At 43.9% G+C, this 57671-nt stretch carries 38 protein-coding genes, 1 tRNA gene and 1 pseudogene (2 of these 40 running past the window's edge); 19 read left to right on the forward strand and 21 right to left on the reverse strand.

Annotated elements, in window-relative coordinates; all coding sequences use genetic code 11:
• Both FTV29_RS00555 and FTV29_RS00560 read left to right on the forward strand, forming a co-directional pair.
• On the forward strand, positions 1 to 858 hold the 3' portion of the coding sequence (locus tag FTV29_RS00555) for a 3-deoxy-D-manno-octulosonic acid transferase (RefSeq protein WP_180074940.1). 423 nt of this gene lie to the left of the window's left edge; the window shows 858 of its 1281 coding nt (coding positions 424–1281); its start codon lies beyond the left edge, outside the window; the stop codon is at positions 856 to 858.
• Between the two features lie 251 nt (positions 859 to 1109).
• Positions 1110 to 1823: a 16S rRNA (uracil(1498)-N(3))-methyltransferase gene (locus FTV29_RS00560; RefSeq protein ID WP_180000213.1), complete on the forward strand. Its 714-nt coding sequence runs from the start codon at positions 1110 to 1112 to the stop codon at positions 1821 to 1823.
• On the opposite strand, the gene FTV29_RS00565 is transcribed toward FTV29_RS00560, so the two are convergent.
• Together FTV29_RS00565 and FTV29_RS00570 are read right to left on the reverse strand one after the other, a co-directional pair.
• A complete protein-coding gene (locus tag FTV29_RS00565) occupies positions 1797 to 2777 on the reverse strand; it encodes a mechanosensitive ion channel family protein (RefSeq protein WP_180074941.1) in 981 nt (326 codons plus the stop codon). The genes FTV29_RS00560 and FTV29_RS00565 overlap by 27 nt on opposite strands.
• Before the next feature lie 116 nt (positions 2778 to 2893).
• On the reverse strand, positions 2894 to 3472 hold the full coding sequence (locus tag FTV29_RS00570) for a DUF805 domain-containing protein (RefSeq protein ID WP_180074942.1): 579 nt from the start codon (positions 3470 to 3472) through the stop codon (positions 2894 to 2896).
• A gap of 273 nt (positions 3473 to 3745) precedes the next feature.
• On the opposite strand from FTV29_RS00570, the gene acs reads away from it, so the two are divergent.
• On the forward strand, positions 3746 to 5692 hold the full coding sequence (acs, locus tag FTV29_RS00575) for an acetate--CoA ligase (protein WP_074383876.1): 1947 nt from the start codon (positions 3746 to 3748) through the stop codon (positions 5690 to 5692).
• Positions 5693 to 5830: 138 nt separating this feature from the next.
• A complete protein-coding gene (locus tag FTV29_RS00580; RefSeq protein WP_005095080.1) occupies positions 5831 to 7012 on the forward strand; it encodes an acyl-CoA dehydrogenase family protein in 1182 nt (393 codons plus the stop codon).
• 65 nt (positions 7013 to 7077) lie between these two features.
• Here FTV29_RS00580 and FTV29_RS00585 read toward each other — a convergent pair whose 3' ends face one another.
• The 4 genes from FTV29_RS00585 to msuE form a co-directional block, all read right to left on the reverse strand.
• Positions 7078 to 8493 (reverse strand): deoxyribodipyrimidine photo-lyase, encoded by a 1416-nt coding sequence (locus FTV29_RS00585; RefSeq protein WP_159516477.1) that lies wholly within the window; start codon positions 8491 to 8493, stop codon positions 7078 to 7080.
• A 120-nt stretch (positions 8494 to 8613) separates the two neighbouring features.
• Entirely contained in the window at positions 8614 to 9234 is a 621-nt protein-coding gene (locus FTV29_RS00590) for a riboflavin synthase subunit alpha (protein WP_100329499.1), read from the reverse strand.
• 181 nt (positions 9235 to 9415) lie between these two features.
• Positions 9416 to 10528: a dimethylsulfone monooxygenase SfnG gene (gene sfnG / locus FTV29_RS00595; RefSeq protein ID WP_180074943.1), complete on the reverse strand. Its 1113-nt coding sequence runs from the start codon at positions 10526 to 10528 to the stop codon at positions 9416 to 9418.
• A gap of 29 nt (positions 10529 to 10557) precedes the next feature.
• Positions 10558 to 11292 carry an FMN reductase gene (gene msuE, locus FTV29_RS00600; protein ID WP_005095088.1) on the reverse strand — a complete coding sequence of 245 codons (735 nt, stop codon included), beginning with the start codon at positions 11290 to 11292 and terminating at the stop codon, positions 10558 to 10560.
• Positions 11293 to 11669: 377 nt separating this feature from the next.
• Between msuE and FTV29_RS00605 the strand changes: the two genes are divergently transcribed.
• Positions 11670 to 12320, forward strand: coding sequence for a response regulator transcription factor (locus FTV29_RS00605; RefSeq protein ID WP_004281370.1), 651 nt, complete (start codon positions 11670 to 11672; stop codon positions 12318 to 12320).
• A 77-nt stretch (positions 12321 to 12397) separates the two neighbouring features.
• Here FTV29_RS00605 and FTV29_RS00610 read toward each other — a convergent pair whose 3' ends face one another.
• Both FTV29_RS00610 and FTV29_RS00615 read right to left on the reverse strand, forming a co-directional pair.
• The gene (locus tag FTV29_RS00610) at positions 12398 to 13159 is read right to left on the reverse strand and encodes a hypothetical protein (protein WP_005095093.1); all 762 of its coding nucleotides are present in this window, start codon (positions 13157 to 13159) and stop codon (positions 12398 to 12400) included.
• 410 nt (positions 13160 to 13569) lie between these two features.
• Positions 13570 to 17061, reverse strand: coding sequence for a PAS domain-containing hybrid sensor histidine kinase/response regulator (locus tag FTV29_RS00615; RefSeq protein ID WP_100356969.1), 3492 nt, complete (start codon positions 17059 to 17061; stop codon positions 13570 to 13572).
• Between the two features lie 181 nt (positions 17062 to 17242).
• Between FTV29_RS00615 and FTV29_RS00620 the strand changes: the two genes are divergently transcribed.
• The 4 genes from FTV29_RS00620 (at position 17243) to FTV29_RS00635 (ending at position 22378) form a co-directional block, all read left to right on the forward strand.
• Positions 17243 to 17575: a DUF485 domain-containing protein gene (locus FTV29_RS00620; RefSeq protein WP_005095096.1), complete on the forward strand. Its 333-nt coding sequence runs from the start codon at positions 17243 to 17245 to the stop codon at positions 17573 to 17575.
• 1 nt (position 17576) lies between these two features.
• Positions 17577 to 19283 (forward strand): cation acetate symporter, encoded by a 1707-nt coding sequence (locus FTV29_RS00625; protein ID WP_005173198.1) that lies wholly within the window; start codon positions 17577 to 17579, stop codon positions 19281 to 19283.
• A gap of 230 nt (positions 19284 to 19513) precedes the next feature.
• Entirely contained in the window at positions 19514 to 20230 is a 717-nt protein-coding gene (locus FTV29_RS00630) for a two pore domain potassium channel family protein (protein WP_180074944.1), read from the forward strand.
• Positions 20231 to 20407: 177 nt separating this feature from the next.
• Positions 20408 to 22378 (forward strand): choline BCCT transporter BetT, encoded by a 1971-nt coding sequence (locus FTV29_RS00635; RefSeq protein ID WP_180074945.1) that lies wholly within the window; start codon positions 20408 to 20410, stop codon positions 22376 to 22378.
• Positions 22379 to 22460: 82 nt separating this feature from the next.
• Here FTV29_RS00635 and omp33-36 read toward each other — a convergent pair whose 3' ends face one another.
• Positions 22461 to 23369 (reverse strand): porin Omp33-36, encoded by a 909-nt coding sequence (gene omp33-36, locus FTV29_RS00640; protein ID WP_257224393.1) that lies wholly within the window; start codon positions 23367 to 23369, stop codon positions 22461 to 22463.
• 1113 nt (positions 23370 to 24482) lie between these two features.
• Between omp33-36 and FTV29_RS00645 the strand changes: the two genes are divergently transcribed.
• Both FTV29_RS00645 and FTV29_RS00650 read left to right on the forward strand, forming a co-directional pair.
• Positions 24483 to 26189 carry a diguanylate cyclase gene (locus FTV29_RS00645; protein ID WP_180074946.1) on the forward strand — a complete coding sequence of 569 codons (1707 nt, stop codon included), beginning with the start codon at positions 24483 to 24485 and terminating at the stop codon, positions 26187 to 26189.
• Positions 26190 to 26226: 37 nt separating this feature from the next.
• Positions 26227 to 27867, forward strand: coding sequence for a P-loop NTPase fold protein (locus tag FTV29_RS00650; protein ID WP_180074947.1), 1641 nt, complete (start codon positions 26227 to 26229; stop codon positions 27865 to 27867).
• A 27-nt stretch (positions 27868 to 27894) separates the two neighbouring features.
• Here FTV29_RS00650 and uvrA read toward each other — a convergent pair whose 3' ends face one another.
• The 3 genes from uvrA to tenA form a co-directional block, all read right to left on the reverse strand.
• Entirely contained in the window at positions 27895 to 30726 is a 2832-nt protein-coding gene (gene uvrA / locus FTV29_RS00655) for an excinuclease ABC subunit UvrA (protein WP_180074948.1), read from the reverse strand.
• A gap of 181 nt (positions 30727 to 30907) precedes the next feature.
• Positions 30908 to 31276 carry a hypothetical protein gene (locus FTV29_RS00660; RefSeq protein WP_005095110.1) on the reverse strand — a complete coding sequence of 123 codons (369 nt, stop codon included), beginning with the start codon at positions 31274 to 31276 and terminating at the stop codon, positions 30908 to 30910.
• Between the two features lie 437 nt (positions 31277 to 31713).
• Entirely contained in the window at positions 31714 to 32385 is a 672-nt protein-coding gene (tenA, locus tag FTV29_RS00665; protein WP_005095112.1) for a thiaminase II, read from the reverse strand.
• A 222-nt stretch (positions 32386 to 32607) separates the two neighbouring features.
• Between tenA and FTV29_RS00670 the strand changes: the two genes are divergently transcribed.
• From FTV29_RS00670 to ahpC, 4 genes are all read left to right on the forward strand, one after another.
• Positions 32608 to 33696 carry a DUF475 domain-containing protein gene (locus FTV29_RS00670; RefSeq protein WP_180074949.1) on the forward strand — a complete coding sequence of 363 codons (1089 nt, stop codon included), beginning with the start codon at positions 32608 to 32610 and terminating at the stop codon, positions 33694 to 33696.
• A gap of 164 nt (positions 33697 to 33860) precedes the next feature.
• A complete protein-coding gene (locus FTV29_RS00675; RefSeq protein ID WP_100354914.1) occupies positions 33861 to 35225 on the forward strand; it encodes an MFS transporter in 1365 nt (454 codons plus the stop codon).
• A gap of 51 nt (positions 35226 to 35276) precedes the next feature.
• Complete coding sequence (gene ssb / locus FTV29_RS00680; RefSeq protein ID WP_005095120.1) at positions 35277 to 35867, forward strand: single-stranded DNA-binding protein; 591 nt, start codon at positions 35277 to 35279, stop codon at positions 35865 to 35867.
• A gap of 330 nt (positions 35868 to 36197) precedes the next feature.
• Positions 36198 to 36761 (forward strand): alkyl hydroperoxide reductase subunit C, encoded by a 564-nt coding sequence (gene ahpC, locus FTV29_RS00685; RefSeq protein ID WP_005173184.1) that lies wholly within the window; start codon positions 36198 to 36200, stop codon positions 36759 to 36761.
• 81 nt (positions 36762 to 36842) lie between these two features.
• Here the strand turns inward: ahpC and FTV29_RS00690 are convergent, their stop codons facing one another.
• Entirely contained in the window at positions 36843 to 37766 is a 924-nt protein-coding gene (locus FTV29_RS00690; RefSeq protein WP_159138369.1) for a LysR substrate-binding domain-containing protein, read from the reverse strand.
• A 143-nt stretch (positions 37767 to 37909) separates the two neighbouring features.
• A complete protein-coding gene (gene ycaC, locus FTV29_RS00695) occupies positions 37910 to 38536 on the reverse strand; it encodes an isochorismate family cysteine hydrolase YcaC (RefSeq protein WP_074383893.1) in 627 nt (208 codons plus the stop codon).
• Positions 38537 to 38844: 308 nt separating this feature from the next.
• On the opposite strand from ycaC, the gene FTV29_RS00700 reads away from it, so the two are divergent.
• The 3 genes from FTV29_RS00700 to FTV29_RS00710 all read left to right on the forward strand — a co-directional run bounded on the left by FTV29_RS00700 (position 38845) and on the right by FTV29_RS00710 (position 42297).
• A complete protein-coding gene (locus tag FTV29_RS00700) occupies positions 38845 to 39723 on the forward strand; it encodes a pirin family protein (protein WP_100329487.1) in 879 nt (292 codons plus the stop codon).
• A gap of 414 nt (positions 39724 to 40137) precedes the next feature.
• Complete coding sequence (locus FTV29_RS00705) at positions 40138 to 41445, forward strand: FAD-dependent oxidoreductase (protein WP_159138368.1); 1308 nt, start codon at positions 40138 to 40140, stop codon at positions 41443 to 41445.
• A 3-nt stretch (positions 41446 to 41448) separates the two neighbouring features.
• Entirely contained in the window at positions 41449 to 42297 is an 849-nt protein-coding gene (locus FTV29_RS00710; RefSeq protein WP_180074950.1) for a cyclopropane-fatty-acyl-phospholipid synthase family protein, read from the forward strand.
• Between the two features lie 89 nt (positions 42298 to 42386).
• Here FTV29_RS00710 and FTV29_RS00715 read toward each other — a convergent pair.
• Together FTV29_RS00715 and FTV29_RS00720 are read right to left on the reverse strand one after the other, a co-directional pair.
• Positions 42387 to 42462, reverse strand: a tRNA-Thr gene (locus FTV29_RS00715).
• A gap of 203 nt (positions 42463 to 42665) precedes the next feature.
• Positions 42666 to 42893: a hypothetical protein gene (locus FTV29_RS00720; protein ID WP_180074951.1), complete on the reverse strand. Its 228-nt coding sequence runs from the start codon at positions 42891 to 42893 to the stop codon at positions 42666 to 42668.
• Between the two features lie 785 nt (positions 42894 to 43678).
• Here FTV29_RS00720 and FTV29_RS00725 point away from each other — a divergent pair.
• Positions 43679 to 43960, forward strand: a complete 282-nt coding sequence (locus FTV29_RS00725) for a hypothetical protein (RefSeq protein WP_180001428.1) — start codon at positions 43679 to 43681, stop codon at positions 43958 to 43960.
• A 137-nt stretch (positions 43961 to 44097) separates the two neighbouring features.
• Here the strand turns inward: FTV29_RS00725 and FTV29_RS00730 are convergent, their stop codons facing one another.
• The 5 genes and pseudogenes from FTV29_RS00730 to FTV29_RS15060 form a co-directional block, all read right to left on the reverse strand.
• Complete coding sequence (locus FTV29_RS00730; protein ID WP_180074952.1) at positions 44098 to 52905, reverse strand: PLxRFG domain-containing protein; 8808 nt, start codon at positions 52903 to 52905, stop codon at positions 44098 to 44100.
• Positions 52906 to 54047: 1142 nt separating this feature from the next.
• A complete protein-coding gene (locus FTV29_RS00735) occupies positions 54048 to 56519 on the reverse strand; it encodes a DUF927 domain-containing protein (protein WP_180074953.1) in 2472 nt (823 codons plus the stop codon).
• On the reverse strand, positions 56516 to 56887 hold the full coding sequence (locus FTV29_RS00740; protein WP_164542868.1) for a hypothetical protein: 372 nt from the start codon (positions 56885 to 56887) through the stop codon (positions 56516 to 56518). Before FTV29_RS00740 ends, FTV29_RS00735 begins: the two co-directional genes overlap by 4 nt.
• A 2-nt stretch (positions 56888 to 56889) precedes the next feature.
• Positions 56890 to 57156 (reverse strand): annotated as a pseudogene (locus tag FTV29_RS15055) (hypothetical protein).
• 44 nt (positions 57157 to 57200) lie between these two features.
• Positions 57201 to 57671, reverse strand: partial view of a KilA-N domain-containing protein gene (locus FTV29_RS15060; RefSeq protein ID WP_228277086.1) — the 3' portion only. 291 nt of this gene lie beyond the right edge of the window; the window shows 471 of its 762 coding nt (coding positions 292–762); the start codon falls outside the window, past its right edge; it ends in the stop codon at positions 57201 to 57203.

Raw genomic sequence — 57671 nt, forward strand, 5'->3', positions numbered from 1 at the left:
CTGGATCAGGCACCAGAGTTTGATGTAGCCACGATTTTGTTAAATGCGCGTCTTTCGGAAAAGTCGGCCAAGGGCTATGCCAGGGTTAAAGGTCTGACCCGGAGCATGCTACAGCAGTTAAGTCAGCTTTTGGCACAAGATACTGCCACCCAGCAGCGTTATATCGAGTTGGGGATCACCGCCGAAAAAACCCAGGTTTTGGGCAATATCAAATTTGATATTACTGCACCACAAAGTTTTGTAGAACATGCTGCAAACTTAAAGCAAGCATGGCAACTGGCAGGTCGCAAAATTATGATACTGGCCAGTACCCATGCGCCTGAAGAAAAAGAAATTCTAAGCGCTTTAAAATCGGCTTTAGATAGCAACCCAAAACTTTTATGTATCGTCGTACCCCGTCATCCGGAACGTTTTGATGAGGTGTTTCAGGCTGCACAGAGTTTAAATTTAATAACTCAGCGCCGTAGTTTGGCCCAGAACATTGAAGCAGATACCCAGGTTTATCTGGCGGACTCGATGGGGGAAATGTGGCTCTGGTATGCTTTGAGTCAGGCCTGTTATGTCGGTGGCTCGCTGAATGAGCCGGGTGGCGGGCATAATATTCTGGAGCCGATTGCCTTGAATGTACCGACTGTTTTAGGCAAAAACTATTTTAATTTTCAGACCATCGTCGATGAATTCGCTCAAGCAGATGCAGTAGAAGTTGTGCAGGATGCGCAGCAGGCGGCAGAGGTATTGCTGGAACTTTTGCAAGATCAAATCAAGGCACAACGTTTAAATACAGCAGCGCAGAGAATTATGCAGTTAAATACGGGATCGCTTGCCAAGCATATTCAGGTGATTGATCGGTATCTTTAATTTATATTGATAAGTAACAGATATTGGATTTACCAAGACGGCAGGGATGCCGTCATTAGGCTGTGTAGATTGAAGTTTTTTCAATATTTCTAAGCTGGCTTATCTAGCCTACTTTTCGAAGATGAAAAGTAGCAAAAATCTTTTGTATCCCTGAAGGAATGTGCTTCTCCCTCAGAGATACGCGCGACATCCATGTCGCCACCCTCTAGCGGATAGAGGTCATTCAACAGTTCTTCGGTATAAAATCTTCTATGAATATTGTCCTGCTTGACCATCGACAAACACAATCGGATCTCTGGACGATTTCAGCGAAACGTCAACTGGAACATTTACAGCAGCATGTGCAGATTCAGGTTGGAGATACCTTAAAAGTGGGAGTGCTGGAAGGTCAGCGCTATCTCACCGAGATTGTCGAGATTTCTGAAAAGGCAGTGCGACTAAAACCGCTTCAAGAGGATACTGTTCCAAAAAAATTACCCGTAACTTTAATTGTGGCCTTGCCACGGCCGAAAGTGCTGCGCCGTCTGATCATGGACAGTGTCACTTTGGGCGTGGAAAAAATCATTTTACTGCATAGCTACCGCGTCGATAAAAGCTACTGGCAAACCCCATTTTTACAGCAGTTAAATCATTATATCGAGCTGGGACTGGAACAGGCCGGGGATACAATAGCTCCGAAAATCGAGCTGTATAAACGTTTTAAGCCTTTTGTTGAAGATATTTTGCCGGGTTTGATTACGGCTGACCGACCCGCTTATGTGGCACATCCTTATGCCGAACAATCCATGCCTTTTGCGATTCCGCATCCTTGTACGATGATCATCGGCCCGGAAGGCGGATTCATTCCTTATGAAGTAGATTTACTGGTTAAAAACGGCTGTCAGGCTGTGAGTCTGGGCAACCGTATTCTCCGCACTGAAACCGTGATTCCCTATGTTCTAGGTCGACTGTTTAGCACGAGCTGAGGCATCTTCATTGCCTTCGCCGCGATAGACTTTGACTTCCTGTACCGGATAAGGAATTGAAATATGATGTTCGGCAAATGCCTGAATCACGCGTTCCTGCACCGCACTGATTGAGGTTCCTGTGCCTGTCTCAGTGGTATCGACCCACCAGAGCGCTTTTAAGGTAATGGAAAAATCAGCCAGCGCCGTGACATTGACACTAAAGCCCGGCTGACTGAGGATGGTCGGGTCTTTATCTAAAATGGCGGTAATCAGGTCTTTGGCTTTCTGGATATCATCTTCATAGCCAATGCCCACTACAAACTCACAGCGACGGCGGGTATAGGCCGTGTTTACCGTCACGGCACTGGTATAGACCGTGGCATTGGGAATCACGATACGGCGGCCATCCGGTGAACGCAAAAAAGTCGCACGAATCTGGATATCTTCGACTGTGCCTTCCATGCCATTGACGATAATATCATCGCCAATCTTGAATGGTTCACCGAGTAAAATCAGCACACCAGAAAGCAGGTTCTGGAAAATATCCTTGAAGGCAAAACCGATCGCGACCGAACCAATTCCGAGGGCACTCATCAGCTGACCCGGGGTAAAGCCAGGAACCGCAATGACCAGTCCAATCAGAATGCCAAAGAAAATAATAAAGGTACTACCGACACGGTTCAGGACCAATACCAGATTCTGGCGGGTATAAGAGCGGTTTTCCAAAGTTTTACGTACGAAAAACTTGAAGACTTTGGAGAGTAACCAGAAAATCGTAATCACGATTAGCGCGATACAGAAATAAGGCACACGCTCCCAGAAGCCTTCCATGATCTTGTCAATGGTGCTGTAGGCATCATTATACTTGGCGGTATGTTCAATCACGGTCTGGGTCGTTTTCTCAGTTGCCTGATGTAACAACTCCGTGGTGCCCTCTGTTACCTGGCTTAAGGTATTGTTTTGCTCTGCCACAAAAATTCCACAATTCAAATTTTGCCTATTCTGCCTATTTTGCCTGATGTTCAGCAAAAAATTAATAAGGGCTCGAAGTCACCAGTGGATATTTTCTAAAAATAACGGCGCTGTTGTTAAAAGTATTTGGTGGTTTTTTGCATCATTTCCGTGGGGGTAGGTGACTGTTCTTCACCGCTCATATAACTGAATAAAGCGATAGATCCCAACAGGCTAAGCAGGGTCAGGATAATCATCAACCAGGCCAGCATCTTTTCCCAGAGCAGGGTCATCCGTGCCGGACCGTAGTCATTTATGCCGCGATCTCCCGAACCAAAAACGATATAAAGCCATACAAAAATGTTCACCAAGGGCAGCAACAGCAGCAGCGCCCACCAGCCACTGCGGTTCATGTCATGCAAACGGCGAACGGTCACCACTAAAGCGAAATAGGCATAGACCAGAATCATGATCAGCACGCCGATACCGGCCAAGCCTTGTAGTGAAAGCAGCCAGTTAGAATCCATTGAATGGACTGCAATATTCACAATATCAATACTTAAGCCCAGCGCAATACTGCTAAACAGGAAGATGAAATGTAGAAATGCTGACCACGCAATAAAACTCAGACGCCCGAAACGGCCTTTTATCGACAAGGGATGATCCGTTGCCACTAAAGCGGGAGGGGTGAAATAGGGAGATTCTGGCGATTTCATAAATATGATCCTGAACTGAACAAAATGAAATAAGAGCGAGAGCTAAATTCTATTTTTTAAAGGGCATTGCTACAGATCATACACAGTTATGCAGAATATTCTGTACTGTAAGTTGTGCTTTATTTTGTTTGAATTTGAATAAATAATCTACGACGAAAGCAGGATTGCCGGATTCGAAATAAGCAGGCCATACTGCCATTATGCATAAAAAACAATCAACAACACAGCATTAACCTCTCGTGATGAGATAGAACAAAATCAAGGAAGTGACATATGCAAGAGATCTATCCAGTACCCGAAGATTTTAAAAAAACAGCACGCACGCTTGAAGACCAGTATTTCGAACGTTATCAACATTCCATCGAGCAGCCAGAAGCATTCTGGACAGAACAGGCACAACGTCTGGACTGGATCAAGCCTTTTACCCAAGTCAAAAATACCAGTTTCGATCCCGACAATTTTAAAATTGAATGGTTTGCTGATGGTCAGCTCAATGTCAGCGCCAACTGTCTGGACCGTCATCTGAAAGAACATCCCTATAAGCCGGCCATTATCTGGGAAGGGGATCATCCTTCACGGCACAAGATTATTTCTTTTGCCGAGTTGCATGACGAAACCTGCCGTTTCGCCAATGTGCTGAAAAAAAATGGCATTGCTAAAGGCGACCGGGTGATGCTGTACATGCCCATGGTCTCTGAAGCCGCGATTGCCATGCTGGCCTGCGCGCGCATCGGGGCGGTGCATTGCGTGGTATTTGGTGGGTTTTCACCGGATTCTCTGGCCAGCCGGATTGAAGACTGTCAGGCCAAAATGGTGATTACGGCCGATTCCGGTATGCGCGGCGGGAAACCGATTCCGCTGAAAGCCAATGTTGATGAAGCCCTGAAACTGGCTGGTACAGACTCCATTCAAAATGTAATAGTGGTACATCGCACCGGCAACCCGATTGAAATGCAGGAAGGTCGCGACCTGTGGTATCACATGGAAATCATGTCGGTGAATGACATTTGCCCACCGGAACCGATGAATGCCGAAGATCCGCTATTTATCCTGTATACCTCAGGTTCGACCGGCAAGCCCAAGGGCGTGATGCATACCACGGGCGGTTATTTGACTTATGTGAATTGCAGTTTCCGCGAAGTGTTTGACATCAAACAGGATGATATCTTTTGGTGTACCGCAGATGTCGGCTGGATTACCGGACATTCCTATGTGCTGTATGGCCCCCTGTCGAATGGCACCACGACTCTTATGTTCGAGGGTGTTCCGCAGTATCCGAGCTGGGCGCGTACCGGACACATTGTCGATAAGCATAACGTCACCATTCTCTATACCGCACCGACAGCCATCCGCGCCATGATGCGTGAAGGCGATGCCTTTGTGCGGGAAAGTGACCGCAGCAGCCTGAGAATTTTAGGTTCGGTGGGTGAGCCGATCAATCCTGAAGCCTGGAACTGGTATTACACCGTGGTCGGTGAAAGTCGCTGTCCCGTCATTGATACCTGGTGGCAGACGGAAACCGGCGGTTTTATGATTACGCCATTGCCAGGCGCGACTGATTTGAAACCGGGTTCTGCAACACGGCCTTTCTTTGGGGTACAACCTGCGATTGTCGATGCAGATGGCAAGGAGCTGGAAGGCGAAGCTGAAGGCAATCTGGTGATTAAAGATTCCTGGCCGGGCCAGATGCGAACCATCTGGGGTGATCCGGAACGTTTTATCGAAGCCTATTTCTCGACTTATCCGGGTACTTATTTTACCGGAGATGGCGCGCGTCGCGATAAAGACGGTTATTACTGGATTACTGGCCGGGTCGATGATGTGCTGAATGTGTCCGGACACCGTTTAGGCACAGCTGAAGTTGAAAGTGCGTTGGTGGCCCATGAAGCAGTGGCTGAGGCTGCTGTGGTGGGTATGCCGCATGACATTAAAGGGCAGGGAATTTGTGCCTTTGTCACCTTACAGGCCGACGTGACCAGTTCAGATGAATTGCGTGCTGAACTGGTGAGCTGGGTGCGCAAGATTTTGGGGCCAGTGGCGACACCTGACGCACTGTACTGGGCACCAGCTTTGCCCAAAACCCGTTCAGGGAAAATCATGCGCCGGATCTTGAGAAAGATTGCAGCCAATGAGCTGGATAGCCTGGGCGATACCTCGACATTGGCTGAACCACAAGTGGTGGATCATCTGATTGCAGAAGTACAAGCCAATCCTCGTTAAATAGCTAAAGTCCACAAGCAAAATACCGGCTGCACGCAGCCGGTATTTTTAGATCAGGAATAAGCTCTGCATGCTTTCGAATATAGCGCAACGTCTTGATCTGCTAAGCTGCCCACATGCTGAACATGAGTTAAAATAATGAATGTACGATCACCATATTTAGATCAATCTCCTGTCGATATTGCCCAGAAACTGGCAGAACAATTTGCCCAAACTGCCGCAGTGCGAGACAAGCAGGGCGGTAATCCCAAGCATGAACGAGACCTGATCCGTAACAGTGGTCTGCTCGGCTTGTCTATTCCTGTTGCCTATGGTGGACAGGGTGCAGACTGGCGGACAATTTTTAAAACCATTCAGACCCTGGCGCAGGTCGATAGCTCTCTGGCGCATATTTATGGATTTCATCATTTATTGATTGCCACCGTACAGCTATTTTCCCAACCCGAGCAATATGGCAAATGGTTTGCACAGACTGTCCAAAATAATCTGTTCTGGGGCAATACTCTCAATCCGCTGGATCGTCGTACCACGGCAACTCAAGTCTCAGAACATGAATATATTTTCCATGGTGATAAAAGCTTTTGTTCTGGTTCGATCGATTCGGATATGTTGCTGTGTTCAGGTTATAACGAAGCAGGAAAATTGCTGATTGGCGTGATTCCTACCCAGCGACAGGGTGTGAGCTTTCTAGGCGACTGGAACAATATGGGCCAGCGCCAGACTGACAGCGGCACCAGTCATTTTGAACAGGTCAACATTCACCGGGATGAATTGCTGCTCAATCCGGGGCCACTGAGTACGCCGTATTCCAGTTTACGTCCATTGATTGCGCAGCTGATATTTGTGCATATGTTTCTCGGTGTCGCCGAAGGGGCTTTTGAAGTTGCCAAACAGACCGTACAAACCCAAAAAGCCTGGTCAAAATCCTTGGCTGAACATGCAGTGAATGATCCTTTTACCCAAAAGCATTTTGCCGAGTTTTATGTGCAGCTGGAAAGCGTGCGTTTATTGGCAGATCAAGCCATTCAGACCTTGCAGAAAGCTTGGAATATCGGCCCTGATCTGACTGCCGAGCAGCGTGGTGAAGTCTCGATTGCGATTGCCACCGCCAAAATTGCCGCGACCAATAGCTCTTTATATATCACCCAGAATATTTTTCAGGTCATGGGTGCACGGGCAACGACTGCGCAACTGAATCTGGACCGGTTCTGGCGTAATGTTCGGACTCAAACCTTGCATGATCCGGTGGATTATAAATATCAGGAAGTGGGGGAATGGGTGCTGACCGGAAAAGTGCCTGATCCAAGTTTTTATTCCTGATCCTAATAATAAAACAGCCTCTATATGAGAAGCTGTTTTATTATTTTTAAGATGACGGGTCTTTTTTAAAGCTGCTTAAAAGCCTCGATTGCCCGGACACGGGAAGATTTTAAATCCACAAGCGGTTTTGGATAGTCCAGTTCACGGTCAGGGTTTTTGGCGTAGGGTTCATGAATGCTTTTGGCATCCAGATGCGCCAGTTCAGGCACCCACTGACGGATATAATCCCCATTCGGGTCGAACTTCTGTGACTGGCTGACCGGATTGAAAATCCGGAAATAAGGCACCGCATCCATACCCGTCGAAGCACACCATTGCCATCCGCCATTATTGGCTGCCAGATCACCATCAATCAGCTGCTGCATGAACCAGCTTTCTCCCAAACGCCAATCGATCAGCAGGTTTTTGCACAGGAACATCGCGGTAATCATGCGCACCCGATTATGCATCCAGCCGGTGGCGAGTAGCTGCCGCATCCCGGCATCGACAATCGGAATTCCAGTTTGTCCTTGTTGCCAGGCTGCCAAATCTTCAGGTGCATGCCGCCACTGGATTTTATCGGTATTTTCTTTAAACGGGCGATGTCTGGAAACGCGGGGAAAATCGAACAGGGTATGCTGATAAAACTCACGCCACAGCAGTTCATCCAGCCAGGTTTGTTGACCGAGATCATCGATCTGGAAATAGCCATGATGTTGTTTAAACAGCGCCTGAATGCACTGGCGGATCGAGAGAATGCCGATATTTAAATAAGGCGAGAGTTGACTGGTGCCATTAAGCGCTGGAATATCACGATCTGTTTGATAGCTGCTTAAGCGGTCTTTGATAAAATCATCCAGCATCTGTAGGGCATGAGTTTCATCTACGGGCCAAAGTTTTTCAGAATTTTCTATTGAATAGCGACCCGCAAACTTTTCCAGATCAAAATGTGTCAGCTCTGCAGGCAATTCGAGCAAGTCCTGAGACGCAATCACAGGATAAGCAGAAGGCACATCTAGAATCAGCCGCTCATAGCATTTTTTCTTAAAGGCACTATAGACTTGATAGGGTTGATTGGACTGATTGCGGATACTCGCCAATGGAAAGAGGGTGCGATCATGATACAGCTCGACCCGAATCTGCTGCTGTTCTAGTCGTTGCTGAACCTTGAAATCACGCTGTAGTTCATTGACCCCAACTTCAATATGTGCATGCACGCTATCAATCTGCAAGTTTTGGCAGAGTGCTAACATCTCATCAGCAAGATTACGCCACAAGCCGACTTCTCGCACAATTAAAGGAATATTCAGTTGTTCTAGTTGCTGTTTGAAAACCTGTAGCCGTCGCAGATAAAAATCGATTTTGATCGGCGCATCTTGATGTAACTGCCATTGCTCAGGAGAAAGCACCACCAAAGCCACACAGGGGCCTTGTTGAGTGGCATGCCACAAAGCGGCATGGTCTTGAATTCGAAGGTCTTGGCGAAACCAGATCAGATGCATGGTACTTTCTTAAATCAGGGAGTTAGCCTGCATTTTAGGCAATCTGCTACCGATGGAATAGTATTAAAATATTAATATGATAGGAGACTGATTTTTGCACGTACCAGTCTCTTTATACCATTAAGCTTTGGCTTGATAAATATTTTCCAGAGTATCCACCAAAGTACGGGTCATCTGGTCAATTTCATAATTCACTGTATCGCCCACCTGGATGTGCTTCCAGGTGGTCAGACGCAAGGTTTCTGGAATCAGGTCAATCGAAATTTCACTGTGGGCACGATCGACACGGTTCACGGTCAGGCTGCAGCCATTTAGCCCGATAAAGCCTTTTAGGAAGAAGTACTTGATATTGCCCTCTGGAATCTGTAAATCGATATGCAGGGTTTCACCGCGAGCTTCAATCTGGATGACCTTAGCCCTGCCTTCAATATGGCCATACAGATTATGTCCACCGTTTTCTGCACCGACTTTGGCAGAGCGTTCAATATTCACTTCATCACCAATTTTTAAGGCTTTCAAGGTGGTAAGCGCCAAGGTGACATTGGAAATATCAAAATGAATCTGTTTCTGCGCCCGGTCAATCGTGGTCACCGTGAGACAGACACCATTTACTGCCACACTGGCGCCAATAAACACATCTGCAAAAAAGCCGTGCTGATCACTGACCAACAGGGTAATAAAACCATCGCCTTTGCGAATCTCGATGACCTGTTCCAGGCCTTGGACAATACCGGTATACATAGTTAAAACGTCTATTCTTGCAATTGCATCCCATTGTAGGCAGGAAAGCTAAATCCGGCTAGCGTTTTACTGGACTGCTTGGTTTCTGTCCGGATAAAAAACCCCTCAAGCCGAGCCTTGAGGGGAAAATTTGCAATGTGCCGTCATTATTATAATATTTGGGCATAAGCACCACTTAGATTTAAGCGGATTTAGCCTGCACAACCTGCTGTTGTTGTACTTCTAGCTCACGCACCAATGGCAACACCTTTTCTCCAAAATATTCAACTTCTTCAACACAGTGCAAGAAACCGGAAAGCACCAGATCGACTCCAATATTTTTTAACAGCACAATACGCTCAGCAATTTGTTGCGGTGTGCCAATTAAATTGGTCTTGAAACCGTCGTTATACTGGACTAAATCTTCAAAACTTGATTTTGCCCAGTTGCCTTCGCCTTCAGTTGTCGAGGCACCGGCTTCACGTGTCGCTTCAGCAAAATTTTTCACTGCTTTGATATTGGCCTTATCAATAATTTCCTGTAAAACCGCTTTGGCTTGTTCTTCAGTATCACGTGCGATGATAAAGGCATTGACCCCAATTTTCACAGTGTGATTATTGGCTTGGGCTTTTTCGCGAATATCATCAATCTGTTTTTTCAGCTCTTCAGGGGTGTTGCCATTGGTGAAATACCAGTCTGAAACACGTGAAGCCATATCACGCGCCGCACGTGAACTGCCACCCTGAAAAATCTCGACCGGTTTATCCGGGAGCGGTTGTGGGCGTAAGGTATAGTCTTTAAATTGATAGAACTTGCCATCAAAATTAAAGTGATCCGTATTCCAGATTCCGCGCAAACTGCGAATAAACTCTTCTGAACGGGCATAACGCTGGTCATGCTCTGGCCATGCTTCGCCAATCGCATCAAATTCGCCACGGAACCAGCCACTGACCACGTTAATCGCAATCCGGCCATTGCTGAGCTGGTTAATGCTGGCCAATTGTTTTGCCGCAAGCGCAGGTTTCCACGGCCCGGGTAAAATTGCTGCAATTAACTTGATCTTGCTGGTTTGTGCGAGCAAGGCATGACTGAAGCTGACAGATTCATGCTGGTTTTCTGCACCATAGCTTGACGCAAAACGAATCTGGGTCAGGCCATATTCAAAACCGCTTTTTTCTGCTGCTTGTGCCAGACGCACGTTATATTCATAGCTCCAGTCGGTACGCTGTTCGATGGTACTGACGACAAAACCGCCACTGACATTCGGAACCCAATATGCAAATTTGATGTCTTGCTGTATTTGCTGTTGTGACATATTTCAACCCTCGAAGTGAAAATCGCTGATCAAGCAACTTGCGTTTGCGCTGATTTTTTACTGTGCAAGCGGGATTCTGCTGCATCCAGACTTGGTACAGCCGCAGAGGGCAACACTTCTTCTTGTTCGATTTGTTTATTGATGCTCAAGTTCTGGTTGGCCTGTTGGGTTTTTGCTTTAATGACTTCGGCACGTTGTCCTTTGGCCGGTGCCCATTCCAGAATAGGCAGGGCACGTGCTACTGCCAGGGTAATACGATCGCGGAGCAATTCACTGTGAATGGTATATTCAGGAGTGAAATCACGATCAGTCGCATACACGCCAATCGGTAAAGTCTGAGCCTGGAAAAAGCTGAATAATGGACGTAATTGATGTTCGAGCACCAGCGCATGTCGGTCACTACCACCTGAAGCCGCTAAAAGTACCGGTACATCGACCAGTGCAGTCTGCTCGACAAAATCAAAGAAATGTTTAAACAAGCCGGTAAATGAAGCGCGATATACGGGTGTACCAACAATCAGTGCATCTGCAGCTTCGACGGCGGCCAGATCATCCTGAACGCGCTGCGGTAATTGATTACGATAAATCGCACCACCCAGGAGCGAACCAATTTCACTAAATTTAATAAAATGTACATGAATTGGTGTCGCTTCACCCAGTTCATCAATAATGGCCTGAACCAAGGCTTCAGTTTTAGACGGATGATTTAAACCACCCGATACGGCAACAATATTTAAGGGTTTTTGCGCATTAAAATTAGACATGTTTAGAACCTGAAAAATAGGAGTAATCTCGGAATGTCCTTATTAATCCCGATTCAGTGCCGGGCTGTAAAATAACGAAAAGCTGAAAAGTTATCTGATTTTTCGATATATGAAAAAAGCCTGGTTTATAAGCATTAATTTTAATATAAGTTTTTGATATGTAGATTTATATTGAATATAGCTAAGCTTTTTAATTTAGGAATACGTTATATATAAAAAAGTGATGAGAATTAAATAATTATTGAAATACCGCGAAAAATGGTGATTTTGAAGAAAAACTGCATATTATTTTAAAAATTGTAGAGTCTTGCATATCCTTAACCGGGTTGTGTGGTTAGAATAGGGTCTACCGTGCCAAGATCTCTCTCACGTTGCCTATGAATATTTTAATCGTTGATGATCATCCACTATTTCGTCATGCCTTGATTCAGGCTGTACGTTATAGCCTGCCACAAGCCCAGATTCATGAAACTGCGGCAGTCAATGAATTTTATGAACGTCTAGAAAATGGCCCCGAGCCTGATCTTGTGCTGCTGGATTTAAATTTGCCAGGCGCATCAGGTTTTTCTGCCTTGGTACACGTCCGCGCGCAATATCCGTCGCTGCCGATCATTGTCGTGTCTGCACATGAAGAAGTCAGCATTATCCAGCGTGCCATTGCGCATGGTGCCATGGGCTATATTCCAAAATCTGCCCATCCAAGCCATATTGGTGAAGCGATTCGCGAAGTGCTAGAAGGCGAGATCTGGTTGCCGCCAAATCTGCCAGCCAACATGAACTTTGACCCGCGTGCTGCCGATGAAACGGCTTTGGCGGAACGGATCCAGTCTTTGACCCCACAACAGTTCCGGGTATTGATGATGGTGGCCGAAGGCTTGCTGAATAAGCAGATTGCTTATGAACTGGACGTATCAGAAGCGACCATTAAAGCGCATGTGACTGCAATTTTCCGTAAGCTTGGCGTACAAAACCGGACACAAGCGGTATTGGCCATTAATGCACTGAATATTGAAGACCGAAAAATGTAAGTTCTGTATATCCGCATTGAAAAAGACCTCCCTGGAGGTCTTTTTTATCTGAATAATTCAGTGAAAAAGCATGCATATTAAGCAATATAATCCTGCTTGCGGGTGAAATCATCGCAGAATAACGGATTTAAAGCACATTGCAATTCATCGATCTGATCTTCGGTGACATAACCCTTGGATTTCAGATATTCTGCCACGCGATCATCTCGCAGGCTCAGGAAAGTCGCATCATAAACGCCCAGATCGACAAAGAGTGCAGCCGTTTCCAGACTGTTAAAACGGTCCAGATAGACTTCATTGTCATACATCAGGAAGATGTGATCATCGCGCGTGTTCGGATCGACATGTAAACGCTGCGCCAGCTCATGCGGGCAGGTTTTGATAAATAGTAAATCAGACAGCTCGTCAAACTGGCTGGTATCCAGACAGTTGTCTTCGTTTTTGACTTTACCCAACCAGGCCTTAAACACCAGGACGGCACCACCACGCAGCAACATGCTCCAGATCTGATGACGAGTTTGCGCCGGCAGATCCGCTGTTTCAGCTTCTAAAGACTGAAGCAGTTTGTCTTCCTGCTCGGCAATCCGTTCAAACAGACCCAGTCCTTGCGGCTTGTAAGCATAAGGTTCAAAGACATCAAAATGTAATTCATCAAAAACTTGCAGTGCCAGCGGGACTGCACTCTGATACAGCGTTTCCAGCGCCTGATACTGGGCATCATTCAGCTTGCTGTATTTAAAGATCTGTGCCCAGTCAATGCTTGGCAATAAGGCATTGGCGCCATATTGACGGTGGAACTGCTGGGCCTGATTCAGGCCATGGTTTTGATCTATGTTCATGTAAAGAACTCCGATATGCAGAAAGATCAGCTACCCAAATAATCAAGGCATGTATGAGATGGAAACTGATCGTTTCTTATTCCTCTATTTTTAGAGCCAAGCATAGCTGATAAAAAATACGACTAAAGTTATAGTGCTGGAAAATTACTCTTCAATTATGAGTTAAAACAAATAGATAATTAATTGTAAATAAGTGTACTGCTGTACAGGTACAGATTGGTCATTTTTTGCCATGGTGAATTAGAAAATGAACATTTTGGTCAATTTATTCGGCTGTATTTTCGGCATATTTGCTGCTTTTAGCACATTAGAATAAATTTTATGCAAGCTAGGTAATTTTCTGTGGCAGTTGAGTATAAAAAATGCCCATTTTAAGCTTTAAAATGGGCATTCATGAATGCAATACAATCTTAGGAATCAGAAATTTTCAGTCCGGATAACCATGATCGTAAGGATGCAGGTTTCAGTGGTTTTTTCAGCAATACAATATTCAGCTCTTTCAGGCGCTGTGGCAATTCCGGATCGGAATCGGCAGTAATCAGCGCCACCGGAACATCATTGCGGCGCTGTTCCAGAATAAAGTCTAAACCGATCTTGTTCTGATTGAGATGCTGATCGACCAGCCAGACCTGAATATTTTCCTGCTGAATCAGCCTCAATGCCTGCTCTGGTTCGGTGGCTTTAAAGACTTGATAACCCCATTTGCTCAACAAGGTCGCCATCCCTTCCAGAATGGTTTCATCATTATCCAGACACAGGATTTTAAACGCCTTGGTTTTTAGTGGTACGGCCTGAACAGGTGCATCGACGACTTTGGGTGCTGCAATGACAGGCACTTCAATCATAAAACAGGAGCCTTTTCCCAGCGCCGAATACACATGCACAGGATAATCCAGCATGCTGGTCATGCGTTGCACGATGGCCAGACCCAGTCCAAGGCCCTGTTCACCCCATGGAGAGGTATGGCCGCAACGTTCAAACTCCTGAAACAGCTTGATACGTTGTTCTTCGGCAATCCCCGGTCCGGTATCCCAGACGCCAATGCGGATATGATTCGGTTTGGTACTGGAGCGTAAGACACCGACCATCACTTTACCTTTGGCGGTATAACGCAGCGCATTACTGACAAAGTTCTGGATAATCCGGCGAATCCATTGTGGATCGGTATCAATCCAGAACTGCGCATCATGCACACTGAATTGAATGCCACGTTGTGCCGCAATGGATTTAAACTGCAGTTCCAGATCACTGAGCAGGTCATGTAGCGGATAGGCCTGACGTTTCGGCTGAATGGTACCGCCTTCCAGTCGGGCAATATCCAGTAGCGCAGACAGCATGCTTTCTGCGCCATGCAAGGCACGATCCAGTTGCTGCAAGGTCTTGCGGTCTTCGTCATTTTGTACACTTTGTTCCAAGGCAGTACTGAACAGACGCGCCGCATGCATCGGCTGCAACAGGTCATGACTGGCGGCGGCAATAAAGCGGCTTTTCGACATATTGGCTTTGTCGGCCTGTTCACGCGCCAGTTGCTGTTCGGACAAGGCATCGGCCAGCTGTTGAGTACGATCCTGAACCCGGGCTTCCAAGACGGCTTCATTTTCACGGAAGGCAGTAATATCGGCGAAAGTGGTAACGAAACCACCCCCTTCGATCGGATTACCACGCATCTGAATGACCCGGCCATCTTTACGAATCCGTTCAAATTCATGGGCACTGCCGACCTGCATCCAGTGAATCCGCTTGCGGACATGTTCTTCGACCGAACCTGGTCCACATTCACCACGCTCGGCGTTATAACGGATCAGATCCGCGATTGGACAGCCGACATAGACAATATCGGTCGGATAATCGAACAGTTTTAAATACTGATTGTTCCAGGCCACCAGACACATGTTTTCATCGACTACGCTGACCCCTTGGGTCATGTGATCAATCATGGTCATGATCAGATTCTGGTTAAAACGTTGCCATTGCGAGGCCTGATCGAGAATATTGGCGACCTGACCCAAGGCCAGACCATTATTGACCATGGCCGTGGTCAGCAGGGTACGGGCCGAAGCTGCCCCGATGGTGCCGGCCAGATATTGTTCGGTAAAACGCCACCACATGCCATTGGCGCTGCTGTTTTCATTCAGTTCGACACTGTTTTGGGTGCAAAATTGCTGAAAAGCGCGTGTGGTCGGTCCTTCACCGGTAATCCGTTTGGCCAGGGTAATCAGATCGCCAACTTTTAAACGGGCCACATCCTGATGCGAATAACTGACTTCAGTTGAGGGACTCTGCGATGGCAGTGGCTTGGTTTCATAATAGAAGAAACTTTCAGCCTGAATCTGTTCGGCAATACTCGGACGAAAAATCCGCGAAACCCAAATATATAGGATTGTATTCAGGCCCAGTGCCCAGACCACCCCATGCGTCAGCGGATCAAACGATTCGAAACCGATCAGCGCTTCAGGACGTAACCAGTTCCAGCCAAAAGGGCCGTTAGTGAGCAGACTTTGGCTAAAGCGGTGATAGGCTTCTGGCAGGCTGCGCAGAATGGTGGGAAACAGCAGGGTATAGGACCACAAGGCAAAACCGGTCAACAGACCCACATATACGCCCTGCTTACTACCACCGCGCCAGTACAGGCCACCGATCAGGGCAGGGGCGAATTGTGCTACCGCACTAAAGGCCAACAGGCCAAAAACAGAAAGCTGATCAATATCATTAAAGAAGTTGAAGAACAGGAAGCCCATTAACATCACGCCCAGAATACAGATCCGGCGGGTAAATTTCAGTACCAGCGGCAAGCGTTTATCATGTCGGGAAATCAGTTTCAAACGCCATAGCGCTGGCATAATCAGATCATTACTGAGCATGATGGAAAGTGCCACAGAAGACACCAGCAGCATCCCGGTAGATGCGGAAAAGCCGCCCAAGAATGCCAATAAAGTGAGCCAGTCCTGATTATAGCTGAGGGGTAAGGACAGGACCGCCACATCTGGAATTGCCAGATATTGCGGCGCCGCATGCAATGCCCAGCTGGCAATCGGAATAATCGCCAGCGTGGTCAGAATCAGATAAACCGCAAACCAGCGCCGTGCACCGCGGATATGTTTTTCATCACGCAGCTCCACCACTGCCACATGGAACTGGCGTGGCAGGCAGATAACTGCCAGGGCTGCCAGCAAGGTCTGAACCCAGAAACTTTGCGGAACCCCAAACAGCTGGACATCACGGAAGGTGGTACTGATATCTGTGCTGATCTGTGCCATATTTCCTGGTGCTTCAAACATAAAGAAACAGGCGACTGCCAGCAGGGCAAAGAGCTTGACAAAGGATTCAAAGGCCACGGCCAGCATCAGACCGCCATGCTGTTCAGTATTGGCAATCTGCCGGGTGCCAAAGATCATCGCCAGAATGGCCAGTACACCGGTCAAAAACAGCACCCCATTGGTGGTGTTGGCAATTCCGGCAGATGGTTCCAGAATGACTGCGGCACTCAGGGCAATGGCGCGTAGCTGTAAAGCCAGATAAGGCACAATCGCGACCACTGCCAGAATGGTGACCAGCGATGCCAGCGGGCCACTTTTACCATAGCGCGCCGCGACAAAGTCCGCGATTGAGGAAATCGCATGATGCTGTCGTACCCGTCCTAATCGGCGCCAGATATCATAACCGACGGCAACGAATAACAGCGGGCCAAGATAGATCGGCAGGAAAATAATGCCTTCCCGTACTGCAGCGCCGGTAGCGCCATAAAAGGTCCAGGATGAACAGTACACCCCTAAAGTTAAACTAAACAATAGCATGCGCCCACGGGTACTCAGCCGGCTGGCATGTTTTTCCCCGTAAAAAGCGCAGATAAAGAGCAATGCGATATAGAGGGCAAGTACCCCTATGATGAGCCAACTGTTCATATAGCCTGATGTGTGCTGAGCATGCCGCTATGATAGCGCATCATGAACGCTGCAGTTTAAATTGGTCATTTTTTAACGACCAAAGTCTAAATTACAAGAACATAGGATTCTTGTTAAGTTGTAATAGTGATAATTCGAATTAAAAATAGTCAGCCCATGGTTGGGCTACAGGAGTGTAACTATGGATGAGGCACAAGTAGATCGAATTCTACAAAATCCAAAATTCAAAGAAATGGTCCGCAAGAAAAGTATGCTGAGCTGGACCTTAACCGGCATTATGCTATTTGTCTATGTGGGTTTCATGTTGCTGGTCGGCTACAATAAAGAGTTTTTATTGTCTTCGCTTTCAGGTGGTGTAACGACTTGGGGGATACCGCTGGGTCTGAGCATCATTGTCTTGTCATTCATTTTGTGTGGCGTGTATTCCTATATTGCAAATAACACTCTCGACCAACTGACGGCAGAAGCCATACGTGAAGTAGAAGCAATTGCTCATGAAAAAGGACCACATTAAGATGAAATGGAATTCTCTTATCGCCCTTGCTGCAACCACAATGACCTCAGGTCTGGCCCTGGCTGGACCTGATCTGGGTGCAGCAGAACAGCAGGCAACCAACTGGCCTGCGATTATCATGTTCCTGATTTTTGTTGGGGCAACATTGCTTATTACCAAATGGGCAGCCAAACAAACCACCAGTACCAAAGACTTCTATACGGCCGGTGGCGGTATTTCCGGTTTTCAGAATGGCCTGGCGATTGCCGGTGACTATATGTCAGCAGCTTCTTTCCTGGGTATTTCCGCGATGGTATTCCTGTCTGGGTTTGATGGCTTGCTTTACTCACTCGGCTTTATGGTCGGCTGGCCGATCGTATTGTTCCTGGTCGCAGAGCGTTTGCGTAACCTGGGTAAATATAACCTGTCAGACGTGGTTTCTTTCCGTTTGCAGGAGAAACCGGTACGTACTCTGGCTGCTTTAAGTTCACTGGTTGTGGTGGCGTTCTACCTGATTGCACAGATGGTGGGTGCAGGTCAGCTGATCAAACTTCTATTCGGTCTGAACTATAACATTGCAGTCGTGATTGTTGGCTTGTTGATGATGGCTTATGTCATCTTCGGTGGTATGTTGGCAACCACTTGGGTACAGATCATCAAGGCAGTAATGTTGCTGTCTGGTGCGACCTTTATGGCATTCATGGTCATGAAAGGCGTGGGCTTCAGCTTTACCAACATGTTTGAACAGGCAATTGGTGTCTACTCAAAAGTACATGATTTAAGCCTGACAGATGCCACCAAGATCATGGGTCCGGGTAGTCTGGCGTCTAATCCGATTGATGCGATCTCTTTAGGTCTGGCATTGATGTTTGGTACTGCGGGTCTTCCACATATTTTAATGCGTTTCTTTACGGTAAAAGATGCCAAAGAAGCGCGTAAATCAGTCGTAGTTGCGACAGGTTTTATTGGTTATTTCTACCTGCTCACCTTCATCATTGGTTTCGGTGCGATTCTGTATGTATCGAACAACCCGCAATTCCTTGATGTTGCGAAAATGGCATTGACTGGCAAGCTGGAGCTGGTTGGTGGTAATAACATGGCTGCGGTGCACTTGTCTGATGCAGTGGGCGGTGATCTGTTCATGGGCTTCATTTCTGCAGTTGCATTTGCCACGATTCTTGCGGTCGTTGCTGGTTTGACTCTGTCAGGTGCTTCAGCAATTTCGCATGACTTGTATGCCAACGTCTTGAAAAAAGGCCAAACCACGCCTGAATCTGAACTACGTATGTCTAAAATCGCGACTTTAGGTCTTGCGATCTTCGCGATGATTCTCGGTATTCTGTTCGAGAAACAAAACGTAGCGTTCATGGTAGGTCTGGCATTCTCGGTTGCGGCATGTGCCAACTTCCCGGTGCTGGTGCTGTCTATGTTCTGGAAAGGCTTGACGACACGCGGTGCAGTGATTGGCGGTGTTGCTGGTCTGGTAACCGCAGTAACATTAATTGTGCTTTCTAAAGCAGTATGGGTCGACACCTTGGGTATTTCGGATACGCCGGTGAACCCGTTCAATGGCCCTGCAATTTTTGCGATGCCATTGTCATTCCTTTGCTGCTGGTTGTTCTCTGTGACAGATAATTCAGCACAGGCTCAAGCAGAACGCAAAGCCTTTGATGCTCAGTTTGTACGTTCACAAACCGGTATCGGTATCTCAGGAGCATCAGATCACTAAGATTTGATATCCTATAAAAAAAAGTCCCGTAAGGGACTTTTTTTTATGCCCTTATGCTCCAAATTTTTTAGAGCAAGCGCCGTACTGAATTTGGGTGCGCTAGATTTTGCTTTGATTTTTTCAATCTTTGCATACAAATCGTACAGCTATATACTGCTTTAATCATGCTATGTTAAGCCTGATAAAATAACAATACATGCGTGCATGACTAGACAAACAAGAAGGGCAGTATGAAGCAATCTTTGCAGCAGTTCTGGCACAGCTTTACCCATCTGCCCTCAGCATGGCTGCTTTGTTTGCAATTGCTGATTTTGATCTTGTCCATGTTGAGTTATGAAAACCTGCCCTATCGAGCAGTCACCTGGATGCTCGGTGTCCTGGTGTTACTGGTCATTGCCAAGGTCATTCGCCAGACGCCGATGTTTACCATTTTAGGACTCAGCTTTGTGGCCGGCGCAATTCTATTTTCTTCACTGATTGTTTTGGGCCTGCGCTATACCTGGGTCTATGTGACGGCGAATCTGTTTGAAGCCAGTGCATATTTTAGTGCTGCTTATGGCCTGTTGCGTTATATGTTTCATGACCGCTATCTTACCAAAGATGAACTCTTTGCAGCTGGAGCGGTATTTACCTTACTGGCCTGGGGCTTTGCTTTTCTTTATAGTATCTGCCAGTTATGGGTGCCTTACAGCTTTTCAGATCCTGACTTGCAAGCCCATCAGCCTTGGTTGGATTTGATCTTTCTCAGCTTTAGTGTCCAGTCCGCCACGGGCTTGTCGGATGTGATGCCGGTCAGTCCGCTGGCACGGATGCTGGCAATTATCCAGATGTTTGTCGGGGTGATGTATTTGGCCCTGATTGTTTCTCGCCTGATTGCCTTACATTATATTTCCCATCTGCCTAAACAAAATAGTGCAGAAAATCAACATAGAAGTCCGGATGAGTAAGAGACAACCCTTGGAATGATCGGGTTACAGTAACTTCACTGCTTTATTCGTCTTTACATTTTAAAATGTTGAAAATCAAACGTATCTATTACAGCAGTAAATTCTGCGAGATCGTTTGTACTTGTCAATAATGATGTAAGCCTCACGGCAATTCAATTTATTAAAAATGGGGGATGTATGCCTTCCACAAAACCATCTTGGTTTGCCAATATCAATCCAAATGTTTTTATTAGTACCGTCACGATTATTGCGATTTTCTTAGCTTTAGTCGTCTTTGCACCAGATGCTTTTTCACTGCTGACCCAGCAAATAAACCAGTGGATTACCAATTCCTTTAGCTGGTTCTATGTATTGTCAGTGGCATTATTTCTGATTATTCTGATTTATATTGCCCTGTCAGACATGGGTAAAATCAAACTGGGGCCTGATCATAGTCAGCCTAAATATAGCAGTACCTCCTGGTTTGCGATGTTATTCACTGCAGGCATGGGCATCGGACTAATGTTCTTTGGTGTGGCCGAGCCGGTAATGCATTATGTCACGCCACCTGCCGGTGAACCGGAAACTGTACTGGCTGCACAACAATCTATGCGGGTCACCTTTTTCCACTGGGGCCTGCATGCCTGGGCTATTTATACGCTCGTCGGTTTGTCGCTGGCTTATTTTGCTTACCGGCATCAATTGCCTTTAAAAATCCGTTCGGCCTTGTATCCGCTGATTGGTCAAAAGATCTATGGCCCAATTGGAGATGGCGTCGATACCTTTGCCACCATTGGTACGGTATTTGGTGTGGCCACCACGCTTGGTTTCGGGGTGACCCAAATCAATTCAGGTTTGAACTATTTGTTTGGCATTGAACAGGCACCCAGTACTCAGGTCATTTTGATCATTGTCGTGAGTGCCATGGCAGCGACTTCCGTATTTTTTGGATTAGACAAAGGAATTAAACGTTTATCTGAACTAAATTTGGTACTTGCACTGCTGTTGCTGATTTTTGTCTTTGTGGCAGGTCCGAGTATTTATCTGTTACAGACGACTATTCAGAATGCCGGCCAGTATGTCTCTAATCTGTTTAGTATGACCTTTAATCTGTATGCCTACCAGCCAAGTGGCTGGATTGGGGGCTGGACCATCATGTACTGGGCCTGGTGGATTTCCTGGTCGCCATTTGTCGGGATGTTTATTGCCCGGGTCTCGGAAGGGCGCAGTATTCGTGAATTTATCGTGGGTGTATTGCTGATTCCAACTGGATTTACCTTGATCTGGATGGGCTTTATGGGCAATGCCGCACTGTACAGCATTATGCACGAAGCTAATACCAGCTTGCTAGAAGCAGTTCAGCGTGATTCATCTGTGGCTCTATTCGAATTTTTAGCTAATCTACCCTTCAGTTCAGTGACCAGTATCATTGCGACTTTACTGGTGATGCTGTTCTTTGTGACTTCTGCCGATTCAGGAGCATTGGTGACTGATTATCTGACAGCGAAAAGTGAAAATTCACCGACCTGGCAGCGTCTGTTCTGGACAGTGCTCATGGCTTTACTGGCTATCATCCTATTACTGGCGGGTGGCTTAGAGGCACTGCAATCGGCCACGATTATGAGCGCCTTGCCATTTACCTTCATTATGCTGCTGATCTGTTGGGGTCTCATCAAAGCCTTGCATCTGGATGTCACCAAAATGCATGCACTGCAAGCAGCACGCATTACCCCACGTGCGATTCAGAATCCACGCAGCTGGCAGCAGCGACTGGGCCTGATTATGCATTATCCGCATACTGAAAAAGAGGTACAGGATTATATTAGGAGCACAGTCAACAAGGCATTTATCAGTTTTAAAAGTGAGCTGAAGCGGCGTCAACTCCAGGTGAGTATTAGTGCACTCGAACATGGAATACAGCTTCGTGTTGATCATCAGGATGAAATCAATTTTATCTATCAGGTCAATGCCACCCAGACTTTAAGTCCAAGCTTTATGTCTGAACTGGAGAATGCGGGCGTAGATTCCTATCAGGCAGAAGTCTTTTTAAGAGAAGGCGGGCAGGGCTATGATGTGATGGAATGGACGCAGGAAGATCTGCTCCAGGATATTATTGATCAATATGAGCGACATTTGCACTTTTTAAGTCTGGTGCGTACACCAGAATAAGCGTATCTAAATCTGAAAATCAAGCAATAATAAAAAAGGACGCATCAAGCGTCCTTTTTTCTATTCAGCATCTAATTAAAAATTAGAAACGGAATTTAGCATTTACGCCAACAGTTTGTGTGTCTAAAGCAACTGCATCTTCTTCAGCAGCTTTAACAGCTTCAAAGTTAGCATTTACATAGCTAGCGCCAACAGAGACAGCTGGAGTAACGAAGTAGTTTACGTTTGCGCCCCAAGCTTTATCTGGAGAATCGTTGTAGCTAGATTCCATATAAGATGCGCCAACGCTTAACTTAGGTGTTAAGAAAAGATCAGTTTTTAGGTTATAAGCAGTATCACGACCATAGACTAAACCAGTTTCAAAACCGATAGCCATATTTGTACCGTCAATTGCGCCTACGTATTTAGTACGAGCAGTAATAGCATCTTTTTTATCAGCGATTGTTACTGCTTCTAAGCCTGCTTTAGCAACGCCGTTTGAAACAATATTGAATGCATCTAAAGAAGCTTGATCAGCAACGCTGGTATAACCCACAGCAACCAAGAAGTTAGGGATCAATAATGCACCAAGTTCTAATGCATAACGGTCGCCATTGTCATCTGCTTCACCAGCTTTATTATCAACAATTGTATGGCTATAAGAAGCGCTTGCATATGCAGGAACAAATTTAGTTGGAATGTAAGCTTCAGCTTTAGCACCATACGCATGAACTACTGCACGCTCACCATCTTCTTTAGTTTCGCCATAGCTATACGCTAGAGCAACATTAGATGCTTGGTTTAGGAAAGCAGCTTCAGCTAAAGGACCTTTAGACGCATCTACATCTTTAAAGTAATAAGTACCTTGAACAGCACCAGTGAAGTCTTTGTCATTTGCAGTGTTATCGATGTACTCTGACTGACCTTGAACTTCGAATTGATATGCTTGAGCACCGGTCATCGCTAATAATACAGCAGTGGCTAAACCTAGTTTTTTCATGATATTTACCATTTTGTTACAAAAGATGTACAACATAGAACGTATTGTATTGTAACAATTTATTAAGTCAATCCGCTTTGAATTTAGTATTTTTTCGTCTTAAAATAATGTATTAGTTTTGTGTAATATTCATCTATTTAGCTTGAAATTGAATTTTATGTAAAATTTGTTTTATAACAAAAAGCTAGAGCTTAAAAATAGAACACTACGTCAAAGATTAAGAAGAAAATGTGTGGATATTATTATTCATTAATTAAATTGATTATTGATTTTTTATTGTAAAATTCAATTTATGTTTTAAGGATAAATTCATAAATATGTCAAAAAATATAAGATGAATTATATAATTCATCACGCTTTATTATAAATTGTACAAATTTAATGCAGAATTCCTCTAGAATTGTAATAGGTGTCTCTTTTTTGAACCAAAATGTGATGCTTTTTAATCTCGACTAGGCCAATCGGCTTTACATTGTTAATAGATTTTTACATAATATCAGTATCAGGTTAAAGTTCATGTTTCATTATGATTTAACGTGATTCTCCATAATTTTTTTATTGGCCCAGCTTTCCCCAAGGTTGGGCTTTTTTTTATCCGCATTTTTTATTTACTTTCTATTCATCTTCTAAGATAGAAACTGTTCTGTAGCAATGAACTTCAGCAATAAAAATAGTAAAAATAAAGCACTAAAATGGTGCATATTAATTCATTAATAGATGACCTAAAAATATAAGCACTAAAAAAAACCCCAGTTTTCATAGAAAACTGGGGTTTTTTCGCCAAAATTTGCGGGTAAACTAAAATATCTGCTGAGGAATAATTTAACTCGCCCTAATGCGGTGCATTATGCACCCAATTGTTGCATGTGTAAATAGTGCGGAAAGCAAGTTTTGATATTTTTTTAATGCTTAAAAAGTCCTGTATTTGTGTCGTATTTTGTGTAGGGTAAAACTCATAAAACTTTAGCCTGAATTTAAAAAGTAGCGCTTTTAAAAATTAAAATCAAAAAAATATAGAAAAAACATTAACTAAGTTGAATTCCCTACTTTAAGAGTATTTCATTTTATTTGTATAATAATCGCTCTATACAGCATTCTTTTGGCATTGGGGCGTAATAAAACAGCATGAACACCTTACGCTCAGGCTGGATCAGTAAACGTTTATACTGGGCTATGTCGATCATTATTTTAAGTTTGCTTTGTATCTGCATTCCCTTGATTGTCAGTAGTGGTCAAAATTATTTAAAATCGGTACAGACCTATCAACAGTTAGATGCACTACAACAGGTCGCTGATCTGGCCAATCGAATCTCCCGTGAGCGTGCTCCTGCCAATAAAGCCATGTCCAGTTCGGCAGAAGATTTTGCGCAGCATCAACAAGAATTAATGATTTACCGTCAGCAGGTGGATCGGCAATTGTCCCAGACCGCGGATGTCTTGACGGAGGTCGGGTTTAACAACCTGAGTCAGCAACTTTCACAGCTTGAAAATAGTTTGAAAAAAGGACGTGCACAGGTTGATGCCTATACCCGGATGCCACGTCAGCAACGCAGTGCGCAAGAGCTTGATCAGGCAATTCTGGCCATGTTTGCTGCCTGGGAAAGTTGCCGTGAACTTTTGCGTGACGTGGCGGTGGCTTCAGATAGCTCGTCCACCCCTCTGAATAACTATATCAGCCAGATTCTATTTTTATCTGATTTGCGCGATCAGGCGGGGCGGGTTGCCTCGTCCGTCATGGCGCATGTGACATTTGAAACGCCGCTCCCGACTGAAAATATTACCCGCTCTTTACAGACCCAACATCAGGTACGTTATTTGTGGGCCTTGATTGATACCATTCAACCTGTTCAAGATAAGACTGAGGAATTCATCCGTTTACATCGGCGGGTAGAAACGGAGTTTATTCAGCAGGGCTTACCCATTGTGAGTGAGCTGATCAGTGACAGTCTGGAACAACGTGACTACCGTTTGAGCGGAACAGAGCTGACTGAAGCCATTGTCGATAAATTTGCGACTGTGGTGGATCTGCAAACTTACCTGCTGCAATACAGCAGAGATGCGGCTATTCAAGAAATGAACAGCAATATGCAGCGTTTGATCTGGAGTGTACTGGTATCGCTGATTTCATTACTGACCGCGATTTCAACCATGATTTTTGCACGTAAACAGGTTTTTCTGCCGCTGATTCAGGCACGCCGCATGTTGTTGAGTTTGTCTAAAAACTCGGGTCGTCAGAAAATTGATATGCGGCTGCGTGAAGTGAATCATTCTGATTCTTTATTCGCTGCCATTCAGAAATTGCAACAGATGTTGCAAGAACGTGATGCGCTGGAATTCCGGTTAAAGAATATTGCCCATTCCGATTCTTTGACCGGATTATCTAACCGTTTCGCGCTGGAAGAATATATCCGCTTTATGGAAAATCAGCCGGGCCAATTGAGCCAAACCTGTTTGATGATTATTGATATTGATCATTTTAAACAGGTGAATGATCAATATGGGCATATTATTGGCGATCAGGTGATTCAACTGGTGGCCGAGCGTTTACAGGCCAATGTCCGTGCTACAGATTTGCTGGTGCGTTATGGGGGCGATGAATTTCTGGTACTGATTGAAAATATCCAGATGCAGCAGGCACTGATTGTGGCCGATAAAATCCGCGCTGAAGTGGCTGAGCGCCATATTGTGACTGCAGCAGGAGACGAGATTCAGGTTTCGGTCAGTATCGGGGTTGCCATTGGTGCCGTCTCCTGGATGGCTTTATTGTCAAATGCAGATGATGCTTTGTTTGCCGCAAAGGCCAAAGGACGCAATGCAGTGGCAGAAGTTTAAATTTAAGTCAATTTATTACTTTTAGATGCTAATAAAGATGAAACCAGAACAAAGATTAGAGCAAATATTTAGAGAAAATGATAATAAAGGTATGGCTATCGCTATTACTGGATCTTGGGGAGTAGGTAAAACTTTCTTTTGGAATGAGTTTAAAGAAAATTATCAACTTAAAAAGAAATATGTGTATGTTTCTTTATTTGGGTTGGAGTCCTTAAGTGACTTAAAAACTCATATCTATAGTCATATTGAAAATAATAGCTCTGCCATTGAAATTCCTCGATGGATAAGAGGGCTACCATCTATTTTAAAAGATACAAAAATATCTCAGTTTGGTATCAGCTCTTCAGCAAAAATATTTGATAGTTTAATGTTTAATCAAGTGAAAGATGCCATTATCTGCTTTGATGATTTTGAACGTATGTCGAATAAACTTGATATTAAAGATGTAATGGGTCTAGCGAACCAATTGAAATTGGAACGTAACTGCCAAGTAGTTTTGATTTTAGATGAGTCAAAAACTGAGAGTGAAAATAAGAAAAAATATGCTGCGTACAAAGAAAAGTTAATTGATGAAGAAGTTAAAATTAATTCTGTAGAACCTTTAATTCGTGCAAATACAAAAGATATAGATACACCATTAGTTGATTTAATGGTCAAATTTTCAAATGAATTAGAGATTCATAATTTTCGATTTTTCCAAAAAGTTATTAAATTATATGGACAATTTATACAACAACTGCCAAAAGAAGTTGCATATTCAACAAAAGAAATTATTTTGATAAGAATTTTGCAAGGATATTTAATTGAGGATTATGGGGAAATATTCAATATTCAATGGTCAGGTTTGTCCTTTGCGAAAACTCTTCAACGTAAGGCCGAAGCATCAAAAGATGATGTTAGCTTAATTAATCCTATATTACAGAAGTTAGGAACAATTTCTCATAAGTTAACTCTGGCTGAAGATGAATGGGCAATTCAATTCAAAAAATGGTTTGAACAGAATGATATTATAAATTTTGATAAGCTAAAAAATTTGGCAAATTCTGATTTAATTTCAGAAGAAAATAATATTTTGAAGGAGGAGTTCTTTAAACTTTCCTTCGAGTTTTGGAATTACCAATGTAATGAAACTTTTATTCAAAGATTTTTTGAAGCAAGTATGAAAAATATTGGATTACAGAATTTAGGGAATTTAAACTTTGCTATAAGTGTTTTAGAAAAGCTAAATGCTACCGAATATGTGACTCAACTTGAAGAAAAAGTAAAACTATGGATTCAGAATAAGCTTCAACAAGATACTAAATCATTTCGAGGGATAAATGCTTTTGGTCAAGGAGACCATCGTTTTTCTAATTATATTGACAATTACCTTATTCAAAATCCAAAAATTGGATTACCCTCTGTTGTTGATTCTATTTATGCTCGGTTTATTAATCAGCAATGGTCAGATGAGCATGAATTAGTTATTTCTAAATTAAGTAAAGAAGAAATGAAGCATTTTATTGAAGTTGGTTTCTTTGCCGATGACAGATTTAGACATATGACTATTGCTTCTATAGTCAAAAATTTTCATGGTAATTTAAAACATATCGTTAAAGAAGTTTTAGATGAAAGACGTACTCAGTCTGAATTTCATGATAGATATATTGACTTCTTAATTTCTGATTTTGAGAAATAAAAAGGGCTCTTATGAGCCCTTTCTAAATCACTTCAACAACAGTTTCAAAAACTTACCCGTATGTGACGCTTTGACTTTCACGACCTGTTCAGGCGTACCTTCTGCGACAATCATACCGCCTCCCGAACCACCTTCAGGGCCTAAGTCCACGACCCAATCGGCGGTTTTAATCACGTCTAGGTTATGCTCAATCACCACAATGGTATTACCCTTATCACGGAGCTGATGCAGGATGTCCAGCAGCTTGGCAATATCATGGAAATGCAGACCTGTGGTAGGTTCATCCAGAATATACAGGGTTTGACCAGTATCGCGTTTGGCCAGTTCACGTGCCAGTTTGACACGCTGCGCTTCACCACCGGAAAGCGTGGTCGCAGACTGACCCAGACGGATATAACCCAAACCGACCTGATGCAATGTTTCCAGACGACGGTGAATGACGGGAATGGCATCGAAGAAATGCATGGCATCTTCAACGGTCATCTGCAACACATCGGAAATATTCTTGCCCTTATAGTTCACTTCCAGCGTTTCACGGTTATAACGTTTGCCATGACAGGCATCGCAAGGCACATACATATCCGGCAGGAAATGCATCGCCACCTTGATCATGCCGTCGCCTTCACAGGCTTCACAGCGACCACCTTTCACGTTAAACGAGAAACGACCCGCGGCATAACCACGTGCTTTGGCTTCCGGAGTTTGTGAAAACAGTTCACGAATCGGGGTAAATAAACCGGTATAAGTGGCCGGATTGGAACGTGGGGTTCGTCCAATCGGACTCTGGTCAATATCGACGACTTTGTCGAGGAACTGCAAGCCATCAATCGATTCAAACTTTTCCGATGTTAAAGTGGTTGCACCATTCAGTTGGGTCGCCGCCAAAGGTAACAATGTCCGGTTAATCAAGGTCGATTTACCCGAACCCGATACCCCGGTAACACAAGTCATAATGCCCAAAGGAATGGTCAGATCGACTTTTTTCAGGTTATGCCCAGATGCACCCATCAGCTTGATCTGTTCTTCAGGTTTAGGTGGCTGAATCCGTTTTTTCGGCACTTCAATTTTTAACTTGCCAGACAAATATTGTCCGGTCAGCGAGTCAGGATTGGCCAGAATTTCATCATAAGTCCCTTCAGCAATCACATGTCCACCATGTACACCTGCACCCGGGCCAATATCAATAATATGATCGGCGGCACGAATTGCATCTTCATCATGCTCGACCACCAAGACGGTATTGCCCAAGTCTCGCAGACGGATCAGGGTTTGCAGCAGACGGTCATTGTCACGCTGATGCAGACCAATTGAGGGTTCATCCAGCACATACATCACGCCCATCAGGCCGGCACCAATCTGGGAAGCCAGACGAATACGCTGTGCTTCACCGCCCGACAATGTTTCGGCAGAACGCGACAGGCTGAGATAATTCAGACCGACTGAGACCAGGAAGTGCAGACGTTCACGGATTTCCTTGAAAATCTTGTCGGCGATTTCTCCGCGTGCGCCTTCCAGGTTAATGTCCTGATAATAGCTTTCGGCATCACCAATCGACATGCGGGTAATGTCGGCAATGGTCTTGTCCAGAATTTTCACATTCCGCGAGATTTCATTCAGCCGTGAACCATCACAGACATCACAGGCAGCATTGGACAGATACTGCGCCAGATCATCACGCACATAATTACTTTCAGTTTCACGGTAGCGGCGTTCCAGATGCGGCAAAATCCCTTCAAACGGAATCACCCGATTATGACGACGGCCACGCTCATCGATATAACTTAGATCAATTTTTTCTTTGCCGGTGCCGTACAGGAATTTTTTCTTGGTGTCGGCATCCAGTTCATTCCACGGCGTTTCTAAAGAAAAACCAAAATGCTCGGCGACTTTCTGGATCATGCCGTAATAATAAGGACGCTGACGGTCCCAGCCACGAATCGCACCCTGACTGACACTGACTTCAGGATTGGGAATCAGTTTATCGGCACTAAAATGACTGCGGGTGCCGAGACCATCACAGACCGGACAGGCACCAAAAGGGTTATTGAACGAGAATAAACGCGGTTCCAGTTCTGCGACAGCGCGGTCACATTCCGGGCAGGAATGCTTGGCAGAAAATACCCGATCATCATGTTCATCCTTCATCCAGGATAAAATCGCAATATCGCCACCGAGGCGCAGTGCAGTTTCAAAACTTTCTGCAATACGGTTGCCCAGATCATCACGGACTTTAAAGCGGTCGACCACGACTTCAATGGTATGTTTTTTCTTTTTGTCCAGTTCTGGTGGCGGATCAATTTCCATAATCTCGCCATCGACGCGGGCACGGACAAAACCTTGACTCTGTAACTGCTCAAATAAGGCGGTATATTCACCTTTACGCTCACGCACCACCGGGGCAAGCAGCATCAAGGCTGTGCCTTCTTCCAGCACTTTGACTGCATCGACCATTTCCGTGACGGTTTGTGCCACCATCGGCAGGTCATGTTCTGGACAGAAGGGCGTACCGACACGTGCATACAGCAGACGTAAGTAGTCATAAATTTCGGTAATAGTACCCACGGTAGAACGCGGGTTATGGCTGGTCGATTTCTGTTCAATCGCGATGGCTGGACTGAGGCCTTCAATCGAATCGACTTCCGGTTTTTCCATTTGTGAAAGAAACTGGCGTGCATAGGCAGACAGCGATTCTACATATCTGCGTTGACCTTCGGCATATAAGGTATCAAAGGCAAGCGAGGACTTACCTGAACCAGACAGTCCCGTAATCACCACAAACTTGTCGCGTGGTATATCAAGGTTCACATTTTTCAGGTTATGGGTACGTGCGCCTCGAATACGGATGTGGCTTTGGCTCATGCAAGGATCCTAGAATATTCATCAAAAACCCTTATATGATACCGGATGAAAAATGTTCAAGTGCAAATAAAAGTATTTTAAACGTCAAGTTATGTCGGTGATTGGTCAATTCATCACAATACCGAGAAATATCACAGTAGATCGCTTCACTGTTCAGAATGACTAGACGTGAGGGACGTTCTTAACAAGCCGCTGCATAGCGGCGTTCAAAGATCGATTCAACATCCTCAAAGCAGGTGTCACGTGGTATATCATGATGCAGTCGCGCATAGAAATTAACTTCATTTTCCAGAATTTGCAAAAAGCCCTCATAGTCTTGTTCGAAAAAATCCAGGTCGAGCAAATCATTACGACGGGCCTGATGACAGCGGTACTTTTCAATAAATTTCAGCAGATGTTTCTGGATATGCGTGTTGGTATGGTAAATCAGGTAAGTTGCTGCTGAACCACAATCCAGACAGCCCTGTTCCAGATAAATTTCTTCATTATTCAACCAGCAACATTGCACCGTAAAAAATGCCCGAATCGCCTCGGTACCTAAAGTGTCCATATCTGATGCCTCTTTCTGGGACCAAACTATTAAATGATAATTATTCTCATTTATTATGCGGCAATGTGTGGCGAATAGCTAGGTTTAGCTTACTCGCCACTCAGCAGTTTTGTTGTTCTTTTCCCAGACTAAGCCGTTTTTATAATCAATTGATGACAATAGATCCGATTTTAATCGATAAGATAAAGACGCCCAATCTTCAACAGTAATACTGATCAGTTAAGGCGTTTAGAAATAGACTCTTTAATTTTTTAGTCGTCCAGGGCGGAGTCTTAAGGTTTTAAATCAAAAACTTGTAAATCAGTTGTTACTTTGGTTTCGCCCAGCGGATGACTTTTCCAACTATCAAATATAATCATGAATTTTAAAAAGAAAATGCCAGTCAATTTCTTAACTGACTGGCATTGTGGTTTTAAACAGGGCTTTTTTTGTGCATCTTATTGGTCCAGACCAGGCCACTGGCGTTGCTCAAAGGCGCTGTCCCAGAATAACCATTCCAGACGGGCCGCATGCGTATAAGCTTGGTGCATTTTTTCCAGTGTATCGGCATCAACGCGCGCCGCAACACGGTCAATGGTCGCAATTACATTACGCACAGCCGTGTGGAATTCTTCGCCTGAATAGGTATCCACCCAGGCCTGATAAGGATTATTCGGTGCAGAATTATCGACTATATCTTTGCCGACTTCTGCATAAATCCAGAAACATGGCAGTAACGAGGCCAGCACCACCGGGTAGCTTTCCGACCAGGCAGTCGAAGTGAGATAAGAGGTATAATGATGGCAAGCCAGCGTCAGAGGAGTAGTTTCGAACTGGTCTTTGCTAATGCCAAAATCCTGCATAAAACCGTCATGCAGGCTACGCTCCACCACAATCGCAATTTTGGCGGCTTCAGCAAACTGAATTACATCATCTGCCTCAAATGCTTTGGCGGCACAGACTGCCAGTGCACGGCCATAGGCCAATAAATAATGTGCATCCTGAATCACATAATGACTAAAGGCCTCACGGCTTAATGTGCCTTGTGCCAGTTGCTGATTAAAGGGCAGAGCCAGGGTCTTCTGATAAAGCCCTAGATTACGTTGCCATAGCTCTTGTGAAAAACTCATGCGGAAATCCTTCGCAGTTCAAGTTAAACCATGCAGCACTATAGCAAAGATCGGGCTGTTGAAAAGAACGGCAGATTTTAGAAACAGAAAATAAGCTAAAACAGCTCAGGAAGTGCTTTGGTTTATGCGCTAAAAGTTTCATAATTATCCCAACTTTTTTCCATTCATATTGCTGTCCTCTGGTCGCAATATATTTATTTAATTTATCCAAGGTCGTTGTGTATGTTGAAACATTTTGGTTTCTCAATTGTATTTACGATCGTGTGTCTTGGTTTGTCTGCATATTGGGGCTATACCCACGGGCCTGAAGCAGGCTTAAAGACCATGTTTACGGTACTGACCATTACAGCCATTCTTGCTGTTATGGAAGTGTCGTTATCGTTTGATAATGCTGTGGTCAATGCCTCGGTACTACGTCATTGGGATCATTTCTGGAAAATGCTGTTCCTGACCGTGGGGATTTTGATTGCTGTTTTCGGTATGCGTCTGATTTTCCCGATCGTGATTGTGGCGGTAACGGCAGACATGGGCTTTGTTGAAGTGATTCAACTGGCATTGAATGATCCGAAAGAATATTCCGCACGTTTAATGGAACATCATCCGGAAATTGCGGCATTTGGTGGCGCATTCTTGTTAATGGTGTTCTTAAACTTCTTCTTAGATAATGAAAAAGACACCCACTGGTTCCGTCTGATTGAACGCCGTTTGGTAAATTTAGCCAGCGTCCCGGCTTTGTCGGTATTCGTGGCATTGGTGGCTTTGCTGATTATGGCAGCCAATGTCGACGAAGCGAAGCGTCTGGTGGTGACCATGGCAGGGATCTGGGGCATCGTGATTTATATTGGTGTTCAGGTCTTGAGCCATTTACTTGGTGGCGAGCCAGAAATTGATGAACATGGTAATGCCGTTGGTCATGACAGCAATGGCGTTCCAACAGGTGTCGTCAAAGCGGGTATTGGTGGTTTCCTGTATCTGGAAGTCCTCGATGCCTCTTTCAGTTTTGACGGCGTGATTGGTGCCTTTGCGATTACTTCAGATGTTGTCGTGATCATGCTCGGTCTGGCCATTGGTGCGATCTTTGTCCGTTCGATTACGATTTATCTGGTCGAAAAAGGCACTTTAGATGCTTATATCTACCTGGAGCATGGTGCGCACTACGCGATTGGTGCACTGGCATTTATTATGATTGCCAGCGGTACAGGTTTACATGTTCCTGAAGTGGTGACCGGTTTGATCGGTGTGGCATTTATTGTCTGGGCGGTTATCGCATCCATTCAGTACAAAAAACGTCAGGCAGCTTTGGGGCAATAAGTCCATTTGACTGAAATGGCAGTATCAAAAAGCGTAGCTCCGGCTGCGCTTTTTTTATTTTTAGATCAGCATCATCTTTATTTCAAATAAAATTCATGTCTTCTTCATGAGCTGAATGTCCTATAATCTGGGCTCCAGATTAATTAACCCAATCGCCATAATTTATGATGAATGCTTTAGAACGTCGTTCAACCTTTGCCCTGAGCAGTATTTTTGCACTGCGCATGTTGGGGTTGTTTATGATTATCCCGGTGTTTTCTGTGGCAGGGCAGGCATATGACGATGCAACGCCTGCACTGATCGGTTTGGCGGTCGGGGTCTATGGTTTGACTCAGGCCTTATTACAGATACCATTTAGCCTGATTGCAGACCGCTACAGCCGTAAGCCTTTGATTGTTTTAGGACTGCTGCTGTTTGCCTTGGGTGGTGCGATTGCAGCCATGTCTGACAGCATTTATGGCGTGATTATCGGTCGTGCCATTGCCGGTGGTGGCGCAGTATCCGCTGTCGTCATGGCCTTGCTGGCCGATGTCACGCGTGAAGAAAACCGCATGAAAGCCATGGCAATCATGGGCATGAGTATTGGTCTGTCTTTTGTGGTGGCATTTAGTCTCGGGCCTTGGCTGACAGGTCTGGTTGGCATTTCGGGATTGTTCTGGGTCACCACGGTGATGGGATTGGCTGCCATTGCCATGCTGTTTATGGTGCCTAAAGTCACGCGCCATCATAAAAACTTTCAACAGGGTTATCTGACCCAACTGAAACAGGTGCTCCAGATTGGCGATTTGAATCGTCTGCATGTATCTGTGTTTACCCTGCATTTATTGCTCACAGCCATGTTTATTTATGTGCCTTCGCAGCTGATCGAGTTTGCAGATCTGCCACTTTCTAGTCATGGTTTGGTCTATTTACCCCTGTTGGTGCTAAGTCTGTTCTTTGCTTTTCCGAGTATTATTCTGGCAGAAAAATACCACAAAATGCGCGCGATTTTTCTGGTGGCGATTGGCGGTATTATTCTGGGTTTAATGGTGATGGTCTTTGGTTTTGAATCCAAATATATCTTGCTCATTGGCCTGGGCCTGTTCTTTATTGCCTTTAACGTGATGGAGGCCTTATTGCCTTCCTGGCTGTCTAAAGCTGCGCCAATCCAGTCTAAAGCGACGGCAATGGGCGTGAATGCCAGCAGCCAGTTTTTGGGTGCCTTCTTTGGTGGGATGATCGGTGGTCAATTGTTGCTGCTCAATAATACCTCGATGGGCTGGAGTATCCTGACCGGGATTGCGATTGTTTGGCTGCTGATGAGTTTCGGGCTAGCTCAGCCACGCTATCTTTCATCACTGGTGCTGCGTTTGCCGGAAAGCAGACAAACTGACGAATGGACTTCTCAGCTTTTGGCGATTCGTGGTATTGAAGAAGTCGTGGTGATGGCTGAACAGCAAGTTGCCTATATAAAAGTCGATAAACAGCAGATTGATGATGCTTCGCGACAACAATTAACGCACTTGTTAGGTAAAGAGGTAGCCATTTAAGCATAACTCTTATAAAGTAAAATACAGAAATATATAGGAAGTAAACAGCAAATGCGTGGTGTAAATAAAGTCATTTTAGTGGGTACTTTGGGTAAAGATCCGGAAACCAAAACTTTTGCAAATGGTGGTTCTCTCACTCAATTTTCGATTGCTACCAGCGATTCGTGGACAGATAAAAGTACCGGTGAACGTAAAGAACAAACGGAATGGCACCGTATCGTGTTGCATAACCGTTTAGGCGAAATTGCGCAGCAATATCTGCGTAAAGGCTCTAAAGTATATATTGAAGGTTCATTACGTACCCGTCAGTGGACTGATCAAAATGGTCAGGAGCGCTATACAACGGAAATCCGTGGTGATCAAATGCAGATGCTGGACTCGAATCGTTCACAAGGCGAGCAGGGCGACAACAGTTTTAACCAGCCACGTTTTAATAACAATAATCAGGCAAGTAACAACCAAAGTGGCGGTTATGGCAATAATCCCCAGTCGGGTTATGGTTCAGCGCCGCAGCAAGGTGGTTTCAATAACAATCAGGGTGGTGGTTATGGCAACAATAATCCGAGTGGTTTTGCGCCGAAATCTGCACCTGCACCAACAGCAGCGCCTGCAGCTGATTTAGATGATGATCTTCCGTTCTAACTTATCAAAACGGTAAATCTTCATCCAAGACCCACCTGAATCCGGTGGGTTTTTTTATGTCTTGAATTTGCTTTGTTTAGTTTTGATAGAGCTCAGAGCTTTATCATTGCTAACCTAAGTTGCAAAAAATTATATTTTAACTGCTCGGCTTATGTTCCAAATTCTAGGCTCCATATTGAGCAAATCAATCAGATCAGTAATCCTCATAGAAATCTTAAATCTAAAAAAACGATTATTTTTATAAAAACTTACGGTTTTACCTATTTAAGAAATTTTCGTATTCTATCTTCATCGAATGAATAATCTCACCAATATACGAGGAAAGGTCTCATGAGTTTAATCAATACTGAAATCAAACCATTCAACGCCACTGCTTACCACAAGGGTCAATTTGTGGAAGTGTCCGAGCAGGACATGAAAGGTAAATGGTCGGTTGTATTCTTCTATCCTGCTGACTTTACTTTTGTTTGTCCAACTGAATTAGGCGATCTTGCTGATCAATATACTGAATTCCAGAAAATGGGCGTAGAAATTTATGGTGTATCAACCGATACGCACTTCACCCATAAAGCTTGGCACGATACCTCTGACGTAATTGGTAAAATCCAGTACCCAATGATCGGCGATCCAACCTGGACTTTGGCGAAAAACTTTGAAGTATTGATTGAAGCTGAAGGTCTGGCAGATCGTGGTACTTTCGTGATCGATCCAGAAGGTAAAATCCAGATCGTTGAAATCAATGCTGGTGGTATTGGTCGTGATGCAGCTGAACTGCTTCGCAAAGTGAAAGCAGCGCAATATGTACACGCTCACCCAGGTGAAGTATGTCCTGCGAAATGGAAAGAAGGCGAAGCGACTCTTGCTCCTTCAATTGACTTAGTGGGTAAAATCTAATTCGCTCACTTGCTTTCGAAGCAAAAAATCCAGCACTCAGTGCTGGATTTTTTTATTGGCTGCTCAGCATGACAGCGCAATTTAAATGGTATAGCCCTGATGACCTTCTGCCCGGGCACGTAAGCCCTCGACCAGATGCTCAATCAGTTTTTCCATCACCAGACGCTGACCTTTGCGTGAGGCATAGACCAGTTGTACGGTTCCCATATTGGAACACCAGTCTGGCAGCAGATGGATCAGGCGACCAGCTTTGAGATCTGCTTCCACGGTTAACAAGGGTAGATCGGCAATACCCAGGCCATCCAGGGCAGAATAGTATACGCCGGCCAGATCATTGCTTTTGATGCGAGGTTCTAGGGGGATATCCATCTGTTCATGACTGTCGATACGATGCAGATGCCATTGATAGTGGTTTTTCTGCGTGCCTAAAACGATGGTCGGAAAGTCATTGATCTCAGTGGGGTAATGTATCGAACAGCCTTGCAACAGCTCCGGACTGGCAACCAGACAATGCGTGGTTTTAATCACATCGCGAACGACAATGCTGGAATCTTCATTGGCTTCAAAGTTGGTGCGGATCGCCAGGTCAATCTCATCGTGCAGCACATCGACACGCCGGCTGGTAATTTCCATTTCTACCTGAACCTTGGGATAAGTCTTGAGGAATTCATTCAGCAGGCTGCGGATCTGGTAGCGCATCATCACCGAAGGATAACTCAGCTTGACCAGGCCTTGTGGTTCACTTTTCTGCTTGAGCAAGACATTACGGGCACATTCCACCTGTTGAATCAGCTTTTCGCATTCCTCAAAAAATTCCTGGCCCAGTGAGGTCACCTTAAAATGTCGGGTTGAGCGTTGAATCAGGGTGACATTGAAACGGGCTTCCAGCTCTAAAATACGTCGGCTGAGTTTGGACTTGGTGATTCCGGAGATGTCACTGGCTGCACTAAAGCCGCCATGCTTGACCACCAGATAAAAATAATAATAGTCATCAAAAGAATGCACCTTTCACCTCAATCGCCCTGCGCTCATACAATGCCCATCATAGGGGAAATCCGGGCCAGGCTAAACTGTTTCCAAGCCAGATTAATTTAATTGTTCCAACAAAAAGCGACCCGAAGGCCGCTTATTTTAGAGATGTGTATGGTTTATTTCTGGGCAGTATTCTGGTTATAGCTATTCATCAGGTTGCGGTAGTCAGGAATATGATTGCTGAACAGGCTGCCGAGACCTTCGATATCATTACGCCAGTCACGGTGCAGTTCACAAGCCAGACCAAACCAGGTCATCAGCTGTGCACCAGCCTGTGACATGCGGTTCCATGCAGCATCACGTGTCAGGTGATTAAAGGTACCAGATGCATCTGTCACGATGAATACGTCAAATTCTTCTTCAAGTGCAGACAGCGCCGGGAAGGCAACGCACACTTCAGTCACCACGCCAGCAATGATCAACTGTTTTTTACCCGTGGCTTTTACCGCTTTAACAAAATCTTCATTATCCCAGGCATTAATTTGCCCTGGACGAGCAATATAAGGTGCGTCCGGGAATAGCTCTTTCAGCTCAGGAACCAACGGACCATTTGGGCCTTGTTCGAAGCTGGTGGTCAAAATGGTCGGTAAATTGAAATATTTTGCTGCTGCCGCAAGCGCCAATACATTATTTTTGAATTTATCTGGGTCAATATCACGAACCAGTGACAACAAACCAGTCTGATGGTCTACAAGTAATACGGCTGCATTGTCTTTGTCTAAACGTACATAAGGTTTTGCCATTTCTCTGTTCCTCTCTATAAAATTAGCATCCCGTCTTGGATCACACCCAGGCTGTTCCGGGACGTGGTGATTTTTATATTAGAGCTAAAAACAGGACAAAATAAGCCCAAATTCTGGGATAAATAATCTTAAAAATAGGATAATTAAAAATTTAGACCAAAATTTTAGTTTATTTGTGTTGAATTCGGGAAGTTAAAGCAAAGATTGTCTTATATATAAGATACTGTATTCCAGCTTAGGACTATCAGCGCATCTTGGCCCGGCATAAAATGGCTGCATGTTCATCCTATCGTAATAGGAGTTAAAAGATGAAAAAAGTAATTGGTGTTTACCGTAATCAAAACATGCATTGGGTCGGTGATGGCTTTCCGGTCAAAAATCTGTTTTCCTATGACCGTTTAGGTCAGGCGATCAGTCCGTTTTTGTTGCTGGATTATGCTGCGCCCTATCATTTTGATCCGACGACTGTACAACATGGCGTGGGTTCACATCCACATCGCGGTTTTGAAACAGTGACGTTAGCCTATCAGGGGGCAGTGACGCATCAAGATTCAAGTGGCGGTGGCGGCACGATTCAGGCGGGGGATGTGCAGTGGATGACCGCAGGCTCAGGTGTGGTCCATGAAGAATTTCATTCTCCAGATTTTGCCAAACATGGCGGTCTCTTTGAAATGGTACAGCTCTGGGTCAATCTGCCGGCCAAAGACAAGATGACCACACCACGTTATCAGGCGATCACTGCGGCAGCTATTCCGCGGATTGAAATGGATGAAGAGGCGGGGCATATCCGGGTGATTGCAGGTGAGTTTGCTGGTCATCAAGGTCCTGCTCATACTTTTAGTCCGATCAATGTCTGGGATGGTGAACTGAAAGCGGAATATGAAACCACATTGCATATCCCTGCCGGACATAATGCACTGTTAGTCGTGCTGAAGGGTGAGCTGGTGGTCAATGCGAGCCAGAAAGTCCTGGACAGCTCAATTATAATGTTTGCCCGTGATGGAGATCCGGCGATTCAGTTGCAAGCCTATCAGGATACCCAGTTTGTGTTACTGACAGGCGAGCCACTCAATGAGCCCATTCAAGGTTATGGCCCGTTTGTAATGAACAGCAAGGAAGAAATTATGCAGGCATTTCAAGATTTTAATCAGGGTAAATTTGGTGAAATTGCGGTGCAGGCTGAATAGTACACCGAGCGGTTAAACAAAGAAGCCTCTGCTTTCGCAGAGGCTTTTATTTTATAAGGCGCTGTAGTTTCTTGTCGTTTTAAATAATTTACGCATAAACTCATCTTGGTGGAATCTGATGGGTTTATGGTTTTATTATGCTGTGAATCATAGATTTTTCAAGGGCGTTTGTCAACCAAAGGTTATAAAAATGGTTAATTAAGATGTTTGTTTTTAAAGTGATTTTTCAGGTTATGTAGAAAAAATATGAATAAAATCCTGAGTTTGGTGTATTTTGTAACCTGTTTGAAAAAATAGTGAAAAGCAGATTTTATCCCGCCCAATTGCCTTTACGAAAAACATATATTCTGGAAGATTTTAATAACCTGTTTGATTGGCGCATGGTACATAATTTCTGTAGTTTTTCAATGACGGATGATCAGTTTGGATATCGCAGTAATTGGTAGTGGCATGGCCGGACTGGCAACAGCCAGAATTCTCCAGGATGCAGGACATCACATCACGATTTTTGAAGCACTTCCAGGTCGTGGCATGGACAGTCATAGCCTTGAATTTGAAGGGGGGCTGATTGATGCACCTTTACGTGTGATGAATCCTTATCTGTGGAAAAACACCCTGAGTCTGGCCACGCATCTGGGCATTAAAACTTATCCGGTGCGTACCTATATGGCCTGCAGCTGGTTATTTGAAGATAAAACTGAAACCTGGCTGACCACATCGCGTAGCCGTATCGGCAATATTCCAATTATCAATAACCGTAAAGGCTTGCAGCAGTACGGCTGGCGTCTGGTCAAGGGCCTGTTGCAGCTCAAAGTGGCATTAACCAAATTTTTTAAGTCGAAAAATCAGGACATCAGCCTGGCAGAATTTATCAATCGTAACGAGATTGAAGAAGTGTTCTGGCACGGTGCAGTGATGCCGGTGCTGTATACCATTTGTACCTGCAATCCGAAAACTATTGGTGAATGGCCGGCGAAACCGTTATTAATTTTCCTGCGCCAACTGACCGATGGCGATGCTTTATTGCGCCTGCAAGGCGGTACACCAGCGCTGGTCGATAAACTGGTGGAAGGCATTCATATTGAAGACGGTTCAGCGATTACGCTGGTGCAAGAGCAGGGCGATCAGGTCAAAGTCGAAAATGCAGCCGGTTATTCAAAACTGTTTGACCGGGTTATTGTCGCAACACCGACCACTAAAATTGAGCAATTCCTGGACCCAACCCAGTTTGCCAGCGAAATTGAATTATTGAAAAAATTCAAATTTGAACAGGGCGAACTGGTGATTCATACCGACGCCAGCGTGATGCCGCCAAAACGTAAAGACTGGGCTGTACTCAGCTACATGATGGATCGTAAATTTACCCGTCAGCAATTTACCGTGTGGCTCAACTCGATTGAACCTTCGCTGGTTGGCAAGTCGGCAGTATTCCAGACCTGGCGTCCGGTGACCGAGATTGACCCGAAAAAAGTCATTACATCGGTCATGTTGACCCGTGCCGTGGTCGATGCCAATACCGTGGCGCTGAACAAGGAATTACAGCAGCGTCATCTGGAAGCCAATCGCAAAGTCTTTTTCTGCGGTTCATGGTCATGTGACGGTTTGCCCATTCTGGAATCGGCTGTGACCTCAGCGATGAAGATTGCGGAAATTTTCGGTGCGCCTTTACCGTTTCAGGGTTTAAAACCTGTGGTCGAGGTTGCTCCGCAACTGGGTTATTAATTGATGCAATGGCTTCAGGCATTGCGTCAGCGCTTTCCTCAGCATAAATATGCAATTCATGCAGCGGCGCTGGGGGATCAGGCGCAATTGCCCTGGAGTAATTTGGGCTATTGGCAGGCAGGACAGCAGGATTATGTTGCTGCCTGTCGCACGCTGGCCGATCAGCTCGCGCAGAGTGTCAATTTGAATTCAAAAGATAAATTGCTGGATCTGGGCTGTGGTCAGGGTGCAAGTTTATTGCACTGGCAACAGCACTACCGAGTGCAATATCTGGCCGGTGTCGAAGTACAAGCGGCTTGCGTGGCCACTATTCAGCAACATCTGCCAGAACTGAATGCCATCTATCAGGCCTCGTTTCTGCGTTTAAAGGAATTGCCGTTTTCTCAGCGTTTTGATGTGGTGCTGTGTCTGGATGCAGCTTATCACAGTCCGGTTCCGTTACTTTTGCAACAAATCAGCAGTGTTTTAAAGCCAAATGCACGAATTGGTTTTCATCATCTGGTGTTATCGGAACGTTGGCAAAATTTGAATTCATTTCAAAAGCGTAAATATCAGCTGTTACTGAAATCTGCCGATATAAATTTAAAAGAATTAATGTCTGTTGGTGCACTGTATGCGTGTCTGGATCGTTTTGAATTTAAAAATATTCAGATTCAGGATCTATCCGAGCCGGTATTTTCTGGCTTTGCGGATTATGTACAAAAAATTTTGAATTCAAAACAAGCCGGTCATCATATTCAAGGCTCAGGCTTGGATCATTTTAAAATTCAAATGACAGCAAAGCTATGCCAAAAATTATATCAGGAAGGGATCGTGAGATATGTGCAGGTAACGGCACAATCGAAGGACTAAAACAGCGTAAGAAAACGTCGAAAAATTCAAGTTTGAAAAATACCAAGCCCAGAAACATCAAAGCCTCACTAAAAAGCGAGGCTAAGATATGGTGCCGGCACACGGATTCGAACTGTGGACCTACTGATTACAAGTCAGTTGCTCTACCAACTGAGCTATGCCGGCATGGTGGAGTGCATTTTACAGAAATTCATTCGCTACGCAAGCCAAAAAATAACCGTTCAAGCTATTTTGGTACGATTTACCGTTTTTCCGGTTCATTCTATCTAAACTGTCTTTTATCGAAAGATCAAGAAAACGCCCATATAGGCAGATATGGGCGAGGGTGAATGTACAGGGTTTAGTATGGGTCAATCGCTTAAAAGGGATTATCGCTTTTTTATGATCTGGTCTAATTCTTGTGCACATTCCTCTAAAGTAAAGGCCATATCAAACTGCATTTGAGGTTTGAGTTCTTGAGCGAGGCTTCTCCACTGTTCGATGAGTCTCAGAGCTTTTTGAATTTTATGTTTATTGATGTCTTTGGCAATGGTTGGGGTATAACCGCCACGTTTTGCATTTTTGATCTGTTTTGCATAGTTTGCGCTGTTATTCATGTTCGCTCTCCGAATAGCAGTGTATCTATTTAGCTTTAAGTTTAAATGGCTCGATCAATCCTGTATTTCTTTCTATTTTATGGTTTTTATTCTCCTCTCAGCACCTCTGTAGGCACCATAACATAGCTTTGATGACAATAGAATTAAGCTATTTTTATGCCAGTTTTTAAATTGAACCTAGAAAAGCACGGAAGCTTAAGAAAAATTTAAATATGGTGGAATAATCGTCTTAGAACAGCCATATTCCTTAGGTCATAGTAACTTTAATCATGGTGGTGATGGATTGTTTAATGATTCTAAGCAGATGCGAATTTGAATTTCAGGCAATAAAAAAACCCGAATCATGTGATTCGGGTTTTTAAATTCTGGCGGTGAGAGAGGAAGTCATAATTATGATATAAGATACTGAAATATATAATAATAAATTTATATAATTTTAAATATACCGACAAATATACCGACAAGTGAAAAAAGTTGTGGAGTTGCTACACGTATCGTCAATTAGATTCCTTAACTCTCGATTTGGGTAATTTTATATATTGAATGAGTTTAATAGCAGAAAAAAATATAAATGGTTTTACTGTTTCTTCCAATTTTTTTACTGGTCGAGTAATTCGAATAGTTGGGTAACTTTACGGTAACTGTTGTAAGTTATTTTAGGTATATTGAGCTGAGTATCTTTGAGCTAGTTACTGAATTGTATTGAGTAATTTACTTATTCAAATTTCAAAAGTTATTTTTATTTATCATAGTATTTTCTTTAATCATAAAAAATAGGGGGTTATATGGGGCTTATCTTTCTAGTCATTCATGCAGTTGTTTCTTTTGCTATCGGTAAAGTAGTTGTTAATTCAAAACCAGAAATAGCCAATTGGTCGATAAACAAAAAACAAGCTGTAGCAATAGTCTGGTTTTTCTTAAGCATATTGGTGTGGTTGGGCTTTTGGAAAGCAATAATGCAATTAGACTTCGCTATTGAGAGTCATCTCTTTATGAGTATTGGTACGTCAATTATTATGGGTATGATTTTTTATCACGCTTTAACCCCTAAAAAACAAACAAGATAAAAACAAAAAAGCCGGTATTACGCCGGCTTTTTTAGATTGATTACTTCTTCGGAAATAGTATCCCATACATCCCACACCACTCTAGATAATAACAGTCAAGGATAGTGTTACATGGGTTTAATTAATTGCTCTAAGTGCTATCGCTGGTTTAGGTACGGGTTGTATTCACTCATCCACTCTAATCCTTTTACTGTTTTTCGCTTCTCTTGCCATGTCTGGTTAGACTTGTTGTAATTCGTTTCAGCAAGTTTCTGATTAAACTTAATTGGATAACGCGGATTATCCTTGTTGTAATCATTAATTTCTTGCTTAACGGCGCGAACTTGAGTGCGGTCTCCAGATTCAAGCGCATTCACATAGCGTTCTTTCCAACGTGCATTGACATAAGTTTGTGCTGATTTATCTTTCAGCTCCATGCCACGGAATCGACCTTCTTTAGCAATGCTGGCTGGTTGTGCATCAAGCATCTTAATAATACCTTCCCATGCTTCAACATCGTTTGTCTTAACTCCGGTTTTCATATTGCGATAATCACCAGTGGTTGCAGCAATAGCACCTTGCCCCACGCTTGTAATCGCTTTAGGTAGTAATTGCACACCAGATTGACCATAGGCACCCACTTGAGCCAGTGCAACGGATTCCTTCACCTTCTCAAGTAATCCGCCGATAGGACCTGCAATCTGTGAAATCTCGGAAGATTTCATATAATCACTGGTGGTTGGGCTGAAATATGCAGTCGCAGGGATTAAGTCACCCATACCCATACGACCCTTAACATCAATCAATGGATTTAAGTTGACGATACCATCCATTAAGACAGTATTTACGCCATTGCCCAGCGTTTGACCTAATGCATCCTGTAAAGCTATTTGAATCTCACGTTCGGTATTAACTGGTTTACCCATTAAACCGCCGGCAGTTTCAACAACATCTAGAATATCGCGTACAAACGGCAAGCCAGTCGTACCAGAAAGGGCCATTAAAATTCCCAGCATGGTTAGGATGGATCTGGATACACCAAAACCGACTAATGCGGCCATTTTCTTTTTAAACTCGTCATCTTCGCCGCCATACAAGCCAGCTTTTTGCATTCTGACCATCTGTTCGATATATGCAATCATAAATTGCTTATACATCATCAGTGCGCTACCGATGTTGCCACGTGCTAAACGTGGTCGGTTGCCTTTGTTGTAGATACCTTGGGTTTCTTGAATAGTTCTGACGGCGAAGTCATACGCATCTTTAAAGCCTAGTTTCTCTAATTTGGCTTGGCCCAGACTTTCGGCCACGTCCAAGGCTGCAAACAATGAAGTACGGCGGTTGACCGTTTCAGACGCTTGAGCAAATAAGCCAGACGCATGGCTGATTAATTGCCATGTACTCGCACCAAGGCCAGACTTACCACGCTCTAGGCCCTGCATCATCCATGTGTTTTGTGGATCTAAGTGGCCTTCTTTTCTGGCACGTTCATAATGGTCTTTATACTTCCGATCCATTGCATCGGTGCCTTTTCTCCAAGTGATAACCGCTTTACGGAAGGCTCTTAGAATAGTTCCTTTGTCTCTGCTGTACTGCATCAAGTAAGGGAAGGTTTGCAATAGTGGCTGGGTTAAGTTCACCACACCAAACATGGCTGAGAATCCCATATACCAAACAAACGCAAAGTTTTTAACTGCTGCAAGTTCTTCCTGAGTATCGAGCGAATAATCACGCAACCGGATAGCATCCTCTTGAAAGGCTGGATCTTCGATATTTGTGATTGATTCATCAATGGCTGGGTTGTAGCTCTGGTTTGCTGAATAACGCGCATTCGACATAACAAACGATGCTAGGACGCGCTTTAAGTCACTATCAAAACCATCAACCCCCTGGCGTTTCAAAAGTCGTTTAAGTGCAGGGTTATTCTGGACGGCGTACTTGATATACGCTGTTTCAGCATCACCAATCGGTAAACCTGATTCTTTAGCGAATAACGCCACGGTTTCAGGACTTACGCCCTGGAACAGTTTGTGTTGTAACTCATTAATCTGACCTTGCTCAATTTCATAACCGGCTGGAATCTTCGACTGGTCATAGTTCCGATAGAATAAGTTGCGTTCAGATTCACTTTCGAAGTGTTGGCGATATGCAACTTCCCCTGTGGTTGGGTTGTAGATCCGCACAAAATACTTACCAAAACGCATTAGCGGTACATAGCCTTGGTCTTTCAGATCGTTGGCTTTCTTAAATACCCGGTCAATCGCTTCAATTGCAGCCTGTCTAGCTTCTGCCTTCTCTGGTTTACCCTTGGTCAATGTATCTATGCGTTTTAGGATCTCATTGTAATGGTCCACAATATCCAGATCTTGAGCGGCCAGCTCCAATACTTCCTCATTGGTTCCGCCCAGGTGTTTATAGATATTTGAGAAGGTTGTATTTGCAAAGGTGTCTAATGACGTATCAATTGCATCACGAACCTCGTTATATAGGCCAATCTGGTCATCATCAAAACCTAATTGCTTTAATTCCTTAACTGAATGACGTTCTGAGTTATCCATTAAGGTGTTTTCAAACATTAGATCGCCAACTTTCTTCAAGTCTTTATCAACTTTGGCCTTGTCAATTTTTCCACCAGAAAAGGTATGTCCAATTGTGCGGCCAACTCGTTTGACTTCCTTCCAGTAATCTTCGCCTTGCTCCAATTGAATAAGCACGTTCGGGGCAACGTCCATTGACTTACTACTGGCAAAAGTAACGTGATTGATTTTCCCCTGGACTAAATCAAAAGTCTTTTTAAATTGCCCTGTTTCATCCCTTAATGACTTATGCAGCATGGTTTGGAATAGGTTGAGCGTTCGACTGCTCAGGGTTTTTGCACCTTCGGCACCACGTAAAGACATTTGACCAAAAGCGGTTGACGCTGCTTTGTCTAAAAGCTCGCGCTGTTTAGTTTGGCTCATATTTTGCGGATTGGCGGTACTGCTTCGACTATAACGGCGTTCGCCTTTTGGTGGTGTTGGTGGCGTTCCCTTAGAAATAGTTTTAATCATGCGTTCAGCAAGGGCAACCATGTCGTTAGAGTTAAGTTTTAGGTTTAATCCTAGCCTATCTACCGCCCACGCCTTAACTGCGCTTAAAACGCGGTTTATAAGCTTCTGTGCTGGCCCTTGGTTTTGCTGATTCCTTGCAGCTACGGTGATTAAGTACGGTAAATATTCATCAGCTTGTACCTGTGCATCAGATTCACGCTCTGCTAATCGCTTGGCTTCGATTGCATCGGGGTTTCCAGACTTCACCAGACGATTAAATTCCGACATTAAATTATCGTACGCACTGGCTTTAAGTACACCCTGCATCCCAATGTGGCCGCCAAGCTCATGTAGGAACACTGGCACGATGTTTTCTGCTGTGATTGCATCAGCAATGAGCGTTACACGGCCATTTTCCGCAAAGCCTTCAATACCTGGCTCAGAATAGGTTTGTTCAATAATTAAAACGCCGTTACTTTCAAGAAGATTAATCGAATCCTCGCCAAAGCGTTTTACAAGCTCTGCTCGTACCTGATTTGGATTACTGTCTTGGACTTTTTGATTTTTTGTCCGACTACGTAACGGCGAATCACTACCAGAATTTGATTCTTGCTTACGCTTGTCATCAACCTGTCCTACTTCATCTTTTTCTGGACTTGATAAACTGGCTGGTTGATTTGAAGGGCTTCTTTCGATGTTTTCGCTTGAGCTAGTTGTTGTTCGTATAGCGGAAATTGTTCCTGGTACTCTAAAGGCATTGCCTGAAACTCTTTCAGAAGTTCCTTCTTCGTTAAATCGGCCACTGCTTCTTTGCTTGATTTGCCCATTGTCATTAGCTGCTTCCTTTAAAACATTATTAAAAATTGTGTCGAATCTATCCAATATACCAATCTGACTCAATATCTCTCTGGAACTGGATTCCGCACCAAATACTGTAAACATCTCATGAGGGTAGGAGGTGAATATTGCATAGTTAATTCGATCTAGAACATCTGGATCTATATCGTCAACGCTTTCTCGATTATTACTCCAAATCATCTCTTTAAATTCTTCTAAGCGTTCAAGTTGTTCTGGTGTGAGTTTATTTGTATCAATATGTTCTTGGGTAGCAGCATGAATCAGTTCATGATTAATTAATTCAGGCAATGTACCTTTCCATTCAGAAGAACGTGGATAAATATAAGAGACACCAGAATCAATTGAATAAAATCCACCTTCCTGTAATTGATCAGAAATAGACTGAATAATTGGATCAGAGCTATTAACTAAATCAGAAACAATATGGACTCGTACATCAGGATTTAGTTTTGCAAGCTTGGTTAATAATTCTTTGTCATATAGCACATTGGTTTTTACCTTATCTGTTTTCAGACTAGATAAGTCATTCAAAATATCCCCTAACTTGTGTACTTGATCCATAAGTTCACGTGGGATGCTATGGATTATTCCTGATTCGCTATGCTGAATATCATCAAGAGGGTCTTTTAAGAAGTGGTCACGTACAACTGAATCCACTGTTTTAGGTGTAGATTGCTTAGCATTATTCATATCAGAAATACTTGATTCATTCTGCTCCTGCTCTGAATCTAGTTTTTCACGCAATACAAACTGTGACGGTGCCACTTTCACAACTTCATGGGTATCGGATAAGCCCTCTTTCTTAATTGTCGTAGTAGCGGCTGATTTATTAGCAAATGGCTTGTTATCAGATGCTCGACCAATATCCTTCTTTTTTATGGTGCCCGGTGTATCGTTCCTTTGAAATGGAGGGTGGGGGAGGTCTGCCAGTGCTAGTTCTTCGCTACCTGATTCTAAACTATCATCTTCTGACTTTGCCTTTTCACGCAATACAAACTGTGACGGTGCCACTTTCACAACTTCATGGGTATCGGATAAGCCCTCTTTCTTAATCGTAGTTTTTGCTGCGGTTGCACTGGCAAAAGGCTGATTATCAGACTTACGGCCTACATCACCCTTTTTCATTTCTTCTGGTGCTGGTGTGTCTAATACAGAATTTTCCGCAGGTGCTTGCTCCTTCTGGTTGCTTTGGTCTTTTTTGTCATACCAATAATCTTCTAGGAATTTACCCAGGCTTTCAGGGGTTGTTGCACCACTGAATGCAATATTCCCCAGAACATCTATAATTTGTAAACGACCATTTTTTTCTTGAAGCTTAAAAGCTGTATCTTGGCCGTTACGTTTTACAATGGTTCCATCTGATTTAATAGATCTGCCGTACTGTTTTGCCAGGTCATCATACTTTTGAAATCTATTTTTAGATTCTTGATCTGGGGGGGTGTCTGAAATAGTGGGTGTTACACCGTTATTTTCTGTCTGATCTTTTTGACGCAATACAAAATTAGACGGCGCAATCTCAACAACTTCATGTGTTTTTTCCACATCACGAAGTTTTAAACCTCGATTTGCAGCATTCTTGCTTAAAAATGGCTTTCCATCAGATCCTCGTCCAATATCGTCGGATTTCATGCCATCCTGTGCATCATTTTCCTGAATGCCGTTTTTGACCTTTCTTTGCTCAATCTGTATTTGCGCTAGTTTATCTGGCTCCGGTACAAGCTCCGGTGTATCAGCTTTAAGCTCCGGTGCAAGCTCCGGCGTAATATCTTTTTCATTGCTTCGAGCTGCTGCTGAATGCAAGGCATCCTTTAAAGTTTTACTAAAGTTTTCAGGGTTAAAGGTTGCATCGCTAATCGCATCATTAGATCCTATGGAGATAGCCAAACTTCCATCTTTTTGGATGCCAAAATCAACGGTTTTTCCGTCTTGCGTCTTGATTTCAAGATATGGACTTTCACCCACCTTTTTTCCACTGGAATCCATTGAATCAATACTTGATAACTCAGCATCAATATTACCCAGCTTGATCTTCTTTCTATCTGGTGTGGCTTGCTTGAGGATTTCTTTAAGCGACAAAATATGATCATGTTCTAAGTCAAACTGACTAGCTAATCGCCAGTCATATTGCGTCATCCCTTTTTCGATTTCATCGTCACTAAAGCTCTTGGTTCTTACTGAAATTTGATTTGTTGTGTTGGTTTGTGTGGTGGTAGGCGTGTTAATTGCTTTAACTACGTCCGAAACCTCTGCTAAGACTTCCGCACGTGGACGGCCCTTATTAATTTCATCCTGGATAAGCTTTGGCTTAGCCTTTGGGTTGTTCAAATGAGCATCACGGACCTGATCAGCAAAGCTGTCTGTTGGTTGTACTGGATCAGTTTGTTTATCACTTGGCGGCACAGCATTTAATAACTCGTCAAATGCTTCATCACTGTCAAAGTCCGTTGCTGGATCTGCGGCCTGTACTGGCTCAACTGGATCTTGTGCCGGTGTACCGATAGGTGGAACGGCGTTAAGCATGTCATCGAAAGCCTGATCACTCCCAAAATCTTCAACCGGTGCTGCTGATTTAGGCTGAACAATTACCTGACCTTCACCCTTATTAATAATTTCATGGCTATCTTTTAGGCCGTTTGTTTTTACGAAATCATTTGCTCTCACATAATTTGTGAAAGTTTTAGGTTTATTGTGGTCTGGCTGCGCTGTTGGGATCGGCTGTACTGGCTCCTGAACTTCTTCTGGGTCAATAACATCAGGCACATTATCAGCATTCAGGCTGTCAACACTGACCAGCCCTTCTGAAAAATTGGATAAATTAGGATCTGCCGGGGTTGGCTGTACGATTCTTTCAGGTTCATAACCAAAATTACTTAGGTTCGGATCATCTGGGATGATGCCCTGCTTTTTGACAACCATAAGCGTGCCGTCATCAGCAATCTCAATATCATGTGATTCAGTTAGGCCATTGATCCGTACATAGTCATTTGCCTTGGTTGGATTGGAGAATGCTTTAGGCTCGTTAAAATCCTCCTGGAACGGCGATGGCTGATTGGGATCAATTGGTTCAAAGGTGTTCGGATCTAACTCAACCGGATTGCTAAACAGTCCCCTATCTTGTGGGTGAATCTGCTGTTTAACATGATTATTCACAATACTGGATACAGACGGCTTTTTCGGTGCTTTGGCTTGAGAATAACGAGTAATGGATTGAATCAGCTCTTGCGCCTGGTCTGTGTCGATATTACCCAGTGAAACGGCGTTCATTACCACATTATGCGCTGCGGCTTCATCACCGGTCATTGTGAGGGTGAATACATCAGCTCGAATAGGGTCTGTCTGGATTACCTGCGCTTCTTCTGGTGTGATATATCCATTGCTTACACTATCCATCACCAGATTTGTGGTATTTGCCATGCCCTGATTAATTGGCGTGGCCTGTGGTTGTTCTGTTGGTTGTGGTTGTACTTCTGGCTGCACCTCCGGTTGTACTTCCGGTTCTACTACTGGCGGCTCCTGTTCTTGTTGTTTTGGTGGTTGATACTGTGCCGCAAAACGCTCTACAAAATACGGCGTATCAATACCGTACTGATCATAAGCAGCTTTAACCTTGCTGGCTTCTGCACCAATATTATTCAGGTTGTCTTGTGCGCTTTGGAGTGCTGCCGGATCGTTAAGCTGCATGGCATCTGCCAGCTCTTTACGTGCTGCGGCTTCTTCCTGGCGTAATGTATTGGTCTGATTCCGTAACTGCTTCGCCACGTCCTTGGCTTGGCTAGTTGGTGATCCACCGGTAGCAGACTGCATACCACCACCCATGATACCGCCGACCAAGCCTTCTTCTAAAATGGTCTGGCCGACCTTGCCATAATCAACCGGTGTACCGCCAATATTGGCCGATGCAGCTTGAGCGCCATACTCACCAATACCGCCTTGTAAACCTTCCTCTAGGGCCTGTTTGCCCACCATTTTGGCCGCTGCTTTGTTGGCTGCAATGCTCATATCTGGTACAAGTTTAGCCATGCCGGTACGTGGGACCTGTTGCATTCCACGCTTAACCAAAGCTGAATCTACACCGCCGCCAGTCAATGCCTTACCGATCTTGCTTGTTGGTGCATTTTTCAGAATGCCAGATCCAAGGACTGCACCGGACGGCGCGATAAACCCAATAGCTGTCATCGCTGTGCCATATTTATCAGATGCTTTTTCTGAAAGCTGATCTAGAGTTGCCGCATAGGCTTGTTCACGTGCTTGGGTAATAGTTAGCCCATTATTTAGTCTTTCATTAAAGTTCTGCTCAAATAGTGGATTGCCTTGTAGCTTTTCCCATGTTGGGAAATCTCGCTCTAGATTGGCTGTGGCATTACGGCGTACTTCACCATAGTTTTGGGTATGCTCTGCGGCCACACCGGAAACTAGGCCTAGTTTAGGTGCAGCCTTCGCCAGTATTGGAGCCTTACTTGCAATAGTAGTAACGCCTTTTGCCGCACCAAATGGCATCGCCATAGCTGGAACGGATTGTATTGCACCAGTAGATAGCTGCGATACCTTTCCATGCTTGCCGGCTTGTAGTTCTTTTTGGAAGGTGGACGCACTATTTTCATATCCTTTTCTAAGGTTTTTGCCGTAATCAGCAACTTTAGCGGAAATAGAATCCTGTTCGTTCTCCCCAATATCACGCACAAAGCCAGCGGCACTTTCAATTGTGCTGCCTACGCCCTGTCCAAACAGGTTCCCGATAGTTTCGCCAGTAGACTTAATGGCTTCTTTGATGATCGGCAAATTACTGCCAGTCTTTACGGCTTCTTGAACGGCCTTGTCTGCTCGTTTGTCCTTGGCAAAGCTGCGGCTACTCTGTCCGGCTTTCGGCAGTAGGCCAGCACTCTGCATGACTTTATCAGTCTGTGAGTACCATTTTTCACGTGCCTGAACAATTGCGGTGTCATTTGCACCGCGCTCGACCAGTGCAGGGACTACTTTGTCTTGAAATAAACGATTACGCTGACTAATTACCTGGCTTGCATCAGCGCCGTCTTGTGCTGCTTTTGTAGCTAAATTGCTAAAGTGCTGGTTAATATTCACAGTAAAACCTCTTAGTTAATTGGAATTACTGCCTGTTGCGGTTGCCAAATACGGCAAAAATTGAAGATGCTGCTTTATTATTTTATAAGTATATTTTAAAAGTTAAGGTTTGACATTTATTTGAAGTGTAATATATAGCTGTTACACATTTTTAACTTCTATTATCGCTGAAAAGCCCCTATGCCTCTAATAAGCATAGGGGCTTTTTCAACTCTACAAGATAAAAAATTATTAGTAATTTTCACATGAATAAATCAATAATTTTGCATGTCTAAAGTGTAACATTTTGCCAATAAAAAGCCGTTTAGCCATACTAAAAGGTACTTTGTTAAAGTGTGCTTCATAGGGTTATTTGCTAGAACCCCTAAAAGCCCTCTAAAACAGCTATAAAAAAATAGAAAAAACATAGTTAAATATTTGTTTTATATTATTAAATTTTAATTTAGGGTTATTTTGTGGTTGATAGGTTTTGTATAAGCTCATTTTATATGTTTTTTTTTGGTATTTTATGCCAATAAATATTAATAATTCCCACCTTGCTTAATAGGTTTTTTTTCTAAATTTTTGCTATTTATTAAAGTTTAATTCGGGATCTGGCGTGTTTATAAAATACGGCGTTATTAATAAATCTTTTCAGCTTTTATTGATACTTGCTTGTAGTGTTGGAGGTTGGTTGCTGGTGGTGATTATGCTCAATTCTGATGTGGGTAAACTGAATATGGTAATAATTGTGCTGTGGGCAGGATTCTTAGTTTAAGGGTCACGATCTGATAAGCTCATGACAATTGCTTAATTTACGTTTGGCACAGAACTTTTTCTTATTCTGTCTGTCTACTCATGTATATGTATTTTTTGAAGTGGACATAGTGGACAAGGTGTACATAATTAACTATGTGTATGTTTTTAAGTAATTAATTAATTCCACTTACATGTGGTTTTAGCTAATAAAAAAGTGGACACATAAAGTAGTAGAAGTGGACGAGATCTATTTACCTTAAATAGTGTCCACCTTATGTCCACTTATTAAGATGTATATATTTATACAAAGTGGACATAATAATATTTATATATAACAGTATATTAACTGAAATAAATATCTGTATGTCCACCTTGTCCACCACATCCACCTTATAGATATTAATTTATATTTCGCTATCTAGGTTCTGCATAGCTTCTACACTAAAGTGCATCATCCGGGGGCGCGTTCCATCGGGTAGGTTATTACCAGGCTTCTTCACGTACAGCTTTTTTTCCCCTTCGGAAAATTCCTTGATCCATCCATGCTTAATCAATATCTTTTTGACGTTTGCCTCATTCATACCTATGCATATTTCCTTCTTAAACATAGTAGGTGACACAAGATAAACTTTTTCACTTGGATCGTAATAGCCGACACGATTGTGGATACGTTGTCGGATGACTTCGCCGTCTGGCTGTCGGATTACGGTTAAGTCTTCAAAGCGACTGGTTCCATTAGGTTCAAAAAAGGCTTTAATATGCTCCAGAATCTTTGTTTCCTCCATGTTTTCACCACCACCTAAACTATCTAGCCAAGTGCTAAAACATTGCGCTACTGCCTCAAATGCGCGTCCCTGTTGCCAGCCCGTAATACCTGCTAATGTTGCTAACTCTCCAGCAGCAGCGACCAAGGCAAAACGGCGTAAAACACGGTTAGCCTGCCCATTCTTCGTCTGGGTGTGTTGCTCAATAAAACTATCCAACAGTTCCTGTGCCTTTATCATTACCATATCTTTATCGCTGGTGAGATATTCAAGCCACTTAATACCGGCATGACCGTAATGTGCTGATGCTAGTTCATTAATGCGATTACCAATATCTTGAGGTGCTATACCGTAGTTAATGCAATCAAATACGCCGTAGCCTTTACCTGCATCACTTGGAATATGTGCAAAGCGAAGCAACAAGCCTGCATCAAGCTCAATATTTCCACGGCGCAAATGCTCCTCAAGTGTTACTTCACCAGTAGAGGTATACATAAGGCTAAATTGCTTGGCATCTCGGTTTTTACCTGATTTTGTACTTCGTGCCTTTCCTTGTCCACCTGTCAGCATATAGACAATATCTGATACGGCTTTCGGCGCAGCTTGGCGTAGCTCATCAAGATTCAGAAAACTATCATTTCTTAATTCAGCTTCATTTTCTAAAGCGTTATCTGTAGTCCTCCATGACCTGGATATATGCTTAGGACTTCCCCATACACTACAAGAAGCCTTGGTAATCGTACTTTTTCCATCGGTTGAGGATCCATAGATATGAAAGCCGCCACTTTCAGCACCTAAAGGCAAAACCAGTTGCCCTGAAAATGCACATGAAAATGCCAATACTGCTAATGCATGAGGTTCAATTAATCTACTAAGATCCTGCCACTCTCCAAAGCTTCCAGCAACTGTGTAAGGACTTGGACTTTCACTATGAAAAAGTAGTTCCTCACCTTCACTATTACCATAGGTTTTATTAGGTGTAGCAAAACAATATCCATGCCATCCGGCCCGATCTACACATCTAAAACGCTGTTCTATTGGATAGTCCTGAATATAGCTGATAAATACACTTTTCTTATGGGCTTGGCGCGGTGGCATCAATCCGTGACTGGCAATAATCTTGAACACTTCCTGCGCTTCACCCATAAAATGCTCGTAAGGAATAAGCAGGCGGTGCAACGTATTGTCTTTATCGTAGAATTGAATAACACGTTTCCAGTTATCATTATTCAAGCTTCGCGCTTCACCTAGAATAGTTACCGAATAACAGATAAATGTCCGTGTTTGTTTGAGTTCGCCGTTTTCATCTCTCTTTTCCTTTACAAGGTATAGGCCATTGTCCATGATGTGTAAAAATGAATCATCTTCCATCTTGAACGGTTTGGCTAAATGGCCTTTGGGTAGATTAGTCTTTTCTGGTAGGGCCTCAATAGCTAAATCAAGAAAATACAGCACATCACTTAAACTTTCATACTGTGTCAATTCAATCAGAAATTCACTTACACCAATTTTTAGATACTGGCTAAGCAATCTAACCGCCGTGTTTTGTTCCAATGCCTTGAATGGCTCAAGGTTTATATGCTCAGGTCTGACAGGTAGATATAACTTTGTATAGCCTGCCTTCGATAGCTGATTAATCACAAACTGGATTTGCTCAAAATCAAATGGCTTGAGTTCTGTTTGATGTTTATTGCACAGGGTAGGTAGTAGCACCAATACAACGGCGTAACCAGTCTGTGCGACCTTAAAAAATGATTCTAGGTTGCAGGTAATAATGACAGGCTTAGCATGGTCAAAATCACCATACCTTGCAAAGCCTTTAGCTAATCCATCAGGCATGACAGTCACACGCTGACCATCCTGCATGACGGCGCACTGTACAAGCTCCAATTGCCCATCATAGATAGGCAGAATCAAAGGCTGTTCATAGGTAATGCCGTTTATATCCACACTGCCAGTATCAACATGGATTGGCTGTTCTGGGCTGCCAAAACGCTGTACTAAGGCATGTGATAAATAAGCATCATCAAACGATACAAGTTGCTCACAGTGCGCTAGAATGTCAGCAGGCTTATCGGAGTCTTGCTGCAAGTTTTGGGCGGTGTTATTCACAGTAACACCGCCTTTTTATTATCTAATAAATAAATACGTTCATTATGTTTCTTCTGCCATTTATCCCAAAATACACAAGAGACATTTTCCATTGCTTTGTCAGTATGCAAGGCTCCAGTAATAAAATCGAAATTAAGATCTGGGTATTTTAACTGAGCGGCATTCTTAAACTGATCGGCTTCCTCAAAAGAATAAAAAGGGATATTCCAATTACCTAAAGGATAAGCAATTTCACTATTTACAAGGCCAATAGCCACATAAGAGCAATAACTTCTGTCATCGGACATTACCTTAATCCATGTTTGTATTTTTTCTTTTGATTGGGATTCAAGATTAACAATCGATTCAGTATTGATTTGATTAGGCATGATTAATGCGCTCCTTGTGTTTGTTGAGGAGCTTTACCATTCACGACCAAGTGAGGGTGGCAAAGCTGAAAAGGGTTGGTCGACAGGTACACAAGAGACCTGCACACTCGAAGGCGTCCCTCTCCAGCTTCACCATAAAGATGCAGAAGCATAGAGATTTTACGCATAAAAAAAGTCCGAAGCGGACTGTATGCGCTTGTGTATTCATAGCCGACCAAAGCTAATTCAGTGATTTTGCACTGAACGGAATCAATATAGCCAAAGATTATTGATTTGAAAAGCCGTAGGGCGAAAATATTTTGAAGATTTATATTCACTCTCCAAACCTCTTAGCCAAGATTTGCATACCTTTTGGCAATATGAAGAACTCAGTCTGTGTGTAGCTATATGGCTGCCCCGAGGCTTTTACACCTTCTTTGAGTGAGTATTTGGTTTCACAGTACCCACGGTTTTCACTGTAATAAGTTGAAGCCCTGGCATTGTTTAGATAGCGGTCCCAATTATGTTTTCTAAGCCATTCAGCTAATACTTGTTGCTTAACATCCAAAATCTTACATGCCTGCTGGAACTTCACGCCATGTTCAGTATGAGTAATTGTTTCGATTGCCTTCGATAACACCATATTTTCAGTACTGAGCTGAATGTTTTGTTCAGCATAGCCCAGCAATAGGTTCCGCAATTGCGCTGGATTATTAAGATCCGGTAGTTGTGGCTGCGCTGTTACAGTATCAAAGGTGCGAATAACTTTGAGATGAAAGGCTGCACTAATCCACATGGCATATGC

Source organism: Acinetobacter sp. YH12254 (assembly GCF_013417415.1).
GTDB lineage: Bacteria > Pseudomonadota > Gammaproteobacteria > Pseudomonadales > Moraxellaceae > Acinetobacter > Acinetobacter pseudolwoffii.

Bases quoted from the DNA above. Each gene is read 5' to 3' on its own strand.
- ycaC (WP_074383893.1), bottom strand. From the start codon at position 38,536: ATGGCAAAACCTTATGTACGTTTAGACAAAGACAATGCAGCCGTATTA.
- FTV29_RS00675 (WP_100354914.1), top strand. From the start codon at position 33,861: ATGATGAATGCTTTAGAACGTCGTTCAACCTTTGCCCTGAGCAGTATT.
- FTV29_RS00570 (WP_180074942.1), bottom strand. From the start codon at position 3,472: ATGAAATCGCCAGAATCTCCCTATTTCACCCCTCCCGCTTTAGTGGCA.
- FTV29_RS00580 (WP_005095080.1), top strand. From the start codon at position 5,831: ATGAATGTACGATCACCATATTTAGATCAATCTCCTGTCGATATTGCC.
- FTV29_RS00720 (WP_180074951.1), bottom strand. From the start codon at position 42,893: ATGAATAACAGCGCAAACTATGCAAAACAGATCAAAAATGCAAAACGT.
- FTV29_RS00635 (WP_180074945.1), top strand. From the start codon at position 20,408: ATGCCTTCCACAAAACCATCTTGGTTTGCCAATATCAATCCAAATGTT.
- FTV29_RS00645 (WP_180074946.1), top strand. From the start codon at position 24,483: ATGAACACCTTACGCTCAGGCTGGATCAGTAAACGTTTATACTGGGCT.
- FTV29_RS00585 (WP_159516477.1), bottom strand. From the start codon at position 8,493: ATGCATCTGATCTGGTTTCGCCAAGACCTTCGAATTCAAGACCATGCC.
- FTV29_RS00650 (WP_180074947.1), top strand. From the start codon at position 26,227: ATGAAACCAGAACAAAGATTAGAGCAAATATTTAGAGAAAATGATAAT.
- omp33-36 (WP_257224393.1), bottom strand. From the start codon at position 23,369: ATGGTAAATATCATGAAAAAACTAGGTTTAGCCACTGCTGTATTATTA.
- tenA (WP_005095112.1), bottom strand. From the start codon at position 32,385: ATGAGTTTTTCACAAGAGCTATGGCAACGTAATCTAGGGCTTTATCAG.
- FTV29_RS00740 (WP_164542868.1), bottom strand. From the start codon at position 56,887: ATGCCTAATCAAATCAATACTGAATCGATTGTTAATCTTGAATCCCAA.
- ahpC (WP_005173184.1), top strand. From the start codon at position 36,198: ATGAGTTTAATCAATACTGAAATCAAACCATTCAACGCCACTGCTTAC.
- FTV29_RS00610 (WP_005095093.1), bottom strand. From the start codon at position 13,159: ATGAACATAGATCAAAACCATGGCCTGAATCAGGCCCAGCAGTTCCAC.
- uvrA (WP_180074948.1), bottom strand. From the start codon at position 30,726: ATGAGCCAAAGCCACATCCGTATTCGAGGCGCACGTACCCATAACCTG.
- FTV29_RS00560 (WP_180000213.1), top strand. From the start codon at position 1,110: ATGAATATTGTCCTGCTTGACCATCGACAAACACAATCGGATCTCTGG.
- acs (WP_074383876.1), top strand. From the start codon at position 3,746: ATGCAAGAGATCTATCCAGTACCCGAAGATTTTAAAAAAACAGCACGC.
- FTV29_RS00705 (WP_159138368.1), top strand. From the start codon at position 40,138: ATGATCAGTTTGGATATCGCAGTAATTGGTAGTGGCATGGCCGGACTG.
- FTV29_RS00725 (WP_180001428.1), top strand. From the start codon at position 43,679: ATGGGGCTTATCTTTCTAGTCATTCATGCAGTTGTTTCTTTTGCTATC.
- FTV29_RS00615 (WP_100356969.1), bottom strand. From the start codon at position 17,061: ATGAACAGTTGGCTCATCATAGGGGTACTTGCCCTCTATATCGCATTG.
- FTV29_RS00620 (WP_005095096.1), top strand. From the start codon at position 17,243: ATGGATGAGGCACAAGTAGATCGAATTCTACAAAATCCAAAATTCAAA.
- msuE (WP_005095088.1), bottom strand. From the start codon at position 11,292: ATGTCTAATTTTAATGCGCAAAAACCCTTAAATATTGTTGCCGTATCG.
- FTV29_RS00660 (WP_005095110.1), bottom strand. From the start codon at position 31,276: ATGGACACTTTAGGTACCGAGGCGATTCGGGCATTTTTTACGGTGCAA.
- ssb (WP_005095120.1), top strand. From the start codon at position 35,277: ATGCGTGGTGTAAATAAAGTCATTTTAGTGGGTACTTTGGGTAAAGAT.
- FTV29_RS00630 (WP_180074944.1), top strand. From the start codon at position 19,514: ATGAAGCAATCTTTGCAGCAGTTCTGGCACAGCTTTACCCATCTGCCC.
- FTV29_RS00590 (WP_100329499.1), bottom strand. From the start codon at position 9,234: ATGTATACCGGTATTGTCCAAGGCCTGGAACAGGTCATCGAGATTCGC.
- FTV29_RS00625 (WP_005173198.1), top strand. From the start codon at position 17,577: ATGAAATGGAATTCTCTTATCGCCCTTGCTGCAACCACAATGACCTCA.
- FTV29_RS00700 (WP_100329487.1), top strand. From the start codon at position 38,845: ATGAAAAAAGTAATTGGTGTTTACCGTAATCAAAACATGCATTGGGTC.
- sfnG (WP_180074943.1), bottom strand. From the start codon at position 10,528: ATGTCACAACAGCAAATACAGCAAGACATCAAATTTGCATATTGGGTT.
- FTV29_RS00670 (WP_180074949.1), top strand. From the start codon at position 32,608: ATGTTGAAACATTTTGGTTTCTCAATTGTATTTACGATCGTGTGTCTT.
- FTV29_RS00710 (WP_180074950.1), top strand. From the start codon at position 41,449: ATGCAATGGCTTCAGGCATTGCGTCAGCGCTTTCCTCAGCATAAATAT.
- FTV29_RS00605 (WP_004281370.1), top strand. From the start codon at position 11,670: ATGAATATTTTAATCGTTGATGATCATCCACTATTTCGTCATGCCTTG.